At 70.2% G+C, this 56257-nt stretch carries 55 protein-coding genes and 1 riboswitch (1 of these 56 running past the window's edge); of the genes, 28 read left to right on the top strand and 27 right to left on the bottom strand.

Going from position 1 to position 56257, the window contains the following annotated elements; genetic code table 11:
* The first annotated feature begins 13 nt into the window (after window positions 1-13).
* Complete coding sequence (locus AB0M70_RS15720) at window positions 14-2035, top strand: translation factor GTPase family protein (protein ID WP_365820438.1); 2022 nt, start codon at window positions 14-16, stop codon at window positions 2033-2035.
* A 22-nt stretch (window positions 2036-2057) separates the two neighbouring features.
* On the opposite strand, the gene AB0M70_RS15715 is transcribed toward AB0M70_RS15720, so the two are convergent.
* Window positions 2058-2978: a sigma-70 family RNA polymerase sigma factor gene (locus tag AB0M70_RS15715; RefSeq protein WP_365820436.1), complete on the bottom strand. Its 921-nt coding sequence runs from the start codon at window positions 2976-2978 to the stop codon at window positions 2058-2060.
* A 72-nt stretch (window positions 2979-3050) separates the two neighbouring features.
* Between AB0M70_RS15715 and AB0M70_RS15710 the strand changes: the two genes are divergently transcribed.
* Complete coding sequence (locus AB0M70_RS15710) at window positions 3051-3518, top strand: pyridoxamine 5'-phosphate oxidase family protein (protein ID WP_365820434.1); 468 nt, start codon at window positions 3051-3053, stop codon at window positions 3516-3518.
* 22 nt (window positions 3519-3540) lie between these two features.
* Here the strand turns inward: AB0M70_RS15710 and AB0M70_RS15705 are convergent, their stop codons facing one another.
* The 6 genes from AB0M70_RS15705 to AB0M70_RS15680 all read right to left on the bottom strand — a co-directional run bounded on the left by AB0M70_RS15705 (window position 3541) and on the right by AB0M70_RS15680 (window position 9768).
* Window positions 3541-4626, bottom strand: a complete 1086-nt coding sequence (locus AB0M70_RS15705; RefSeq protein ID WP_365820432.1) for an HAD-IA family hydrolase — start codon at window positions 4624-4626, stop codon at window positions 3541-3543.
* Window positions 4623-5147, bottom strand: a complete 525-nt coding sequence (locus tag AB0M70_RS15700) for a hypothetical protein (RefSeq protein WP_365820430.1) — start codon at window positions 5145-5147, stop codon at window positions 4623-4625. The genes AB0M70_RS15705 and AB0M70_RS15700 overlap by 4 nt, the downstream gene beginning before the upstream one ends.
* A 369-nt stretch (window positions 5148-5516) precedes the next feature.
* Window positions 5517-6281 (bottom strand): GAF and ANTAR domain-containing protein, encoded by a 765-nt coding sequence (locus AB0M70_RS15695; protein WP_365820428.1) that lies wholly within the window; start codon window positions 6279-6281, stop codon window positions 5517-5519.
* A 56-nt stretch (window positions 6282-6337) separates the two neighbouring features.
* Window positions 6338-6967 carry a GNAT family N-acetyltransferase gene (locus AB0M70_RS15690; protein ID WP_365820426.1) on the bottom strand — a complete coding sequence of 210 codons (630 nt, stop codon included), beginning with the start codon at window positions 6965-6967 and terminating at the stop codon, window positions 6338-6340.
* A 230-nt stretch (window positions 6968-7197) separates the two neighbouring features.
* Window positions 7198-8265, bottom strand: a complete 1068-nt coding sequence (locus AB0M70_RS15685; RefSeq protein WP_365820424.1) for a family 2 encapsulin nanocompartment cargo protein polyprenyl transferase — start codon at window positions 8263-8265, stop codon at window positions 7198-7200.
* Between the two features lie 96 nt (window positions 8266-8361).
* Window positions 8362-9768, bottom strand: coding sequence for a family 2B encapsulin nanocompartment shell protein (locus AB0M70_RS15680; protein ID WP_365820422.1), 1407 nt, complete (start codon window positions 9766-9768; stop codon window positions 8362-8364).
* A gap of 265 nt (window positions 9769-10033) precedes the next feature.
* On the opposite strand from AB0M70_RS15680, the gene AB0M70_RS15675 reads away from it, so the two are divergent.
* The 3 genes from AB0M70_RS15675 to AB0M70_RS15665 all read left to right on the top strand — a co-directional run bounded on the left by AB0M70_RS15675 (window position 10034) and on the right by AB0M70_RS15665 (window position 12048).
* Complete coding sequence (locus AB0M70_RS15675; RefSeq protein WP_363209205.1) at window positions 10034-10282, top strand: hypothetical protein; 249 nt, start codon at window positions 10034-10036, stop codon at window positions 10280-10282.
* Between the two features lie 137 nt (window positions 10283-10419).
* On the top strand, window positions 10420-11010 hold the full coding sequence (locus AB0M70_RS15670; RefSeq protein WP_365820420.1) for an N-acetylmuramoyl-L-alanine amidase: 591 nt from the start codon (window positions 10420-10422) through the stop codon (window positions 11008-11010).
* A 90-nt stretch (window positions 11011-11100) separates the two neighbouring features.
* On the top strand, window positions 11101-12048 hold the full coding sequence (locus tag AB0M70_RS15665; RefSeq protein ID WP_365820418.1) for a pyridoxal-phosphate dependent enzyme: 948 nt from the start codon (window positions 11101-11103) through the stop codon (window positions 12046-12048).
* Here AB0M70_RS15665 and AB0M70_RS15660 read toward each other — a convergent pair.
* Complete coding sequence (locus tag AB0M70_RS15660) at window positions 12027-13625, bottom strand: Na+/H+ antiporter (RefSeq protein ID WP_365820416.1); 1599 nt, start codon at window positions 13623-13625, stop codon at window positions 12027-12029. The two genes, AB0M70_RS15665 and AB0M70_RS15660, sit on opposite strands and share 22 nt — an antisense overlap.
* A 46-nt stretch (window positions 13626-13671) precedes the next feature.
* Here AB0M70_RS15660 and AB0M70_RS15655 point away from each other — a divergent pair, with 46 nt between their 5' ends.
* From AB0M70_RS15655 to AB0M70_RS15645, 3 genes are all read left to right on the top strand, one after another.
* Window positions 13672-13932: a UBP-type zinc finger domain-containing protein gene (locus AB0M70_RS15655; protein WP_365820414.1), complete on the top strand. Its 261-nt coding sequence runs from the start codon at window positions 13672-13674 to the stop codon at window positions 13930-13932.
* 247 nt (window positions 13933-14179) lie between these two features.
* Complete coding sequence (locus AB0M70_RS15650; protein WP_135332116.1) at window positions 14180-14593, top strand: anti-sigma regulatory factor; 414 nt, start codon at window positions 14180-14182, stop codon at window positions 14591-14593.
* Window positions 14590-15642 (top strand): RNA polymerase sigma factor SigF, encoded by a 1053-nt coding sequence (locus tag AB0M70_RS15645; RefSeq protein ID WP_365820412.1) that lies wholly within the window; start codon window positions 14590-14592, stop codon window positions 15640-15642. Before AB0M70_RS15650 ends, AB0M70_RS15645 begins: the two co-directional genes overlap by 4 nt.
* 72 nt (window positions 15643-15714) lie before the next feature.
* On the opposite strand, the gene AB0M70_RS15640 is transcribed toward AB0M70_RS15645, so the two are convergent.
* On the bottom strand, window positions 15715-16167 hold the full coding sequence (locus tag AB0M70_RS15640; RefSeq protein ID WP_365820410.1) for a hypothetical protein: 453 nt from the start codon (window positions 16165-16167) through the stop codon (window positions 15715-15717).
* Window positions 16168-16259: 92 nt separating this feature from the next.
* Here AB0M70_RS15640 and AB0M70_RS15635 point away from each other — a divergent pair, with 92 nt between their 5' ends.
* Window positions 16260-17228 (top strand): diacylglycerol kinase family protein, encoded by a 969-nt coding sequence (locus tag AB0M70_RS15635; RefSeq protein ID WP_365820408.1) that lies wholly within the window; start codon window positions 16260-16262, stop codon window positions 17226-17228.
* A gap of 318 nt (window positions 17229-17546) precedes the next feature.
* Complete coding sequence (locus AB0M70_RS15630) at window positions 17547-17804, top strand: WhiB family transcriptional regulator (protein ID WP_016639615.1); 258 nt, start codon at window positions 17547-17549, stop codon at window positions 17802-17804.
* 180 nt (window positions 17805-17984) lie between these two features.
* On the opposite strand, the gene AB0M70_RS15625 is transcribed toward AB0M70_RS15630, so the two are convergent.
* Both AB0M70_RS15625 and AB0M70_RS15620 read right to left on the bottom strand, forming a co-directional pair.
* On the bottom strand, window positions 17985-19451 hold the full coding sequence (locus AB0M70_RS15625) for a PAS domain-containing sensor histidine kinase (protein WP_365820689.1): 1467 nt from the start codon (window positions 19449-19451) through the stop codon (window positions 17985-17987).
* 313 nt (window positions 19452-19764) lie between these two features.
* Window positions 19765-20382: a TetR/AcrR family transcriptional regulator gene (locus AB0M70_RS15620; protein WP_365820405.1), complete on the bottom strand. Its 618-nt coding sequence runs from the start codon at window positions 20380-20382 to the stop codon at window positions 19765-19767.
* Window positions 20383-20475: 93 nt separating this feature from the next.
* On the opposite strand from AB0M70_RS15620, the gene AB0M70_RS15615 reads away from it, so the two are divergent.
* Window positions 20476-21246 carry an SDR family oxidoreductase gene (locus AB0M70_RS15615; protein ID WP_365820403.1) on the top strand — a complete coding sequence of 257 codons (771 nt, stop codon included), beginning with the start codon at window positions 20476-20478 and terminating at the stop codon, window positions 21244-21246.
* A 273-nt stretch (window positions 21247-21519) separates the two neighbouring features.
* Complete coding sequence (gene nagB, locus AB0M70_RS15610; protein ID WP_365820401.1) at window positions 21520-22305, top strand: glucosamine-6-phosphate deaminase; 786 nt, start codon at window positions 21520-21522, stop codon at window positions 22303-22305.
* Between the two features lie 93 nt (window positions 22306-22398).
* On the opposite strand, the gene AB0M70_RS15605 is transcribed toward nagB, so the two are convergent.
* The 4 genes from AB0M70_RS15605 to AB0M70_RS15590 all read right to left on the bottom strand — a co-directional run bounded on the left by AB0M70_RS15605 (window position 22399) and on the right by AB0M70_RS15590 (window position 27114).
* Window positions 22399-23895: a glycoside hydrolase family 3 protein gene (locus tag AB0M70_RS15605; protein WP_365820399.1), complete on the bottom strand. Its 1497-nt coding sequence runs from the start codon at window positions 23893-23895 to the stop codon at window positions 22399-22401.
* An 8-nt stretch (window positions 23896-23903) separates the two neighbouring features.
* The gene (locus AB0M70_RS15600) at window positions 23904-24710 is read right to left on the bottom strand and encodes a carbohydrate ABC transporter permease (RefSeq protein WP_365820688.1); all 807 of its coding nucleotides are present in this window, start codon (window positions 24708-24710) and stop codon (window positions 23904-23906) included.
* A 41-nt stretch (window positions 24711-24751) separates the two neighbouring features.
* The gene (locus AB0M70_RS15595; RefSeq protein ID WP_365820397.1) at window positions 24752-25732 is read right to left on the bottom strand and encodes a sugar ABC transporter permease; all 981 of its coding nucleotides are present in this window, start codon (window positions 25730-25732) and stop codon (window positions 24752-24754) included.
* Window positions 25733-25839: 107 nt separating this feature from the next.
* Window positions 25840-27114 carry an extracellular solute-binding protein gene (locus AB0M70_RS15590; protein WP_365820395.1) on the bottom strand — a complete coding sequence of 425 codons (1275 nt, stop codon included), beginning with the start codon at window positions 27112-27114 and terminating at the stop codon, window positions 25840-25842.
* Between the two features lie 274 nt (window positions 27115-27388).
* On the opposite strand from AB0M70_RS15590, the gene AB0M70_RS15585 reads away from it, so the two are divergent.
* The 8 genes from AB0M70_RS15585 (at window position 27389) to AB0M70_RS15550 (ending at window position 37711) form a co-directional block, all read left to right on the top strand.
* Window positions 27389-28186, top strand: a complete 798-nt coding sequence (locus AB0M70_RS15585; RefSeq protein WP_365820687.1) for a GntR family transcriptional regulator — start codon at window positions 27389-27391, stop codon at window positions 28184-28186.
* Window positions 28187-28284: 98 nt separating this feature from the next.
* Window positions 28285-30438, top strand: coding sequence for a carbon starvation CstA family protein (locus tag AB0M70_RS15580; protein ID WP_365820393.1), 2154 nt, complete (start codon window positions 28285-28287; stop codon window positions 30436-30438).
* A complete protein-coding gene (locus tag AB0M70_RS15575; protein ID WP_365820391.1) occupies window positions 30435-30632 on the top strand; it encodes a YbdD/YjiX family protein in 198 nt (65 codons plus the stop codon). Before AB0M70_RS15580 ends, AB0M70_RS15575 begins: the two co-directional genes overlap by 4 nt.
* Window positions 30633-30742: 110 nt before the next feature.
* The gene (locus AB0M70_RS15570; RefSeq protein WP_365820389.1) at window positions 30743-31012 is read left to right on the top strand and encodes a DUF3311 domain-containing protein; all 270 of its coding nucleotides are present in this window, start codon (window positions 30743-30745) and stop codon (window positions 31010-31012) included.
* The gene (gene mctP / locus AB0M70_RS15565) at window positions 31009-32658 is read left to right on the top strand and encodes a monocarboxylate uptake permease MctP (RefSeq protein WP_365820387.1); all 1650 of its coding nucleotides are present in this window, start codon (window positions 31009-31011) and stop codon (window positions 32656-32658) included. The genes AB0M70_RS15570 and mctP overlap by 4 nt, the downstream gene beginning before the upstream one ends.
* A 132-nt stretch (window positions 32659-32790) precedes the next feature.
* Window positions 32791-32868: riboswitch (cobalamin riboswitch) on the top strand.
* A gap of 158 nt (window positions 32869-33026) precedes the next feature.
* Entirely contained in the window at window positions 33027-35426 is a 2400-nt protein-coding gene (locus AB0M70_RS15560) for a ribonucleoside-diphosphate reductase subunit alpha (protein ID WP_365820385.1), read from the top strand.
* Window positions 35426-36448: a ribonucleotide-diphosphate reductase subunit beta gene (locus AB0M70_RS15555; protein WP_365820383.1), complete on the top strand. Its 1023-nt coding sequence runs from the start codon at window positions 35426-35428 to the stop codon at window positions 36446-36448. Before AB0M70_RS15560 ends, AB0M70_RS15555 begins: the two co-directional genes overlap by 1 nt.
* A 243-nt stretch (window positions 36449-36691) precedes the next feature.
* Window positions 36692-37711 carry a helix-turn-helix domain-containing protein gene (locus tag AB0M70_RS15550; RefSeq protein WP_365820381.1) on the top strand — a complete coding sequence of 340 codons (1020 nt, stop codon included), beginning with the start codon at window positions 36692-36694 and terminating at the stop codon, window positions 37709-37711.
* On the opposite strand, the gene AB0M70_RS15545 is transcribed toward AB0M70_RS15550, so the two are convergent.
* The 10 genes from AB0M70_RS15545 to AB0M70_RS15500 form a co-directional block, all read right to left on the bottom strand.
* Window positions 37665-39014: a cytochrome P450 gene (locus AB0M70_RS15545; RefSeq protein ID WP_365820379.1), complete on the bottom strand. Its 1350-nt coding sequence runs from the start codon at window positions 39012-39014 to the stop codon at window positions 37665-37667. The genes AB0M70_RS15550 and AB0M70_RS15545 overlap by 47 nt on opposite strands.
* On the bottom strand, window positions 39011-40132 hold the full coding sequence (gene cyc1, locus AB0M70_RS15540; RefSeq protein ID WP_365820377.1) for an epi-isozizaene synthase: 1122 nt from the start codon (window positions 40130-40132) through the stop codon (window positions 39011-39013). Before cyc1 ends, AB0M70_RS15545 begins: the two co-directional genes overlap by 4 nt.
* Window positions 40133-40437: 305 nt before the next feature.
* Complete coding sequence (gene def, locus AB0M70_RS15535) at window positions 40438-41088, bottom strand: peptide deformylase (protein ID WP_365820375.1); 651 nt, start codon at window positions 41086-41088, stop codon at window positions 40438-40440.
* 64 nt (window positions 41089-41152) lie between these two features.
* Window positions 41153-42133 carry a hypothetical protein gene (locus AB0M70_RS15530; protein WP_351163657.1) on the bottom strand — a complete coding sequence of 327 codons (981 nt, stop codon included), beginning with the start codon at window positions 42131-42133 and terminating at the stop codon, window positions 41153-41155.
* Between the two features lie 102 nt (window positions 42134-42235).
* Window positions 42236-43465 carry an HD domain-containing protein gene (locus tag AB0M70_RS15525; protein ID WP_365820373.1) on the bottom strand — a complete coding sequence of 410 codons (1230 nt, stop codon included), beginning with the start codon at window positions 43463-43465 and terminating at the stop codon, window positions 42236-42238.
* Window positions 43462-44811, bottom strand: a complete 1350-nt coding sequence (locus tag AB0M70_RS15520) for an HD-GYP domain-containing protein (RefSeq protein ID WP_365820371.1) — start codon at window positions 44809-44811, stop codon at window positions 43462-43464. The genes AB0M70_RS15525 and AB0M70_RS15520 overlap by 4 nt, the downstream gene beginning before the upstream one ends.
* A 207-nt stretch (window positions 44812-45018) precedes the next feature.
* Window positions 45019-45363: a mycothiol system anti-sigma-R factor gene (rsrA, locus tag AB0M70_RS15515; RefSeq protein WP_365820369.1), complete on the bottom strand. Its 345-nt coding sequence runs from the start codon at window positions 45361-45363 to the stop codon at window positions 45019-45021.
* On the bottom strand, window positions 45360-46040 hold the full coding sequence (locus AB0M70_RS15510; RefSeq protein ID WP_336605886.1) for a sigma-70 family RNA polymerase sigma factor: 681 nt from the start codon (window positions 46038-46040) through the stop codon (window positions 45360-45362). The genes rsrA and AB0M70_RS15510 overlap by 4 nt, the downstream gene beginning before the upstream one ends.
* A gap of 221 nt (window positions 46041-46261) precedes the next feature.
* On the bottom strand, window positions 46262-46918 hold the full coding sequence (locus AB0M70_RS15505) for an alpha/beta family hydrolase (protein ID WP_365820366.1): 657 nt from the start codon (window positions 46916-46918) through the stop codon (window positions 46262-46264).
* Window position 46919: 1 nt separating this feature from the next.
* The gene (locus tag AB0M70_RS15500; protein WP_365820364.1) at window positions 46920-47735 is read right to left on the bottom strand and encodes an SOS response-associated peptidase; all 816 of its coding nucleotides are present in this window, start codon (window positions 47733-47735) and stop codon (window positions 46920-46922) included.
* Window positions 47736-47796: 61 nt separating this feature from the next.
* On the opposite strand from AB0M70_RS15500, the gene AB0M70_RS15495 reads away from it, so the two are divergent.
* From AB0M70_RS15495 to AB0M70_RS15480, 4 genes are all read left to right on the top strand, one after another.
* Window positions 47797-48519, top strand: a complete 723-nt coding sequence (locus AB0M70_RS15495) for a M50 family metallopeptidase (protein ID WP_365820686.1) — start codon at window positions 47797-47799, stop codon at window positions 48517-48519.
* Between the two features lie 41 nt (window positions 48520-48560).
* On the top strand, window positions 48561-49877 hold the full coding sequence (aroA, locus tag AB0M70_RS15490; protein WP_365820362.1) for a 3-phosphoshikimate 1-carboxyvinyltransferase: 1317 nt from the start codon (window positions 48561-48563) through the stop codon (window positions 49875-49877).
* A gap of 16 nt (window positions 49878-49893) precedes the next feature.
* Window positions 49894-50907, top strand: coding sequence for a ribosome small subunit-dependent GTPase A (rsgA, locus tag AB0M70_RS15485; protein ID WP_365820360.1), 1014 nt, complete (start codon window positions 49894-49896; stop codon window positions 50905-50907).
* Window positions 50908-51015: 108 nt separating this feature from the next.
* Window positions 51016-51339, top strand: coding sequence for a multidrug efflux SMR transporter (locus tag AB0M70_RS15480; protein ID WP_344525002.1), 324 nt, complete (start codon window positions 51016-51018; stop codon window positions 51337-51339).
* Between the two features lie 17 nt (window positions 51340-51356).
* Here AB0M70_RS15480 and AB0M70_RS15475 read toward each other — a convergent pair whose 3' ends face one another.
* Window positions 51357-51959, bottom strand: coding sequence for a TetR/AcrR family transcriptional regulator (locus tag AB0M70_RS15475; RefSeq protein WP_365820358.1), 603 nt, complete (start codon window positions 51957-51959; stop codon window positions 51357-51359).
* 162 nt (window positions 51960-52121) lie between these two features.
* Here AB0M70_RS15475 and hisN point away from each other — a divergent pair, with 162 nt between their 5' ends.
* A complete protein-coding gene (gene hisN / locus AB0M70_RS15470) occupies window positions 52122-52922 on the top strand; it encodes a histidinol-phosphatase (protein ID WP_363209172.1) in 801 nt (266 codons plus the stop codon).
* Between the two features lie 168 nt (window positions 52923-53090).
* The gene (locus tag AB0M70_RS15465) at window positions 53091-53489 is read left to right on the top strand and encodes a CBS domain-containing protein (protein WP_365820356.1); all 399 of its coding nucleotides are present in this window, start codon (window positions 53091-53093) and stop codon (window positions 53487-53489) included.
* A 73-nt stretch (window positions 53490-53562) separates the two neighbouring features.
* Here AB0M70_RS15465 and AB0M70_RS15460 read toward each other — a convergent pair whose 3' ends face one another.
* Entirely contained in the window at window positions 53563-55032 is a 1470-nt protein-coding gene (locus tag AB0M70_RS15460) for a catalase (protein WP_365820354.1), read from the bottom strand.
* Window positions 55033-55160: 128 nt separating this feature from the next.
* Here AB0M70_RS15460 and AB0M70_RS15455 point away from each other — a divergent pair, with 128 nt between their 5' ends.
* Together AB0M70_RS15455 and AB0M70_RS15450 are read left to right on the top strand one after the other, a co-directional pair.
* Entirely contained in the window at window positions 55161-55577 is a 417-nt protein-coding gene (locus tag AB0M70_RS15455) for a Fur family transcriptional regulator (RefSeq protein WP_365820352.1), read from the top strand.
* Window positions 55578-55700: 123 nt separating this feature from the next.
* Window positions 55701-56257, top strand: the 5' portion of a protein-coding gene (locus AB0M70_RS15450) for an ABC transporter ATP-binding protein (RefSeq protein ID WP_365820350.1). 211 nt of this gene lie beyond the right edge of the window; only the first 557 of its 768 coding nucleotides appear in the window; it begins with the start codon at window positions 55701-55703; the stop codon falls past the right edge of the window.

Below are 56257 nucleotides of genomic sequence, written 5' to 3'. Positions count from 1 at the left end.
GACATGACACTCAGTGCATACGTCGAGCACGTGCAACACCCTGAACCTGGGCATCCTGGCGCATGTTGACGCCGGCAAGACCAGCCTGACCGAGCGGCTGCTGCACGCCGCCGGTGTCATCGACGAGATCGGTCGCGTCGATGCGGGGAACACCCAGACCGACTCACTCGCCCTGGAGCGGCAGCGCGGCATCACCATCAAATCCGCCGTCGTCTCCTTCGCCGTCGACGACGTCACCGTCAACCTCATCGACACCCCCGGTCACCCGGACTTCATCGCCGAGGTGGAGCGGGTCCTGAGCGTGCTCGACGGTGCCGTCCTCGTCGTCTCCGCCGTCGAAGGCGTCCAGGCGCAGACGCGCGTGCTCATGCGGACACTGCGGCGGCTGCGCATCCCCACGCTCGTCTTCGTGAACAAGATCGACCGGCGCGGCGCGCGCCACGAGGAACTGCTCCGGGACCTCTCCGAGCGGCTCGTGCCGGACATCGTGCCCATGGGGACACCGCACGGCCTCGGCGGGCGCGACGGGGCCTTCGTGCCCTTCGCGGACGGCGACCCCTCCTTCACCGCCCGCCTCGTCGACGTACTCGCCGCGCACGACGACGCCCTGCTCGCCGCGTACGTCGAGGACGAGGCCGGGCTCTCCGGACGGCGGCTGCGCGCCGAACTCGGCACGCAGACCAAGAAGGCGCTCGTGCACCCGGTGTTCTTCGGTTCGGCCGCCACCGGCGCGGGCGTCGGCGAACTCATCGCGGGAATCCGGGAGTTGCTGCCCTCCGAGGACGGGACCCCGCTCGCCGACGCCCCCGCGTCCGGCACCGTCTTCAAGGTCGAGCGCGGGGACGCCGGGGAGAAGATCGCGTACGTACGGATGTTCGCGGGGACGATCCGCACGCGGGACCGGCTGCCGTTCGGCGGCGGGCGCGAGGGCAAGGTCACCGCGGTGAGCGTCTTCGACCGCGGGACGGCCACCCCGCGCGAGGGCGTGGCCGCGGGGTGGATCGGGAAGCTGTGGGGGCTCGGCGACATCCGGATAGGCGACGTCGTCGGCGTACCCCACGCGGGGAGGGGCGGTGACGGGCAGCACTTCTTCGCGCCGCCCACCCTGGAGACCGTCGTCGTGCCCGCACGGCCCGGCGACAGGGGCGCGCTGCACCTCGCGCTCGCCCAGCTCGCCGAGCAGGACCCGCTGATCGACCTGCGGCAGGACGACCTGCGCCAGGAGGTCCATGTGTCGCTCTACGGAGAGGTCCAGAAAGAGGTCATCCAGGCGACCCTCCTCGACGAGTACGGCGTCGACGTCACGTTCCGCGAGACCACCACCATCTGCGTGGAGCGCGTGACCGGCAGCGGTTCGGCCTTCGAGATCATCGACAAGGACGACAATCCCTTCCTCGCCACCGTCGGCCTGCGCGTCGGCCCGGGCCCGCCCGGTTCCGGCGTGGAGTTCCGCCTGGAGGTCGAGCTCGGTTCGATGCCGTACGCGTTCTTCCGCGCCGTCGAGGAGTCCGTGCGGGAGGCCCTGCACCAGGGGGTCCACGGGTGGGAGGTCGGCGACTGTGTCGTCACCATGACGCACTCCGGGTACTGGCCACGCCAGAGCCACGCGCACGCCACCTTCGACAAGAGCATGTCGAGCACGGCCGGGGACTTCCGGCAGCTGTCCCCGCTGGTCCTCCTCAGCGCGCTGCGGCGGGCGGGCACGGCGGTCCACGAGCCGCTGCACCGCTTCCGGCTCAGCGTCCCCGAGGACGTGTTCGGGCTGCTCCTGCCCGCGCTCTCACGGCTCCGCGCGGTTCCGCACACCCAGACGGCGCACGGAGCCTCGTACGTCGTCGAGGGGGACATCCCGGCGGCCCGCGTGCACGAGCTGGAGCGGCTCCTGCCCTCGCTGACACGTGGCGAGGGTGAGCTGGAGTCGGCCTTCGAGCGGTACCAGCCGGTCCGGGGCGAGGCCCCGGACCGGCCGCGGACCGACCGCAATCCGCTCTGCCGCAAGGAGTACCTGCGGGAGGTGGCCGGTGTCCGGCGCTGACGCGACAGGTCCTGGCCCCGGGTCAGCGTCGGAACGCGGGCAGGCCAAGGGCACGCACGCGGGCGGGGTCGACGAGGATGTTGAGCTCGACGATCCTGCCGCCCGCGATCGTGAACTCCATGACCGAGACGACCTCGCCGTCCGGCACGCCGACCATGCCGAAACGGCCGTTGACGAGCGCGATCTCGGTGGTCGGCGCCGCCTTCGAGAACATCGCCGCCTGCCCCGCCACCGCCGAGGCGCCGCGCACCAGCTTCGAGAGCCCGGAGGCCAGTTCGCCGGTGTCGGCCCGCAACACCACGTCCGGGTCGAGCAGTTCGAGCAGCGCGTCGAAGTCGCCGCCCCGCGCGGCCGCGAGGAAGGCGCCGACGACCTCGCGCTGACGCACGGGATCGTTGTCGGGGGTGGGCGCCGAGCCCTGCACCCGGCGGCGGGCCCGGCTCGCCAGCTGGCGGGTCGCGGCCGGGGTGCGCTCCACGATCGGGGCCACCTCGTCGAAGGGCACGGCGAACATGTCGTGCAGCACGAAGGCGAGGCGCTCGGCGGGCGCCAGCGTCTCCAGGACGACGAGCAGGGCGAGGCCGACCGAGTCGGCGAGCAGCACCTCCTGCTCGGGGTCGACCACGTCTCCCCAGCTCACCACCGGGTCCGGCACATGGGTGTCGGGTGACACCGACAGGGAGTCCTCGCGCCGCGACTGCCGCGTACGCAGCATGTCGAGGCAGATCCGGCCGACGACCGTGGTCAGCCAGCCGCCCAGGTTCGACACCTCGCTGATGTCGGAGCGGCTGAGCCGGATCCAGGTCTCCTGGACCGCGTCGTCGGTCTCGCCGAGCGAACCGAGCATGCGATAGGCGACCGCCTTCAGATGCGGCCGGTGCTCCTCGAAACGGACCGCCAGTGCTTCGCCCTGATCTACTGCTGCTGTTTCGTTCTGGTCCATCCGTCACATTCCCTCGTCGCGGTACGTCATAGCAATGACGCACCGTGCCAGCGCACTTGGAGGAGAACAGTAATGAACACCCGTGCGACAGGGCCCCGAACGCCCGAGCAGCGCAGGCGGGACACCCTGCACCGCCTCACCCACGACGTCGACGCGTGGGTGGCGACGGCCGACGCGGACAGCGGGACCCCGTACATGGTCCCGCTGTCCTTCTTCTGGGACGGCGAGAGCCTGCTGGTGGCCACTCCCGACGCCAGCGTCACCGGCCGCAACCTCCGGGCGACCGGCATGGCGCGGGTCGGCGTCGGGCCGACCCGCGACGTCGTCCTGATCGAGGGGGCCGTACGCGCCCTGGGCGAGGACGAGTTGACCCCCGAGGACCGTGACACCTTCGCCGAGCGGACGGGCTTCGACCCGAGCAAACTCGACACCCTCTACACCTACTTCCGCATCACCCCGCAGCGGATCCAAGCCTGGCGCGAGGCCGACGAGCTCGCGGGCCGGGAGCTGATGCGGGGCGGGCGGTGGACGGTGGCGTAGGCGGCGGGGCGCGCTCCGGGGGTCAGTCCCTGCCGAGCACCGGGGCCAGCGCCTCCCAGAGGTCGTCGGGGCCGGTGTAGTGCAGCCCCGCCATGCCGAGCGCGACGGCCGCGTCCACGTTCTCCTTGCGGTCGTCCACGAACAGGCAGCGCTCGGCGGGGATGCCCGCCCGCTCCACGGCGAGCTCGTAGATCCGGCGGTCGGGCTTGACGATGCCGACGTCGGCGCTGCTGACCACGGTGTGCGCCAGGTCGGCGATGCCGAGTTCGGCCAGGTCACGGTCGAGCCAGGGCGTCGCGTTCGTCACGAGCGCCACGTGCAGGTGCGCGCGGGCCCGCCTGAGCAGGTCCACCACGGTGGCGTCGGCGGAGAAGCCGGCCTCGGCGAGCGCGGTGCCCAGGGCGTGCCCGCGCTCGTGGGGCACCCGGTCGGCGAGGCCGTGCGCGATGGCCTGAACCCACTCCTCCTTGCCGATGCGCCCGAGCATCAGCGGCTGATCGGTCTCGGGCGCGAAGGCGACCTCGGCGGTGCTGCCGTGGGGCAGACCGGCGGCGCGCTCCATCTCCTCCACCCGTGCCATGTCGTAGAAACGGATCACGCCGTCGAGATCGCAGAGCACGGCGTCGAACGGCAGCGGCGGCACCTGCCAGGCGAAACGCAGCTTCTCCTTGGCGTCGGCGCCGATCCGGCCGTAGAAGCGGATCGCGCCCTCGTTCCACGCGGGCGTCTGCCACTGGACCTCGGTGAGGCCGAGGCGGCGGGCCTCCGCGGCCACCGCGTCCGTCAGGCGCTCGCCGAGGCCGAGGCCCCGGTTGCCGTCCCGCAGGAAGAGGCAGTCCATGTGGAGGTACTCGGCGCCGTCCCAGGTGGAGATCTCCGGCGCACACGTGGCGTACCCGACGACGTCGCCGCCGGGCAGCTCGGCCACCAGACAGCGCAGCCGCGGGTCGGGCACCTCGAAGAGGAGGGTCCGCAGGCGGTGTTCGAGGCCGGGGGCGGGCGGGGCGCCCTTCTCGTACGCGGCGTGCTCGGCGATGAGTTCCACGACGCGGGGGAGGTCGGCGGGGCGTGCGTGGCGTATGCGGGGCGCCGGGTCCTCGTACGTCATCGCAGGTCCCCCTCGATGACGTCCCGGCCCCACGCGGTGAGCCGCTCCGTGAGGCTTCCGCTCCCGTCGAGCACGCACCGCACAAACGCGTCCCGCTCGTGCGTGAGCACGGCTGCCTCCCACACGCAGGGCGCGAGTCCGGCCCTTCCCGGCCTCAGCTCGCCCGGCTCCCCCGCGGGGCCCACGAAGACCGCGAGGTCGGACATGTACCCCTCGATCCAGGTCTGCACGAGGACGTAGTCCCCGTCACCGCCGGCGTGCAGGATCAGCACGGCGAGCCCGGCCGACCCACGGGCATGGCCGAGCCCCAGATGCGCCCCGGCGAGCGCGAGCCCGGACTCCTCGTCCCGTCCGGTCACCTGCCGCCCGGGGGCCTCGACGGCGTACACCTTCACGAGATGCCCGCCGGCCTCGCGGACGCCAAGGGGCCGTGCGGTGCGCGCGTGATGGCCGTCGGCGAGTGCGAGCAGCCGCTCACCGTCTACGGCCGACGGAAGTACAACAACCTCGGTCATGTCCATGCGCCCATGATGCAGATGTCCCGTGCGTCATGGGACGCGGGCGTCCTCAGTCGTCGTCGGAGCGCGCGGGCGCGGGCTCCACCTCGGCCTCGGTCCGGTTCGCCGCGGGTCGGTCGACGCACGCGTCACATCGCGGGTTGTGGCAAGGGCCGGGCCCCCACACGGGGACGTACGCCCCGAGCACCTTGCGTCGCTTGATGGCCGTACCGACAGGCCGTCCGCAGCTCGCGCACACCGGCTCGCTCCGCGGGCGGGGGCCGGACCGGCTCCCATCGCTGCCCATACGTCCAGGGTAGAGCGGGCCACCCCGGCCGGATAGCCCGGCCGCGGGTACTTCTCCACGTCCGTACGGCGATGTCGCGCGAGCGCTCAGCCCCGGCGGATCCCCTCCGTGTCGAACTCCCCCGCCACCACCTGGCGCGCGCAGTCCGCGAGCCGCAGCCGGTTCGCGCGGGCGTGGCGCCGAAGTGCCGCGAACGCCTCGTCGACCGTGCACTTCCAGCGCTCGGCGAGCACCCCCTTCGCCTGCTCGATGGCGATGCGGCTGACGAGCGCCTCCTGCAACTGGCCGCGCTCCGTCTCGCTCTGCTCCAGGGAACGCCGCTGGAGAATCGCGATCGTGGCGACATCCGCGAGTGCCTGGGCGAGCGCGATCTCGTCGGGCCCCATCACCTGCGGCCGCGCCTGGAAGAGGTTCAGCGTGCCGACCGCCTGATCGCCCTGGCGCAGCGGCAGCACCTGCGTCATGGTGTAGCCCGCTTCCTTGGCCTGCGCCGCGAACTGCGGCCAGGCGGTGTTCGCCTCCAGGCCGGTGAGCGCGATGTTCGTGTACGCCGTGCCGGAGCGGTAGCAGTCCAGCGACGGCCCCTCCTCCTGCTGCAGGGCGAACAGATCGAGCACCCAGGCGTGCTCGCCGGACGCGGCGACGAGCTTCAACTCGTCCTGCGAATCCGCCAACAAAACACCCACGGCCGAGACGCCGAGGAGTTCCACGCAGCGCACGGCGAGGCTCTGCAGGAACTCGACGACCTCGAAGTCCTCGGTGACGGAGTCGGCCATCTCCACGAAAGCCTCCGCCAGACGTCGCTCGCGGGACGTGTCGCCGGACACCTCACGGGTCATTTTGCGGGACATGGGGCTCGTCCCCCCTTCGTTGTGCATACGGCCAACACAGCGGCGCTACAACGACTTTAGGCGAATCGGCCGGTGTCGCCACCGTCCGCGCCGAAAGGCCGGGGCTCCCGCCACATCGGCCAGAGCTGCGGTCCGTCCGGCAGATGGACGGCATTTCCCATGAAGTGGAATCCGAGCCGGGTGTACAGCTCGCGACTGCGGCTGTTGCTCGCCTCCAGATAGGCGTGCAGCCCTTCTTGGTCACAGCGATCGAGGACGGCCGAGATCAGCGCCGAGCCGAGCCCCTCGCCCTGCCGCCGCGGGCTCACGCCGATCATGTGCAGGTACTGGTGGGGCCGGTCGGTCGGGTGCGCCTCGCCGGTCAGCCGGCCGATCTCCTCGATCCGCGCGTTGTCGGGGTCGACGGCGGCGCGCAGTTGCGCGGGGCCCTCTTCGCCGCCCTCGTCCTCGCCCGCGGGGACGGACCACCACAGGGCGACGGCCGAGCCGTCCTCGGTGATGTCGACATGACCCATGTCGAGCGCGAGGTCGAGAAAGGCGTTCATCAGAGCGCCGTGCCTGCGGCGGCGGTGCTCCGCGTCGGGGAAGACCCAGCTGCTCACCGGGTCGTCGTGGAACGCCTCGTCGAGCAGTCGGACCACGTCCGCCCTGTCGCTCTCCCCGGCTCTGCGGATGACTACGCCCACGGCCCGCCCCTTCCCCCCTCGTCCACGCTCAACTGCGTGTACCGCCCCACTGGTTGCTTGCGTTGCAGCCTAGGCGATCGGGGCCCGACACGCGGGTGAGCCCCGCACCCTGACCGGATCTCGGCGGGGTGCGGGGCTCACGGGACGCGTCGTTGGTCCGCGCGGGACTACGTACGTACGACTACGCACGACTACGTACGACTGCTTGCCCGGCGCACGCCTGCGTGCGGTCAGTGCGTACGCCGGGTGACGAATTCCGCGAGTGCCAGCAGGCTGCCCGCTGCCTCCGGAACCGGCACCGCGCCGGCCAGCTGGTTGATCGCGCGGGACATCCGGTCGCCCGCGTGCAGCAGCGCCCAGTCCCTGCCGCCCGCCGCCTCGACGGCGCGCGCCATGCGGCCCAGGTCGCCGTCGGCCGGCGGGCGGGCGTACAGCTCGGCCAGTTCGGTCGCGGCCGGGGTGCCCGAGGCCAGGGCGGCGACCACTGGCAGGGACTTCTTGCGGGCCGCGAGGTCGGCACGGGCCGGCTTGCCCGTGCACCCGGGATCGCCCCAGATGCCGATCACGTCGTCGATGAGCTGGAAGGCGAGCCCCGCCTCACGGCCGAACCCGTCGAGCGCGTCCACCTCGCTCCTCCCCGCCCCCGCGTACAGCGCGCCGAGGGCGCAGGCGCAGCCGAGCAGGGCCCCCGTCTTCGACTCGGCCATGGCGAGGCACTCGTCGAGCGTCACCTCGTCGGGGGCGCGCCGCTCCAGCGCGCCGTCCGCCTGCTGGCCCGCGCAGAGCTCCACCACGCAGGCGGCGAGCCGGGCGGCCGCCGGCGGGGCCCCTGGGTGGGGGTCCTCGGCGAGCAGCCGCTGCGCCAGTGCCTGGAGCGCGTCACCGGCCAGGATCGCGTCGGGTTCGCCGAACACGGTCCATGCGGTGGGCCGGTGCCTGCGGGTGGTGTCGCGGTCGATGACGTCGTCGTGCAGCAGGGTGAAGTTGTGGGTCAGCTCCACCGCCGCCGCAGCCCGGACCGCGCCGGCCTGGTCCCCTCCAAGGGCCCGCACCGCGGCGAGCACGAGCGCGGGCCTGATCGCCTTGCCCGCGTGCCCGGCCGCCGGTGTGCCGTCCGCGTGTTCCCAGCCGAAGTGATAGAGCGCGATACGGCGCAGCGCCCCCGGCAGCGAGTCGATCGCCCGGCGCAGCTCCGGGTCGACGCACGCGCGCGCCGACGCCAGGATCTCCGCCGCTTCGGACGCATCGCGCTCCGCGTGCTCCTCGTGCTCCGTCATGTCCGTCGTCGTGTCCGTCATGGACTCACCCCGGAGAGGATGCGGACGGTGGCGGTTCCTGGGCCTGCGGGCGCATACGGAAGAGGTCTACCCGGCCGCGCGCCCGCAGACACGGCCTCATCGCCAGCGGCCGATCTCGACGTTCTCGAGCACGCCCAGCGCGTCCGGCACCAGGACCGCGGCGGAGTAGTAGGTCGACACCAGGTACGAGATGATCGCCTGCTCGCTGATCCCCATGAAGCGCACGGAAAGGCTCGGCTCGATCTCGTCCGGGATGCCGGCCTGGTGCAGGCCGACGACACCTTGTTCCTCCTCGCCCGTACGCATGCAGATGATCGAGGAGGTGCGGGCCTCGGTCACCGGGATCTTGTTGCACGGGAAGATCGGCACCCCGCGCCAGGTGGGGATGCGGTGGCCGCCCATGTCGATGGTCTCCGGCACCAGACCGCGCTTGTTGAGCTCACGGCCGAACGCGGAGATCGCGCGCGGGTGGGCCAGGAAGAGCTTCGACCCGCGCCGGCGGCTGAGCAGCTCGTCCATGTCGTCCGGGCTCGGCACGCCGTCGTGCGGCTGCAGCCGCTGCTCGTACTCGCAGTTGTTGAGCAGGCCGAACTCGCGGTTGTTGATCAGCTCGTGCTCCTGGCGCTCCTTGAGCGCCTCGACCGTGAGCCGCAGCTGCTGCTCGGTCTGGTTCATCGGCTGGTTGTAGAGATCGGCCACGCGCGTGTGGATGCGCAGAACGGTCTGGGCGACGCTCAGTTCGTACTCACGCGGCGCCGATTCGTAGTCGACGTACGTGCCCGGCAGCACGGCCTCGCCGACGTGTCCCGCGGAGAGGTCGATGGGCGCCTCGCCGAACTTGTTGGTGCGCTGGGCCGGGATGGACCGCAGCCGCCGCAGGTGCTCGCGCAGGGAATCCGTGCGCTCGGCGACCTGCTCCAGGTCCTGGCGGGGCAGGGTGAGCACGGTGCACGCGGTCACCGCGCGCGTCGTGTACTCCCAGATGGCCTCCGGGTCGAGCAGTGCCTGCTCGCCGAAGTAGGCGCCGTCGGCGAGGGACCCGAGGACCGTGTCGTCCCCGTAGGGCCCGGTGCCGATCTTCTCGACCCTGCCGTGCGCGAGCAGGAACACCTCGTCGGCCTGGCTGCCGAAGGAGGTGATGATCTCGCCGGCGGCGAACTCACGCTGCTGGCAGCGCTGGGCCAGCTCCCCCAGGACCTCGACGTCCTCGTAGTCCCGCAGGGTCGGCAGTTCGCCGAGCTCCGCCGGGATGACCTGGACCCGGTCCCCGGTCTTCACGAACGTCACCCGGCCGTCACCGACCGAGTAACTCAACCTCCGGTTCACTCGATACGTGCCGCCCTGCACCTGCACCCATGGCAGCGTCCGCAGGAGCCAGCGCGAGCTGATCTCCTGCATCTGCGGCGCGGACTTGGTGGTGGTGGCCAGATTCCGCGCGGCCGACGTGCCCAAGCTCTGCTGTGGCTCGGCCTGTTCCGCCCGGACCTCTTCGCCTACCGACATTGGCTATGCCCTCCCGATCAAGCGCTGATCTGCGCCGACAACCCTTCCAGCACGGTGAGTACCGGCGCCATTACACAAACGAGCGGGAATGGATCAGGCGAGACGGGGCACTCACCCGCGTACCAGGACAAGGGTTCGCAGGGGCGGGAAACTCCGAGGGAACTCCAAGATCCGCGCATCCGTTGAACAGGACACAACGGCCGATACGCTTCATACCGAAATGCACGGATCAGCACCAATCCGCACCTATGCGTAGGAGACGGCAATGGCAGGCTTCCTGGATCGCGCCAAGGAACAGGCGCAGCGCGGGCTCACGCAGGGCAAGCAGAAGATCGACGAGGTCCAGGCGCAGCGCACGGGCGGCGACCTCCTGAAGAAGCTGGGCGCCGCGTATTACGCGCAGCAGCACGGCACGGGGACTCCCCAGGCCACGCAGCAGGCCCTGCAGGCGGTCGAGGCGCACATCGCGACGAACGGCGACGCGTTCCTGCACGGCGGGGACCACCGCGGCTGACCGAATCGGCTCGCACGGTGCCCGAACAGCGACAGATCAGGCCCGAACGGCTGGTTCAGGCACCGTGGTTCCGGTAATAGCGGACATACAAGACGGTCCGCGGCAGGCGGCCGTCGTGCTCCGCAAAGGAGTCGGCCATGGCCCCACCCATGTCCGCGGGCAGCTTCATCGGCGCGCTCAAGGACGAAGGGGTGACGGTCGTCGAAGTCGGCGACTGGACTCACCACAACCGCAACCACAAGGGTCCGTGGGGACCCGTGCACGGCGTGATGATCCATCACACGGTCACGTCGGGCAGTCAACGCACCGTGGAGATCTGCCGGGACGGCTATGCCTCACTGCCCGGTCCGCTCTGCCACGGCGTCATCACCAAGGACGGCCGCGTCCACCTCGTCGGGTACGGCCGCGCCAACCACGCGGGCCTGGGCGACGACGACGTGCTGCGCGCGGTCATCGCCGAGAAGGCGCTCCCGCCGGACAACGAGGCGAACACCGACGGGAACCGCCACTTCTACGGCTTCGAGTGCGAGAACCTCGGCGACGGCGAGGACCCGTGGCCCGACGAGCAGCTGGACGCCATCGAGCGGGTCTCGGCGGCCATCTGCCGTCATCACGGCTGGACTCATCGCTCGGTGATCGGCCATCTCGAATGGCAGCCCGGCAAGATCGACCCCAAGGGCTTCACCATGAACGCGATGCGGGAGCGCATCGAGGAACGCCTCAAGTAGGCGAGGAACGCCCCGGACAGGAGAACGTTCCAGGCGGGCGGGCATACCCGTGGCCGTGCCCGGCGGCACGGCGGCGGGCAGAATGGCGGGGTGAGCACCACCCCGCCGACCACCCCGCGCCCCCGGCTCCCGTCCCCGCTCCAAGAGCTCCGGGACGAGCGTTTCGCGCGGCGCGGCGTCACTCTCACGCTCAAGCGGGACGACCTCATCCACCCGGACCTCCCGGGCAACAAGTACCGCAAGCTCTTCCTGAACCTGGACGCCGCCGTCGAGGCCGGGCACGAAGCCCTGCTGACCTTCGGCGGCGCCTACTCCAACCACCTCAGGGCGACCGCGGCGGCGGGCCGCCTCCTCGGCATGGGCACCATCGGCGTGGTCCGCGGCGACGAACTCGCCGACCGCCCCCTGAACCCGTCACTCACGCGGTGCGCGGCCGACGGAATGCGCCTGCACTTCATCGACCGGGCGACGTACCGCAGGAAGACGGACCCGGAGGTCCTGGCCGCCCTCCTGCGCGAGACGGGCGCCGAGAACCCCTACGTCATCCCCGAAGGGGGCAGCAACTCCCTGGCCGTGCGGGGCTGCACGGCCCTGGGCGAGGAGCTGCGCGGGCGCACCCACACGGCGGCCGTGGCCTGCGGCACCGGCGGCACCCTGGCCGGCCTGGCCGCCGGCCTCGCCCCGGACCAGCACGCGCTCGGCATACCGGTGCTCAAGGGCGGTTTCCTCGGCCCCGAGATACGGGCGCTGCAACAGCGGGCCTTCGGCGCCCCCACCGGCAACTGGCACCTGGACGAGCGCTTTCATTTCGGCGGCTACGCCCGCACGTCCCCCGAACTCACCGCGTTCGCCGACGACTTCGAGGACCGGCACGGCCTCCCCGTGGAGCGCGTTTACGTCGCCAAGCTCCTCCACGCGCTGACGGCGCTCTCCGAAGAGGGCGCGTTCGCCCCCGGCACCGACGTGACAGCGGTGATCACCGCGACGGAACCCGCGGCCCCAACGGCCCCCACGGCTCAGTCCTCGACCTCCCGGTAGGCCGCGGCCTCCTCCAGGTCCAGCTTGCGCAGCAGCGTCCGCATCATCTCGTCGTCGATGCGCCGTTCGTCCCGCATCGTCACGAACACCTCGCGCTCCGCGGCGATCGCCTCCCGGGTGAGCCTGCGGTAGGTGTCGTCGGCGGACTCCCCCGTCACCGGGTTGGACTGGCCAAGGCGCTCCCACACGGAGTTGCGGCGCCGCTCCAGAACCGTGCGCAGACGGTCCTGGAGGGGCTCTGGGAGCCGATTGCGCTCGTCCCGCATGAGTTCGTCCACCCGGCGCTCCGCGGCCTGCGAGGCGGCGTTCTGCGCCTGCGCCTCCGCGAGCGTCTCCGCCTGCGTGTCGCGCCCCGGCAGCCGCAGCACCCGGATCAGCCACGGCAGCGAGAGCCCCTGGACGACCAACGTGCCGATCACCGTGGTGAAGGTGAGGAACAGGACGAGGTTGCGTGCGGGGAACGGCTCCCCGTCGTCCATGACGAGCGGGATCGAGAAGGCGATCGCCAGCGACACCACCCCGCGCATGCCGGCCCAGCTGACGATCAGCGGCCGCCGCCAGTCCATGTCGCTCTCGCGTTCCTTGATGCGCTTCGACAGCATCCGCGGCAGGTAGGTCGCCGGATACGACCACACGAAGCGCACGAGGACGACCAGGAAGAAGACCCCCAGGGCGTACCAGGCCGCCTCCAGGCCGCTGTACTCGCCGAGCCCCTTGAGCACGAGCGGCAGTTGCAGGCCGATGAGCGCGAACACCGCGGACTCCAGGATGAAGGCGACCACCTTCCACACGGCGGCCTCCTGGAGTCGCGTCTCGAAGTCGACCTCCCAGGAGCGGTGACCGAGGAAGAGGGCGACGACGACCACGGCGAGCACTCCGGAGGCGCCCACCTGCTCGGCTGCCGCGTACGCGACGAAGGGGATCAGCAAGGAGAGGGTGTTCTGCAGCATCGCCTCCTTCATGTGCCGTCGCAGCCAGTGGATCGGCACCATGAGGACAAGGCCGACACCGACACCGCCGACCGCCGCCACCAGGAACTCCTGGATTCCGCCGGCCCAGCTCGCGCCCTCGCCGACCGCCGCCGCCAGGGCGACCTTGTAGGCGGTGATCGCGGTCGCGTCGTTCACCAGTGACTCGCCCTGCAGGATCGTGGTGATCCGTGACGGCAGTCCCACCTTCCGCGCGATGGCCGTGGCCGCCACCGCGTCCGGCGGCGCGATCACCGCACCGAGGACCAGCGCGGCGGTCAGCGGCAGATCAGGGATCAGCAGGTACGCGAGGTACCCGACGGCGAGGGTCGCGAACAGCGTGTAACCGACCGAGAGCAACGCCACGGGCCTGATGTTGGCGCGCAGGTCGAGGTACGAACTCTCCAGGGCCGCGGTGTGCAGCAGCGGCGGCAGGATCAGCGGCAGCACGATGTGCGGGTCCAGGTGGTAGTCCGGCACCCCGGGCACGTACGCGGCGACGAGGCCCGCCGCGACGAGCAGCAGCGGCGCGGGCACCGGTGTCCGGCGCGCGGCTCCGGCCACCGCGGCACTCGCCGCGATCAGTGCCACCAGGGGCAGTACGTCCATCGGTCAGGCCCTCCGCGATACGCGTTCCCGTCGTAATCTGGCAATCATGAACGAGTGCCCGCATGTCGCAGCGCTGCCGCACCCTGAGCCCGCGCCGCTGAGCGAGACCTGTCTCGAGTGCCTCGCGGCCGGCAGTCACCCCGTGCAACTACGGCTCTGTCTGGACTGCGGCCATGTGGGCTGCTGCGACTCCTCACCCTTCCGGCACGCGACGGAACACCACAAGGACACCGGACATCCGGTGATGAGGACGTTCGAGCCGGGCGAGAGCTGGCGTTGGTGCTTCGTCGACGGTTCGATCGTCTGACGCCTGGGTACGTCAACCCGACGCCCGTACTCTCCAATTGGGACCGCGAGACCCCTAGCCACTCTCCGTACCCTTAGGCTTACTATGAGTGACAGCAACGGAGCGGGGTCCCCGGGACACGGAACTGGGGAGCGCGGTAGCGTCACCGCATAACTACGTGGGGCGTTACCCGTGTGACGCAGTCCGGCCCGCCGCTCGACGGCGGACCTGGAGCCCCGAAAGTGCTTGTACCACCTTGGAGGTGAGGGTGTCCCAGATCGCAGGCGAGCCCGGGAATCAGGACTTCGTCGAGGTCCGCCTTCCGGCTGCGGGTGCCTACCTGTCGGTGCTGCGTACGGCCACGGCCGGTCTCGCGGCGCGTTTGGACTTCACTCTCGACGAGATCGAGGACCTGCGCATCGCGGTCGACGAGGCGTGCGCGATCCTGCTCCAGCAGGCCGTGCCCGGTTCGGTGCTCAGCTGCGTCTTCCGGCTCGTCGACGACTCCCTGGAGGTGACCGTCTCGGCGCCGACCACCGACGGCCGGGCCCCTGAACGGGACACCTTCGCCTGGACAGTGCTGTCCGCCCTCGCGGGTCAGGTCGACTCCTCCGTGGCCGAGGACAACACCGTCTCGATCAGTCTCTACAAGAAGCGCGGCGCGGGACCCGGGCCGGCGTGAGGGGCGGGGAGGGGCCGGTGCGGGACGAAGAGCGCGGCACACGGGGTCTGTCCGGTGGCCGGGGAGGGACGCCCACGCGGCGTGGGGCTCCGGTGGAGCCGGCGCTCACGGGCATCCCCGAGCAGCAGGCCAGGCCGCACCCGGAGGACCCGGAGCAGCCGGGTCCGTCGACTGTGGCTGACGCGTCGGAGCAGGCAGAGCCGACCGCCCAGGAGGAGCGCGCGACGCCCTCCGTCCGGGGCGGCGCGCAACGGGCGGGATACATGAGCGAGCAGCAGCACACCCGGCACCATCCGCAGGACCGCAGCGGTGCACGCGCGATGTTCATCGAGCTGCGCGAGCTGACGGACGGCAGCCCTGAGTACGCGGATCTGCGCAACAAGCTGGTCCGCATGCACCTGCCGCTCGTCGAGCACCTGGCCCGCCGGTTCCGCAACCGCGGCGAGCCCCTCGACGACCTGACGCAGGTCGCCACCATCGGCCTGATCAAGTCCGTGGACCGCTTCGACCCGGAGCGCGGCGTGGAGTTCTCCACGTACGCGACCCCCACGGTCGTCGGCGAGATCAAGCGGCACTTCCGCGACAAGGGCTGGGCGGTCCGGGTCCCGCGGCGCCTTCAGGAGCTGCGGCTCGCGCTGACCACGGCGACCGCCGAGCTGTCCCAGCTGCACGGCCGCTCGCCCACGGTGCACGAGCTCGCCGAGAAGCTGGGCATCTCCGAAGAGGAGGTCCTGGAGGGCCTGGAGTCGGCCAACGCGTACTCCACGCTGTCCCTGGACGTCCCGGACACGGACGACGAGTCCCCGGCGGTCGCGGACACCCTGGGCGCTGAGGACGAGGCCCTGGAGGGCGTCGAGTACAGGGAGTCCCTCAAACCGCTCCTGGAAGACCTTCCACCACGCGAGAAGCGCATTCTGCTGCTGCGGTTCTTCGGCAACATGACGCAGTCGCAGATCGCCCAGGAAGTCGGCATCTCCCAGATGCACGTCTCCCGGCTTCTCGCCCGCACACTCGCGCAGCTGCGCGAGAAGCTCCTCGTCGAGGAGTGACGCGGAGGAGCAGGCCGCCCCTCCTGGTCTGCTCCTTCGGCGAGTCAGCCGGCCGGTCCCCGTGCGGGACGGCTACTTCACGTCGTCCTGTACGTTCCCCGGGCCCTTGATGCCGAGGGCCTCGGTCGTGGCGGGATTGACCAGCAGGACGAGCGCGGTGACCGCGACGGCGGCGAGCGCGATGCCCGCCGGGATGGCCATGCTGTCGGCCTGCAGCAGCTGCCAGGCCACCGGCAGCGCCATGATCTGCGTGATGATCGCGGGCCCCCGGCTCCAGCTCCGGCGGAGCAGCAGACCGCGTGCGGCGAGCAGGGGCAGGAGCGCGAGGACGATCAGAGTGACGCCGCCCGTCGTGGCCTGTTCCGGGTTGTCGGGGTCACCCGCGAGGCCCATCACGAGCATGTAGACGCCGGCGGCGATGAGGGCGACGCCCTCCAGCGCGGCAAGGGCCGCGGCGGCCGTCAGACGTCCGGGACGCGGGCCGGGCTCCGGTGCTTCGGGGGTGGGGTTCCGCTCAGTGCTCACCCTTGCAGGGTAGCTGTGCGTGTCCGCGCTCCGGCCTCCGGTCCGACCCCTCGGTCTGTGTCGGGCCGAGAGGGCTGGGTACTCTGCTTCGCATGCGTGCACTCCTTGTGGTCAACCCGGCGGCAACCACCACCAGCGCGCGCACGCGTGACGTACTGATCCATGCGCTGGCGAGCGAGATGAAGCTCGAGGCGGTCACGACGGAGTACCGCGGCCATGCCCGGGACCTCGGCAGACAGGCCGCGGAGAGCAAGGACATCGAGCTGGTCGTCGCCCTCGGCGGGGACGGCACGGTCAACGAGGTCGCCAACGGCCTGCTGCACAACGGCCCCGATCCGGAGCGGCTGCCGCGCCTGGCCGTCGTCCCCGGCGGTTCCACCAACGTCTTCGCGCGCGCCCTCGGTCTGCCCAACGACGCCGTGGAGGCGACCGGCGCACTCCTGGACGCGCTGCGTGAGGGAAGCGAACGGACAGTGAGCCTCGGGCGGCTGGCCGGGACCCCCGGGACCGAGGACGAAACGATCCCCGCACACTGGTTCACCTTCGCCGCCGGCTTCGGCTTCGACGCCGGGGTCGTGGGACGGGTCGAACAACAGAGGGAACGCGGCAAGCGGTCCACCCATGCGCTGTATTTGCGCCAGGTGGTCCGTCAGTTCCTCGACGAGCCGCACCGCAGACACGGGATGATCACGCTGGAACGGCCCGGCATGGACCCGGTCACCGATCTTGTCCTCTCCATAGTCTGCAACACCTCTCCGTACACCTACCTGGGCAATCGCCCGATGTACGCGTCCCCGCAGGCCTCCTTCGACACGGGCCTGGACGTGCTCGGTCTGAGCAAACTCTCCACCACGGCGGTGGCCCGGTACGGGACCCAGCTTTTGACCTCGACGCCGGAACGCGGACCTCACGGCAAGCACGCGGTTACGCTCCATGACCTCACCAACTTCACCTTGCATTCGAAGGTGCCGCTCCCCCTTCAGATGGACGGTGACCACCTGGGGCTGCGCACGAGCGTGACGTTCACAGGCGTTCGCCGTGCACTGCGTGTGATTGTGTGAGTAGAAGGGCCCAAAGTCCTTTCACTCGAACGTTTAGGCCAGGGTCCACCCCATGGAAGTACGGCTGTGACCCAGTCGACACTGAGGAATCAAAAAAAACTTTCCGGAAGGGGTTGTATCCGCCGCCGAGGTTTGCGAATCTCTACATGGCGATCGGGACGGCCCGCAACATCGGCCCCACAGACCGCCAGAACCCCCTCCTCAACGCATAGGACATCGTCGCGTATGTGACGAAAGTCCCTTCCGTCGTCGAGGGATTCGTGAAAGCGTTCACATTCACAAGCAACCTGCATGTAATACCAAGGAGAGGTAGCAGCCATGGACTGGCGTCACAACGCCGTTTGCCGCGAGGAAGACCCCGAGCTCTTCTTCCCCATCGGCAACACCGGTCCTGCGCTGCTGCAGATCGAGGAAGCCAAGGCCGTCTGCCGCCGCTGCCCCGTCATGGAGCAGTGCCTGCAGTGGGCGCTCGAGTCCGGCCAGGACTCCGGCGTCTGGGGTGGCCTCAGCGAGGACGAGCGCCGCGCAATGAAGCGCCGCGCCGCTCGCAACCGTGCTCGCCAGGCAAGCGCCTGACGCTCACGCCCCCTAACGAGCCTTAGCCCGGCGGCGCGTACAGCGAGTACGCATCTCCCGCCCCCGAGCCGCAGCCGCGCAGTACCCCCCGATGCGCAACGCAACGTGAGCAGTGAGCCCCGGACCACTTCGGTCCGGGGCTCACTGCTTTGCGTCTGCGCTCTTCCGCGCGCCGTCGCGCTACTTGTCGGCGCGCACCGGGATGTCGAGGACGACCTGGGTACCGCGCTCCGGGGCGCGCACCATGTCGAAGGTGCCGCCCATCTCACCCTCGACCAGGGTGCGGACGATCTGCAGGCCGAGATTGCCCGAGCGGTGCGGGTCGAATCCCTCGGGCAGACCGACGCCGTCGTCCTGGACGGTGATGAGGAGCTGGCCGTCCTTGCTGGTGCCGCCGCGCACGGCGGAGACCTCGACCGTTCCGGTGTCGCCCTCCTGGAAGCCGTGCTCCAGGGCGTTCTGCAAAACCTCCGTCAGGACCATCGACAGCGGCGTCGCGACCTCGGCGTCCAGGATGCCGAAGCGTCCGGTGCGCCGGCCGGTGACCTTGCCGGGTGAGATCTCGGCCACCATCGCGAGGACACGGTCGGCGATCTCGTCGAACTCCACGCGCTCGTCCAGGTTCTGGGACAGCGTCTCGTGCACGATGGCGATGGAGCCCACGCGCCGTACGGCTTCTTCGAGCGCCTCGCGCCCGGTGGCGGAGTCGATCCGCCGCGCCTGGAGGCGCAGAAGTGCCGCGACCGTCTGGAGGTTGTTCTTCACCCGGTGGTGGATCTCCCGGATGGTCGCGTCCTTCGTGATCAACTCCCGCTCGCGTCGGCGCAGTTCGGTGACGTCGCGGAGCAGTACGAGCGAACCGATGCGCGGGCCCTTGGGCTTGAGCGGGATCGCGCGGAGCTGGATCACGCCGTCGCCGCCCTCGATCTCGAACTCGCGGGGCGCCCAGCCGCTCGCGACCTTGGCGAGCGCCTCGTCGACCGGGCCGCGGGACGGGGCGAGTTCGGCGGTCGCCGTGCCGAGGTGGTGACCGACCAGGTCGGCGGCGAGACCCAGGCGGTGATAGGCGGACAGTGCGTTCGGCGACGCGTACTGGACGATGCCGTCGGCGTCCAGTCGGAGCAGACCGTCGCCCACGCGCGGGGACGCGTCCATGTCGACCTGCTGGCCGGGGAACGGGAAGGACCCCGCCGCGATCATCTGGGCCAGGTCGGACGCCGACTGGAGGTAGGTGAGTTCGAGGCGCGAAGGGGTGCGCACCGTGAGGAGGTTCGTGTTGCGGGCGATGACGCCGAGGACGCGTCCTTCCCTGCGTACGGGGATGGACTCGACCCGCACCGGTACCTCTTCGCGCCACTCGGGGTCGCCCTCGCGCACGATGCGGCCCTCGTCCAGGGCGGCGTCGAGCAGCGGGCGGCGGCCGCGCGGGACGAGGTGGCCGACCATGTCGTCCTGGTAGGAGGTGGGGCCGGTGTTCGGCCGCATCTGCGCCACGGAGACATAGCGGGTGCCGTCGCGCGTGGGGACCCACAGCACGAGGTCGGCGAAGGAGAGGTCGGAGAGCAGCTGCCACTCCGAGACCAGCAGATGCAGCCACTCGAGATCGGAGTCACCGAGAGCGGTGTGCTGGCGTACGAGGTCGTTCATGGAGGGCACGTGTGCGAGCGTACCTGGCACGTACGGCGGGCCCGCTCCGGGAGATTCGCGACGAGCCGCGGCGTCTTCTTGACCAGGCGCGGCGTCTTCCCCGACGAGCCGCGGCGCCAGGGCGGGACCCTCAACCCACCCACGGCACCGCAGCCCTTCAGGAACACCGACCACCGGAATGTGCGGTACCGGACGGCCGGTCGGAGGAGCCGACACGGTCAGGGCAGAGAGTGCCGGTTCCTCGGTCCACCCTCCTGTGCGGGAAGGGCGGATGCTTTACCAACGCATTGTGGACTAGACCATTCGCCTGTGTCTACGCGTCGGCAGATGTTTGTTGTACTCCGGGCCACACCCTCATGGCCAGCTCGGCGACCGCTTCCAGCTCCTGTCGGCTGGCGCCGTCGCGGGACTGCTGGGACATGCCCTGCAGCACCGCGCCCGTATAGCGGGCCAGGGCGGGGGCGTCGGTCTCCGGCGGGAGCTCGCCGGTGGCGACGGCGGCCTTTACGCGGGACTCGATGGAGCTGATGTTCGCGTTGCGCCGCTCGCGCAGGCCGGCCTCGATCTCGGGCGTCGTGCAGTTCGTCGCGGCGCAGATGATCAGGCAGCCGTGCGGGTGTCCGGTCTCCGTGTACTTGTCGGCGGCCTCGTGCAGCATCCGCGCAACTCCGCCGCGGACCGTCGGCTCCTCCGCGAAGGCGCGCTCGCCGAAGGAGCCGTGCGTCTGCCCGTACAGCAGGACGACCTCCTCGAACAGTGACTGCTTGTCGCCGAAGGCCGCGTACATGCTGGGGGCGCCGATGCCCATGGCCCGGGTGAGGTCCGCGACCGACGTCGCCTCGTACCCCTGATCCCAGAAGGTGCGCAGGGCCTGCTCCAGGGCCGTCTCGCGGTCGAAGGAGCGGGGGCGGCCGCGCTGTTTCGTCGCCATGGAGTGAATTATATAGCGGCCGCTAGAAAAACCGCCGCGGGTCCGCTACGGTTCTTTCTGTAACGACCACTAGAGAAATTGGGGGCGGCTCTCATGGGTGCGCTTGCAGGGAAGCTCGCGGGCAGGACGGCGCTGGTCACGGGCGGCAGCCGTGGCATCGGACGGGGCATCGCCGAGCGGCTGGGCCGGGACGGCGCTCGGGTGGCCGTGCACTACGGCAGCAATGAGGTGGCCGCGAAGGAGACGGTCGCGGCGATCGAGGAGGCGGGGGGCTCCGCCTTCGTCCTCGGCGTGGAACTGGGCGTCCCCGGCGACGCCGAGGCCTTGTGGACGGAGTTCGACCGGCATGCCGACGGCGTGGACATCCTGGTGAACAACGCGGGGATCGGCACGTCCCGCCCCTTCTCCGAGGCGAGCGACGCGGAGTACGACCGGCTGTTCGCGGTCAACGCGAAGGCCCCGTTCTTCATCACGCAGCTCGGCGAGCGGCGCCTGCGGGACGGCGGTCGGGTCATCAACATCTCGTCGGGCCTCTCGCGCGCCGCGGTCATGCCGGAGATCTTGACGTACGCCATGACCAAGGGCGCCCTGGACGTGTTCACGCGGAACCTCTCCAAGGTCCTCGGCCCCCGGGGCATCACGGTCAACTCGGTGGCGCCGGGCATCGTGGACACGGACGTCAACGCCGCCTGGCTGCGGGGCGACGAGAACAAGGAGGCGTGGGCGGGCGCGGCGGCGATGTCGGCGCTGGGCCGGGTCGGCACCCCGGCGGACATAGCCGACGCCGTCGCGTTCCTCGCGTCGGACGACGGGCGCTGGGTCACGGGGCAGTGGCTGGACGTGACGGGAGGGTCGCTGGCGTAGGGGGCGGTCGCTGGACGGTGGGGGCAGTGGCCGGTGCGGCAGTGGCTCGGCAGGCGGGGTCGGTTGCTCGACGGGCGAGGACGGTTCGCTCGACAGGCGGGGGGCGGGTGCAGAGCTGAGCATGGGACGCGGGGAGTTCGTGCTGCCGGGGTCCAGAACCTGGGCCACGGCGGGGCGGCTCTGCTAGATTGGTCTATACCACATAGACCAACAGTTCCCCGTGGGCTCTCTCTCCGGGCCCGCGAGTCCCCCCTCCAGATCGGCAGGCCCAGCGTGGAAGTTGTCATCGTCCCGGACGCCAAGGCAGGCGGCGAGCTCATCGCGGAGGCCATGGCCGCCCTGGTGCGCCGTAAGCCTGACGCCCTGCTCGGTGTCGCCACCGGATCCACCCCGCTGCCCATCTACGAAGCCCTGGCCGCCAAGGTCGGCTCCGGTGCCGTGGATGCCTCGCGGGTGCGGATCTGCCAGCTCGACGAGTACGTGGGGCTGCCCGCCGGGCATCCCGAGTCCTACCGCTCCGTGGTGCTGCGTGAGGTCGTCGAGCCGCTCGGGCTCAGCGAGAAGTCCTTCATGGGGCCCGACGGCAGCGCGCAGGACGTGCAGGCGGCCTGCGAGGCGTACGACCAGGCGCTCGCGGACGCCGGCGGGGTGGACCTCCAGCTGCTCGGGATCGGCACGGACGGGCACATCGGGTTCAACGAACCGTGCTCCTCGCTCGCCTCGCGCACCCGGATCAAGACGCTGACGGAGCAGACGCGGGTGGACAACGCGCGCTTCTTCGACGGGGACATCGAGCAGGTGCCCCACCACGTGATCACGCAGGGGATCGGGACGATCCTGGAGGCGCGGCATCTGGTGCTGCTCGCCACCGGTGAGGGCAAGGCGGACGCGGTGGCCGCGACGGTGGAGGGTCCCGTGGCCGCGGTGGTTCCGGCCTCGGCCCTGCAGTTGCATCCGCATGCGACGGTCGTCGTGGACGAGGCCGCGGCCTCCAAGTTGAAGCTCGGGGAGTACTTCCGGGCCACGTATGCGGCTAAGCCTGATTGGCAGGGTCTGTAAGTTGCAGCAAGGTGCCGGGTGCCCCCTTGCTGGGGGCACCCGGCACCTTGCTGTTTGCTGCTCGTGTGCGGAACGGGTGGGCACAGACGGTACCTACGTGGCGCCCGTGATCACCTCTGCTGCTGCGAGGCCGCAGACCCTTGCCGCGCCGTGGGTGGCGATGTGGAGGGAGCCGGTCGGGGTGGACTTGGGGACGCCCATCTCGACCACGATCGTGTCAGGGCGGGCGGAGAGCAGGGTGTCCAGGGCCTCCGCCATCCACGGGTGGCGGTGGGCGTCGCGGACCACGGCGACGATGCTCCGCTCCCCCGCCTCGTTCAGCGCGAGCGCACCCGCGTCGGGGCCGGTGAAGCTGCCGGTCTCCGTGCCCGGGAGCAGGCGTCGCAGCTCCGCGGCCACGCCCCACGGGGTCTCGTCGCCCACCGCGATGTTGGCCATCGGGGTGAAGGCGGCGACGAACGGGGCCTCGGTGAGCGGGGCCGCGTAAGACTCGCCCCGGGTGACCGTCAGGGCGCGGCGGGCCGCGACCAGGCCGATCTCGGTGCCGGGCGCGCCCCCCGAACGCTCGGCCACGCCCGACACCGAAGTCCAGTGGGCGAGGGCCCGCACGCGCGTGGCCGCGTCGGCGAGGCGCTCCTCGGAGAGCTCGCCCGAGCGGACGGCCCCGACCAGCGCGTCACGCAGGCGCAGGACCGTGTCGTCGTCCGCGAGGCCGCCGCCCACGCAGATCGCGTCGGCGCCCGCGGCGATGGCGAGGACGCTGCCGCGCTCGATGCCGTAGGTGGCGGAGATGGCCTGCATCTCCATGCCGTCCGTGACGATCAGGCCGTCGAAGCCGAGTTCCTCGCGCAGGACGCCCGTCAGGATGCGGCGCGAGAGCGTCGCCGGGTACTCCGCGTCCAGGGACGGGACCAGGATGTGCGCGCTCATCACCGCACGCGAGCCCGCGGCGATCGCGGCCCGGAACGGCGCCAGGTCACGCGCCCGGAGCACCTCGGGGTCCACCCCGATGCGCGGCACGTCGTGGTGCGAGTCGACCGCGGTGTCGCCGTGCCCGGGGAAGTGCTTGGTGCAGGCGGCAACGCCCGCGGACTGCAGCCCCTCGACGTACGCGGCGGTGTGCCGGGCCACCAGGAGCGGGTCGGAGCCGAAGGACCGTACGCCGATGACGGGGTTGTCCGGGTTGGAGTTGACGTCGGCGGACGGCGCCCAGTTGAGGTTGACGCCGCACGCGGCGAGCCGGCGGCCCAGCTCGGCGGCCACGTCACGGGTGAGGCCCGTGTCGTCGACCGCGCCGAGCGCGTGGTTGCCGGGGAAGGAGGAGCCGGAGCGGACCTCCAGGCGGGTGACGTCACCGCCCTCCTCGTCGATGGCGACCAGGACGTCGTCGCGCTCGGCCCGCAACTGGGCGGTCAGGGCGGCCAGTTGTTCGGGCGAGGCGATGTTGCGGCCGAACAGGCCGACCGAGGCGAGGCCCTCACCGATCCGGCGCAGCAGCCAGTCCGGCGCGCTGGTCCCGACGAAACCGGGCTGCAGGACGGTCAGGGCGTCGCGGGTCAGAGTGTCGGTAGGGCGGGTGAGTGTCGTCATGTGGCGTGTTATCCCTTCACGGCACCGTCGGTCAGACCGCTGACGGCCCTGCGCTGCAGGAAGACGAAGAGGACGAGGATCGGGACGGCGAAGAGCGAGGCGGCGGCCATGGTGGCGCCCCAGTCGTCGCCGAAGGCGGTCTGGAAGCCGGACAGCCACACCGGGAGCGTCTTGGCCTCCGCCTCCTTGTTGAGGACAAGGACGAGCGGGAATTCGTTCCAGGCGGTGATGAAGCCGAAGAGCGAGGTCGACATCAGGCCGGGTGCGAGCAGCGGCAGGATCACCCGGCGGAACGCCTGCATCCGTGAACAGCCGTCGACCATCGCCGACTCCTCCAGCTCGCGCGGCACCGCGGCGACGAAGCCGCGCAGCGTCAGGAGCGTGAAGGGCAGGATCATCACCATGTAGAAGAGGGTGAGCGGTACGAGGCTGTTCAGCATGTCGGCGTCGCGCACGATGATGTAGATCGCGATGACCATGACTTCCCACGGAGCCATCTGGGCCAGCATGAAGCCGATGATGAAGCCCTTGCGGCCCTTGAAGCGCATCCGGGCGAGCGCGAACGCCGACGCGAGGCCGATGATCAGCGAGAACACCACGGCGAGGACGGTGACGGTGAGGCTGTTGCCGACCATCGTCCAGAAGTGCTCGGCGTTCACGGCCGTCTTGAAGTGCTCGAACGTCGCGTCGGTCGGGAACCACACCGGGTCCTCGCTGATGATGTCGCCGGTCGGCTTGAAGGCCGTGGCGAACATCCAGTAGACCGGGAAGACGAAGCCGACGAAGAGTACGACGGCCACGGCGTTGGGCCAGATGCGGCCGAACCTCTTCGCAGCGGAACCAGAAGCAGTGCGCGTCACAGCTCGTCCTCCTCTTGCTTGAGCACGATCCGCAGGTAGAAGGCGGTCAGGGCCAGCAGGATGACGATGGTGAGCAGCGCGATCGCCGCACCCATGCCGAAGTGCTGGTTGCCCATGCCCTCGATGTAGGCGTAGACGGGCAGGATCTCGGTGAGCCGGTCCGGGCCGCCCTCGTTGAGGGCGAAGACCTGCGCGAACGCCTTGAAGACCCAGATGATCTCCAGGAACGTCGTCGCGTAGAGGAAGGGCTTCAGGTACGGCAGCGTGACGTTCGTGAAGCGCTTCCAGGCGCCGGCTCCGTCCAGCGACGCGGCTTCGTAGAGTTCCTTGGGGATGGTCGTCGTCGCGGCGTACAGGTTGATCGCCACGAAGGGGATCGACTGCCAGACGATCAGGGTGATGACCACGAAGAACGTGGAGTACTGGCTGCCCATCCAGTCGTAGTCGGCCATCGAGTGCCAGCCGGCCTTGTCGAGGACCCAGTTGACGACGCCGAAGCGGGTCGCGAACAGCCACTGGTAGACGGTCGTCGACGCGATGATCGGCATCGCCCAGGCGAGCACGAGTCCGATCAGCAGGAACGTCCGCATCCGCTTGCCGAGCCGGGCGAGCAGCAGACCCACCAGGGTGCCGATCAGCATGATCAGCACGACGTTGACCGCGGTGAACGCGATCGAGCGTCCTGTGACCCGCCAGAAGTCCTCGCCGCTGAGGACCTCCTTGTAGTTGTCGATCCCGTTCCACTCCGTGAGGTGGAGGATGAACTGCCTCATGTTGAGGTTCTGGAACGACAGGACCCCGTTGTTGACCAGCGGCCAGCCGAGGAACAGCAGGGTGGCCACGAGCGCGGGGAGCAGCAGCAGGTAGGGAGCGAGCGAGCGGGCCCCCGTGCGGGGCTTACCCGGATCCGCCGGCCGACTGTCCGATTTCAGATCCTCCGTCGGGCCGGAGGGCGGCCGTTCGGTCTGCACGGTCATGCTTCGCCATCTCTTTCGTGGGCATCGCGGAACGCAGCGCTGAACCGGGGCACCAGGCCCGGGGGTGAAGACACCCCGGGCCCGGGGGCCCCGGCGAAAGCGCGTCCTTACTGCTTCTGCGACAGGCGCTTGTTGAGCTCGCCCTCGACCTGCTTGGCGGCCTCGTCGTTGGACTTACCGTTCAGCACCGCGGTCATGTAGTTCTTGATCGGGTTCGGCGGGTTCTCCACCGCGGCCCACTCCGGGATGAGCGGGGTGGTGCCGCCGCCGGCGGTCGCGGGGGCCATGGCCTCCGCGGCCGGGTTGCCCTTGAGCTGGGCCTCCAGGGCCTGCTTGTTCGGGATGACGCCGCCTTCCTTGGCGAGCGCACCCTCGAACTTGTCGTTCAGCGCGATCTTCAGGAACTCCTTGGCGAGCTCCTGCTTCTTGCTGGTCGCGGCCACGGCGAGGTTCGAGCCGCCGAGGAAGACGCCCTCGGGCTTGTCGGCGGTGGCGCCGGGGATCGTGAAGTAACCGATGTCCTTCTCGATCTTCTTGTTGGCCTTGATCGCGGTCGCGGCCTCCCAGCTCATGCCGATGAAGGCGCCGGTCTTGCCCTTGGCGAAGACCTCGGCCTGCTGCGGGGTGGCCTCGTCCTTGTTCTTGGGGGCCTTGGAGAGGTCCGCGAAGTCCTTGTACGTCTTCATGGCCTTGGCGACCTTGGGGTCGGTCAGGTTGGAGACGTACTTGTCGCCGTCCTTCTTGACCAGCTCGGCGCCCTCACCGATCGTCAGGCCGACGAAGTGGTACCAGTTCTGGCCCGGCAGGTAGATCGGCTCGGCGTCCGTCTTGGACTCGATCGTCTTGAGGTTCTTGAGGAACTCCGCGCGGGTCTTGGGCGTCTCCTTGATGCCCGCGTCGGCCCAGACCTTCTTGTTGTAGATGACGACACGGTTCAGGACGAACCACGGGGCGGCGTACTGCTTGCCGTCCACGACCGAGGACTTGTTGATCGACTCGGTCCAGTCGGCGCCGACGCCTTCCTTGAGGTCGCTGAGGTCGGCGAGGCCACCGGTCTTCGCGTACGCGGCGGTCTGCGTGTTGCCGATCTCGAAGACGTCCGGCGGGTTCTCCTCGGAGAGGGCCGTGGTCAGCTTCTGCTGGATGCCGTTCCACTGCTGGATCTCGAGATTCAGCTTGGCGCCGGTCTTCTTCTCGAAGGCGGCCTTGACGTCCTTGGTCCAGCCGTCGGGCGTGGAGCCGTCCATCGCCCAGAGCGTCAGGGTCTCCCCCTTGAAGCCGTCCGCCCCGGCCTTCTTGTCGTCGCCGTCGTCGCCGCCACAGGCCGCGATCGAGAACAACATGCCCGCGACACCGATGGCCGCTATGAGCTTGCGCTTCACGTCACCCTCCTCAAGGGATGCCAGTCAACCCCCCACCCGCAGCGACCAAATGGACCGAGATCTGCCCGTGGGACTGGAACCTGGTCTTTAATGGTGTAGACCAGTACGGGGAGCTTGGCCTAGACCTTTAGGGGTGTCAAGGGTGTATAAGAAGGGCTGTCAGGTCCGTTATCGGACCGACACCTGAGCGGGCACAGGTAGCCCGGCCCGGTACGTGCCACGATGTGAGCCGCGACAGACGGAGGAGCCGGTGACGGCAGCAGGAAGGCGGGCCATGGGCACCGAGGCGGGGAGTACGGAAACCGAGGCGGGCGCGTCCCCGGCCCCGGAGACCGGCGCGGCCGCGGCAGTCGGCCGCACCGCACGCGTGCCCAAGTACTACCGCCTGAAGCGGCACTTGCTCGACATGACGGAGACCCTGCCGCCCGGCACCCCGGTCCCCCCGGAGCGCACCCTGGCCGCCGAGTTCGACACCTCGCGCACGACGGTGCGCCAGGCCCTGCAGGAACTGGTCGTCGAGGGCCGCCTGGAGCGGATCCAGGGCAAGGGCACCTTCGTGGCCAAGCCGAAGGTCTCCCAGGCGCTGCAACTCACCTCGTACACCGAGGACATGCGGGCCCAGGGCCTCGAACCCACCTCGCAGCTCCTGGACATCGGGTACATCACCGCCGACGACACCCTCGCCGGTCTGCTCGACATCAGCACGGGCGGCCGGGTGCTCAGGATCGAGCGCCTGCGTCTCGCCAACGGCGAGGCGATGGCCATCGAGACGACGCATCTCTCCGCCAAGCGCTTCCCGGCCCTGCGCCGCTCCCTGGTGAAGTACACCTCGCTCTACACCGCACTCGCCGAGGTGTACGACGTCCACCTCGCGGAGGCCGAGGAGACCATCGAGACCTCCCTGGCGACCCCGCGCGAGGCCGGCCTGCTCGGCACGGACGTGGGCCTGCCGATGCTGCTCCTCTCCCGGCACTCCCTGGACGGCGGCGGCCAGCCGGTGGAGTGGGTCCGCTCGGTCTACCGCGGCGACCGCTACAAGTTCGTGGCCCGCCTCAAACGCCCCACGGACTGACCCACTCCCCTGCAAAGGACTCTTCCGGGGTCTGGCGCAGATCACCGTGCTGCTCTACGTTCCTCCCGTCATCGCATGATGAACGGGAGGACGAGTCTGTGCGCACAGCGAATCCCCGCACCATCGTCATCTGGTCCCTCGTGGCCCTGGTGGGCGCCGCGGGCTGGACCGTGCTCGCCCTCTCGCGGGACGAGGAGGTGTCGGCCGCCTGGATGGTGGCGGCGGCCCTCGGCTCGTACGCCATCGCGTATCGCTTCTACTCCAAGTTCATCGTCGACCGCGTCCTGAGGGTCGACAAGAAGCGGGCCACCCCGGCCGAGCGCCTGGACAACGGCATCGACTTCCACCCGACCGACCGCCGCGTCCTGCTGGGCCACCACTTCGCGGCGATCGCGGGAGCGGGCCCGCTGGTGGGGCCCGTACTGGCCGCGCAGATGGGCTACTTGCCCGGCACCATCTGGATCATCGTCGGGGTGATCTTCGCGGGCGCCGTGCAGGACATGGTCGTCCTCTTCTTCTCCACCCGGCGCGACGGCAAGTCGCTCGGCCAGATGGCGCGCGAGGAGATCGGCCCCTTCGGCGGGGCCGCCGCGCTGCTCGCCGCGTTCGCCATCATGATCGTCCTGCTCGGGGTGCTCGCGCTCGTCGTCGTCAACGCGCTCGCGGACTCGCCGTGGGGCACCTTCTCCATCGCGATGACCATTCCGATCGCGCTGTTCATGGGCTTCTACCTGCGCATCCTGCGGCCGGGGCGGGTCAGCGAGGTCTCCCTCATCGGGATCGGCCTGCTGCTCCTCGCGCTCGTCGCCGGGCGCTGGGTCGCCGAGTCGTCGCTCGCGGACACGTTCACGCTGGCGCCGTCGACGCTGGTCATCTGGCTGGTGGCGTACGGATTCATCGCCTCGATCCTGCCCGTGTGGATGCTGCTCGCGCCGCGCGACTACCTCTCCACGTTCATGAAGATCGGCACGATCCTGCTGCTCGCGCTCGGCGTCGTCATCACGCTGCCGACGATGAAGATGGACCCGGTGACCGACTTCGCCTCCCGCGGCGACGGGCCCGTCTTCGCCGGGTCGCTCTTCCCGTTCGTCTTCATCACCATCGCCTGCGGCGCCCTGTCCGGCTTCCACGCGCTGATCTCCTCGGGCACCACGCCCAAGATGGTCCAGAAGGAGACGCAGATCCGGATGATCGGCTACGGCTCCATGCTGATGGAGTCGTCGGTCGCGGTCATGGCGCTCGTCGCGGCGAGCATCATCGACCCGGGCCTCTACTTCGCGATGAACGCGCCCGCGGGCGTCATCGGGGACAACGTCCAGGCCGCGAGCCAGGCGGTCGCGAGCTTCGGGTACTCCATCTCCCCCGCGGATCTCGCGCAGGCCGCCAAGAACGTCGAGGAGTCCTCGCTGCTCTCGCGCACCGGCGGCGCGCCCACGCTCGCGGTCGGTGTCTCCGAGATCTTCTCGAAGGTCACCGGCGGCTCCATGAAGGCGTTCTGGTACCACTTCGCGATCATGTTTGAGGCGCTGTTCATCCTCACGGCGCTCGACGCGGGCACGCGCGTGGGCCGGTTCATGCTGCAGGACATGCTCGGGAACGTCTACAAGCCCTTCAAGAACGTCAGCTGGAAACCCGGGCTCGTCATCACGAGCGCGGTCGTCACCGGCCTGTGGGGCTACTTCCTGTGGGTGGGCGTGCACGAGCCGCTCGGCGGGATCAACCAGCTCTTCCCGATCTTCGGCATCTCCAACCAGCTCCTCGCCGCGGTCGCGCTCGCCGTCTGCACCGTGCTCCTGGTGAAGTCCGGGCGCCTCAAGTGGGCCTGGATCACCGGCGTCCCGCTCGTCTGGGACGCCACCGTGACCCTCACCGCGAGCTGGCAGAAGGTGTTCTCCAGCGATCCGCGCGTCGGCTTCTTCCAGCAGCGCTCGAACTACCAGGACACGATCGACGAAGGGAAGATCCTGCCGCCCGCCAAGACCATGGACGACATGCACACCGTCGTCACCAACTCCACGGTCGACGGCGTCCTGACGGCCGCGCTCGCCCTGCTCATCGTCATCGTGATCGCGGACGCGGCCCGCATCTGCGTGAAGCACGTCCGCGACCCGCAGGCGTCGAGGCTGAGCGAGGCCGCGTACGTGGAGTCGAAGCTGATCGCGCCGGCCGGGCTCATCGCGACACCGGAGGAGAAGGCCGAGCTGGCGGCGGCGAAGGCGAGGTCTTCCGACGACGCTCAGGTCCCGTCATGACGTGGGTGCTGCGTGGCCTGCGCTGGGTGCGGTGGTATGCGCGCGAGCTGACCGATGAGTCCGCCTACGACCGTTATGTGGAGCACGCGCGGAAGACACATCCCGGGGCATCCGCCCCCTCCCGCAGGGAGTTCGAGCGAATGCGGACGGATCGACAGGAGTCAGACCCGCGGCAGGGGTTCCGCTGCTGCTGAACAGGCATGGCACGCCGTCCGGTATCCGGACGGGGGTTCCATAGATCAATCCTCTCGCTTAGATTTCCCGCACGTTAAAGGTGGGATAAGCGAGGGAGCGGAGCCGCGAAGTGTCAGATGCGCCTGAAGTGAGCAGACCGGTGGTCACGCCGGTCCGCGTGGTCGTTGCCCTCTGTCTCGTCGCGCCGTTCGTGGCGATGCTCTGGGTGAGCTCCTACGCGAAGGTCGAACCGACCTTCATAGGCATCCCGTTCTTCTACTGGTACCAGATGCTGTGGGTGCTCATCTCCACCGCTCTCACCATGATCGCCTACAAGCTGTGGCAGCGTGACCAGCGCGCCCGCAAGGCCGAGCAGGCCCAGGGGGGTGCGACCCGATGAACGTGCTCGCAGCGGACACGGGCGGCGTCAACGGCATCGCCCTCGCCGTCTTCATCTTCTTCTTCGCGGCCGTCACGGCGATGGGCTTCCTGGCCGCGCGCTGGCGCAAGGCCGAGACCGAGAGCCTGGACGAATGGGGCCTGGGCGGCCGGTCGTTCGGCACCTGGGTCACGTGGTTCCTGCTCGGCGGCGACCTCTACACGGCGTACACCTTCGTGGCCGTCCCGGCGGCGATCTACGCGGCGGGCGCGGCCGGCTTCTTCGCGGTGCCGTACACGATCCTCGTCTACCCGCTGATCTTCACCTTCCTGCCGCGTCTGTGGTCCGTCTCGCACAAGCACGGATACGTGACCACCTCCGACTTCGTGCGCGGACGCTTCGGCTCCAAGGGGCTCTCGCTGGCCGTCGCGGTCACCGGCATCCTCGCCACGATGCCGTACATCGCGCTGCAGCTGGTCGGCATCCAGGCCGTGCTCGACGTCATGGGCGTCGGCGGCGGTCCTGACACGAACTGGTTCATCAAGGACCTGCCGCTCCTGATCGCGTTCGCGGTGCTCGCCGCGTACACCTACTCGTCCGGTCTGCGCGCGCCCGCGCTGATCGCGTTCGTGAAGGACGGCCTGATCTACCTGGTCATCGCCGTCGCGATCATCTACATCCCGATCAAGCTCGGCGGCTTCGACGAGATCTTCCAGGCGGCCAACGACAAGTTCTCGTCGGCGAACGAGGCGGCGGGCAAGCCCGTCGCCGGTCTCGCGCCGGGGCACGCCGGGCAGTGGACCTACGCCACGCTCGCGCTCGGCTCCGCGCTCGCGCTGTTCATGTACCCGCACTCGATCACGGCGACGCTCTCCTCCAAGAGCCGCGACGTGATCCGCCGCAACACCACGATCCTGCCGCTGTACTCGCTGATGCTGGGGCTGCTCGCGCTGCTCGGCTTCATGGCGATCGCGGCCGGCGTGAAGGTGGAGAACGGCCAGCTGGCGATCCCGCAGCTGTTCGAGAACATGTTCCCCGACTGGTTCACCGGCGTCGCGTTCGCGGCGATCGGCATCGGCGCGCTCGTCCCGGCCGCCATCATGTCCATCGCGGCCGCGAACCTCTTCACCAGGAACATCTACAAGGACTTCCTCAAGCCGGACGCGACACCCGCGCAGGAGACCAAGGTCTCCAAGCTGGTCTCGCTCCTGGTGAAGGTCGGCGCGCTCGCCTTCGTCCTCACCATGGACAAGACGGTCGCGATCAACTTCCAGCTCCTGGGCGGCATCTGGATCCTGCAGACCATGCCCGCGCTCGTCGGCGGCCTGTTCACGCGGTGGTTCCACCGCTGGGCGCTGCTCGCGGGCTGGGCGGTCGGCATGGTCTACGGAACGGCTGCCGCGTACGGCGTCGCCTCGCCGACGCAGAAGCACTTCGGTGGCTCGTCCGACGAGATCCCCGGCATCGGCGAGATCGGCTACATCGGCCTCACGGCGTTCGTCCTGAACGTGGTGGTCACCGTGGTCATGACCTTCGTCCTGCGCGCCTTGAAGGCCCCTGACGGCATCGACGAGACGTCTCCCGGCGACTACACGGCGGACGCGGGCGACCCCGGCGTCGTGGAGGAGCTGCCGCCGGCCACGGTGGGAGCGCCGGGCGGGCACTGAGTTCTTCTTGTAGGCAGTACGTGAGGCGGGCCGTCGGAGTGATCCGGCGGCCCGCTGTCGTTCCGACACAAGATATGGGGCTGACTCCCAGAGCCAGCACAAGATGTATGCTCGTGCTCGCTGTCGCCGCAGGGGAATCCGGTGCAAGTCCGGAACTGTCCCGCAACGGTGTATGAGTACGCATTTGTCGTGCTCGCGAGTCCGAAGACCTGTCGACAGCGCACCCGTTCCGACCGGTCCGGGTGCCGACGACGTCCGGGCCTCGTGGAATGGGCTGGTGGACGCGGAGCCCAGCCCTGCCCGGGGCCGGCCCCCGTGTGTCACTGACCCCTCCCCAAGGCCCAGAGCCGAGCGAGGGAGTGCTCCACGTGACCATCGCGCCAGCCGAACCTGCGTCAGCGCAGACCACCGACGGTCAGCAGACCGCCGACGGCCCAGGAACCGCGCTGCTGCGTACCCTGACCGACCTCACCGCCGACCTCCCCGACGCCGACCCCGGCCGGGTCGCCGCCGCCGCGCTGCGGGGCCGCTCGGCCAGGGCGGATCTGGCGGAGCTGCGGGAGCTGGCGACCGAGGCCGCGGCCGGCCTCATCTCCGAGGACCCGACGTACTCGCAGCTCGCGGCCAGGCTGCTCAGCCTCAGCATCCGTGACGAGGCCGCGTCGCAGGGCGTGCGCTCCTTCACCGAGTCGGTCGCCGTCGGGCACCGCGAGGGCCTGATCGCGGACCGCACCGCCGCGTTCGTCACCGACCACGCGGAGCACCTCGACGGTCTCGTGGAGGCCGCCCTCGAGGACGGCGCGGACTTCCGCTTCGGCTACTTCGGCCTGCGCACCCTGCACAGCCGCTATCTCCTCCGCCACCCCATCACCCGGCACGTCATCGAGACCCCGCAGCACTTCATGCTGCGCGTCGCGAGCGGCCTCGCCGAGGACGGCTCCGCGCGCTCGGTGGACGAAGTCGCCGCCCTGTACCGCCTGATGAGCCGCCTGGACTACCTGCCGTCCTCGCCGACGCTCTTCAACTCCGGCACCCGGCACCCGCAGATGTCCTCCTGCTACCTCCTCGACTCCCCGCTGGACGAGCTGGACTCCATCTACGACCGCTACCACCAGGTCGCGCGCCTCTCCAAGCACGCGGGCGGCATCGGCCTCTCGTACTCCCGCATCCGCGCCCGCGGTTCGCTGATCCGCGGCACGAACGGGCACTCCAACGGCATCGTGCCGTTCCTCAAGACCCTGGACGCCTCCGTCGCCGCCGTGAACCAGGGCGGCCGTCGCAAGGGCGCCGCCGCGGTGTACCTGGAGACGTGGCACTCCGACATCGAGGAGTTCCTCGAGCTGCGCGACAACACGGGTGAGGACGCGCGCCGCACGCACAACCTCAACCTCGCGCACTGGATCCCGGACGAGTTCATGCGCCGGGTCGCCGCCGACCAGGACTGGTCGCTGTTCTCCCCGGCCGATGTGCCCGAGCTCGTCGACCTGTGGGGCGACGCGTTCGACGCGGCCTACCGCAAGGCCGAGGCCGCAGGGCTCGCCCGCAAGACCATCCCGGCCCGCGAGCTGTACGGCCGCATGATGCGCACCCTTGCGCAGACCGGCAACGGCTGGATGACCTTCAAGGACGCCGCCAACCGCACCGCCAACCAGACGGCGGAGCCCGGCCACACCGTCCACTCCTCCAACCTCTGCACGGAGATCCTGGAGGTCACGGACGACGGCGAGACGGCCGTCTGCAACCTGGGCTCGGTGAACCTCGGCGCGTTCGTGGACACGGCCGCCGGTGACATCGACTGGCAGCGGCTCGACGAGACCGTCCGTACCGCCGTCACGTTCCTCGACCGCGTCGTCGACATCAACTTCTACCCGACCGAGCAGGCCGGGAAGTCGAACGCCCGCTGGCGCCCGGTGGGCCTGGGCGCGATGGGCCTGCAGGACGTCTTCTTCCAGCTGAAGCTGCCCTTCGACTCCCCCGAGGCGCGCGCCCTCTCGACGCGCATCGCCGAGCGGATCATGCTCGCCGCGTACGAGGCCTCCGCCGACCTCGCCGAACGCAACGGCCCGCTGCCCGCCTGGGAGAAGACCCGCACCGCGCGCGGCGTCCTGCACCCCGACCACTACGGCGTCGAGCTGACCTGGCCGGAGCGCTGGGCCGCGCTGCGGGAACGTATCGCCGTTACCGGGATGCGCAACTCGCTGCTCCTGGCCATCGCGCCGACCGCCACCATCGCGTCCATCGCGGGCGTGTACGAGTGCATCGAGCCGCAGGTCTCCAACCTCTTCAAGCGCGAGACGCTGAGCGGCGAGTTCCTCCAGGTCAACGCCTACCTGGTGCAGGAGCTGAAACGGCTCGGCGTGTGGGACGCGCAGACCCGCGAGGCGCTGCGCGAGGCCAACGGCTCCGTGCAGGGCTTCAGCTGGATCCCCGCCGAGGTGCGCGAGCTGTACCGCACCGCGTGGGAGATCCCGCAGCGCGGCCTGATCGACATGGCCGCCGCGCGCACGCCGTTCCTGGACCAGGCGCAGTCCCTGAACCTGTTCCTGGAGACGCCGACCATCGGCAAGCTCTCCTCGATGTACGCCTACGCCTGGCAGCAGGGCCTGAAGACCACGTACTACCTGCGCTCGCGCCCGGCGACCCGCATCGCCCGCGCGGCGGCCGGCCAGACCGCCGCCGAGCCCGCCCCCGTCCCCGCCCAGGCCACGGCCGAAGAAGCCGTCGCCTGCTCCCTGGAAAACCCCGAGTCCTGCGAGGCCTGCCAGTAATGAGCTCCACCACCAACGCCGAGAAGAACCTCCTGGACCCGGGCTTCGAGCTGACCCTGCGTCCCATGCGCTACCCCGACTTCTACGAGCGCTACCGGGACGCGATCAAGAACACCTGGACCGTCGAGGAGGTCGACCTCCACTCGGACGTCGCCGACCTCGCCAAGCTCTCGCCCGGCGAGCAGCACATGATCGGCCGTCTGGTCGCGTTCTTCGCGACCGGCGACTCGATCGTCTCCAACAACCTGGTGCTCACGCTCTACAAGCACATCAACTCCCCCGAGGCGCGGCTCTACCTGAGCCGCCAGCTCTTCGAGGAGGCCGTGCACGTCCAGTTCTATCTGACGCTGCTCGACACCTATCTGCCCGACCCGGAGGACCGCGCCGCGGCCTTCGACGCGGTCGAGGAGATCCCCTCCATCCGCGAGAAGGCCGAGTTCTGCTTCAAGTGGATGGACTCCGTCGAGAAGATGGACCGCCTGGAGTCCAAGGCCGACCGGCGTCGCTTCCTGCTGAACCTGATCTGCTTCGCCGCGTGCATCGAGGGGCTCTTCTTCTACGGTGCCTTCGCCTACGTCTACTGGTTCCGCTCGCGCGGTCTGCTGCACGGCCTCGCGACCGGCACCAACTGGGTGTTCCGTGACGAGACGATGCACATGAGCTTCGCCTTCGACGTCGTCGACACCGTCCGCAAGGAGGAGCCCGAGCTCTTCGACGACGCGCTGCAGACGCAGGTCACCGACATGCTCAAGGAGGCCGTCGAGGCCGAGCTGCAGTTCGCGCGCGACCTGTGCGGTGAGGGCCTGCCCGGCATGAACACCGACTCCATGCGCGAGTACCTGCAGTGCGTCGCCGACCAGCGGCTCCAGCGGCTCGGCTTCGCGCCGGTCTACGGCTCCTCAAACCCGTTCTCGTTCATGGAACTCCAGGGTGTCCAGGAGCTGACCAACTTCTTCGAGCGGCGTCCTTCGGCCTACCAGGTCGCGGTCGAGGGTTCGGTCTCCTTCGACGACGAGTTCTAGTCCGGCCGGAGTGTCCGGGCTGCGCGGGGCGGTTTCCGCCTCGCGCAGCTCGCGGTCGATCCGGCGGTCGTGGAGGTACCCGACGAGCGAGGGTGCGGCGAGGAGGAGGAAGACGGTCAGGACGGTCGCGTATGCGCTGAATGCGTTCATGTCCCTTACTGTCCTGCGCGCCGGACGGATGCGGCAGTGGCAGGACTGCCACACACCATCGACTTACTGCCACTGACGCGGCACACTGGCCTCATGCTGAAGGCCGGGACTCTGAAGAACGTGGCCGCCGTGCTGCTCGACGGCGTCAATCCCTTCGAACTCGGCGTGGTCTGCGAGGTGTTCGGGCTCGACCGGAGCGACGCGGGCCTGCCCGCGTACGACTTCGCGGTGGTCGCCGCGGAGAGCGGGCCCCTGAGCAATCACGCCGGGTTCTCGATCACCACTCCGTACGGCCTCGACCGGCTCGAGGAGGCCGACCTCATCACCGTTCCCGCGGGCCAGGAGTTCGTGGACCGCGACTACCCCGAGGACCTGCTCGACGCCCTGCGCCGCGCGGTGGACCGCGGGGCCCGCGTCCTGTCCGTCTGCTCCGGCGTCTTCGTGCTCGGCGCCGCGGGGCTCCTGGACGGGCGCCGCTGCGCCGTGCACTGGCGGCACGCCACGGAACTCGCGGTGCGCTATCCGCGCGCCCGGGTCGAGCCCGACGTCCTGTACGTGGACGAGGGCCCGGTCGTCACCTCGGCCGGCACCGCCGCCGGGATCGACGCCTGCCTGCACATCGTGCGCCAGGCACATGGCACCGAGGTCGCCAACGCCATCGCCCGGCGCATGGTCGTACCGCCCCATCGCGACGGCGGGCAGGCCCAGTTCGTGGAGCGCCCCCTGCCGCGCACGCAGTGCGACACCGTGGGCGGGGTCCTTGCCTGGATGGAGCGCCATCTGGACGCGGACGACATCACCGTCGAGCGGCTCGCCGAGCGTGCGCACATGTCGCCGCGCACCTTCGCGCGCCGCTTCCAGCAGGAGACCGGCACCACGCCCTACCGCTGGCTCCTGCGCCAGCGCGTGCTCCTGGCGCAGGAGTTGCTCGAAGGCTCGGACGAGACGGTGGACGCCATCGCCGGGCGTGCCGGTTTCGGCAACGCGGCGGCGATGCGCCACCAGTTCCTGCGGGCGCTCGGCACCACGCCGAACGCCTACCGCCGTACCTTCCGCGGCCCCGCCGTCAGCGTCGCTCGGCCCGCAGGACCAGATGCTTCGGCTGTAGCGTGATGCCGATCTTCGTGTCGGCGTCGGTCTCCTCGACCGGCGTCAGACGCCACTTGGGCGCCACCGTGGCCAGGATGATGGCGAGTTCGGCCAGGCTGAAATGGTCGCCAGGGCACTTGCGGTTGCCGGTGCCGAACGGCATCATCGCGAACTCCGGTACATCCTGCGCTCGTTCCGGATTCCAGCGGTCCGGGTCGAACCGCAGATGCTGCTCGAAGGAACGCGGATCGCGCTGCATCGCGTACACGCTGTAGACGATGTCGGCACCGGCCGGAATGCGGTAGCCACCCAGGCTGGTTTCTCCCACCGACCTGCGGGTGAATATCCAGGCGGCCGGTTGTATACGCATGGCCTCCGTGACGACATTCCGGGTGTGCGGAAGGTCCCCGAGGTCGGCGAATGTGATCTCCCGGTCCGGCGCGACGGCATTTACTTCTTCAACCAATCGCCTTTCCTGCTCGGGGTGTTCGGCCAGCAGATGGAAGGTCCACGCCAGGGTCGCCGCGATATTCTCGGCGCCCGCCACGACAAGGGAGATCACATGGTCGTGAACCTCCTGATCGCTGAGCGGTTGGCCTGATTCATCGCGCGCCCGCAGCATTTCGGCCAAGAGGTCGTCCTGGTCTCCGCCCGCCGCCCTGCCTTCGGCGATGATCTCGTCGACCAGTGCGTGCAGATCGGCGAGCGCGCTCTGGAAGCGGCGGTTGCCCTGGGTCGGCACGCGGTACAGCGGCCCGACCGAGAGCACCATCCTGCGGTAGAGCCCCTCGAAGACGGTGTGCAGCGATTCGGCGATGCGGTCCGCCTTCTCACTGATCGCGTCGACCTCCAGGAGCGAGCGCGAGACGACACGCACGGCGGTGCGGAACATCTCCGCGTTGATGTCGATCGTCTCGCCCGATCGCCAGCGCGCGGCGGTCGTCCGGGCCTCCTCCTCCATCACCTTGGCGTAGTCGGCGATCCGCTCGCGCCTGAACGCGGGCTGCATCATGCGCCGTTGACGCCGGTGCAGCTTGCCGTTGCTGGTCGCCACCCCCTTGCCGAGGAGCACCTCCAGGGTGTCCCAGAGGGGCCCTCCGACGACGTAGTCGGGGCTCCGCAGCAGCTGCCCGACGAGTTCCGGATCGCAGACCGCGTACGCCGTCTTGGGTCCCAGCCTGATGCGTACGAGATCACCGTGATCCCGTAGCGCGGCGAGGAAGCCGAGCGGGTCGCGCACCAGGTTCCAGGCGTGGCCGATGAGCGGGGCGCCGCCGCTGACGAGCGGCGGCGTCACGGTCGCGGACATCGCGGATTCGACGCTCATTCCTCACCCACCAATTCAGTTTCGGCCAAGTCGGCCATTATGGCGTCGCTCACGTACGGGGGAATGGACCTGTCGTCCCAGCTGTCCACCCGATAGCGGCCGGATTCGTGATGGAACCAATACACGGAGGAGAACCAGTTCCGCATGTTGCCGATGCACGATTCCACCGCGTCCGAGAGCGCCCGGCCCTGTACGCTCCCGTCGGCCAATTGCCCGGCGAGCCGGAGCACTTCTTTTTCTGCCACCAGGAAATCCGAGATGCATCGGGTGACCCGGCGGTGGACTTCCGTCACTGCCTCTTCGAGGGAAAGTCCCTCGTGCTGGATCAGACTGATCCCGAGATTGTGCAATTCATCTCCCGCGAGTTCTTTGGGGAGTGAGCACAGGTCGTTGTACCAGGCGGAGAAATCCTGCGTGGCGAGCGCCGCCCGCCGATATGCGGGATGCTTCCGCACGGACGGCGGCAGCTCCTGCCGTGCCGTCGGTTCGAGCAGGTCGATCCACGTCCAGTGCGCGAACGTCAGCCTGCGCAGCTCGATGTAGGCCTCGACCGTCGGGACGGTTCCGGTTCTGCGGTTCCTGAACTCCAGGTCGTACGCCTCGATCACGCTGTGGAAATGCCGGGCGAACCGGGCGTTCCAGCCCGCGCCGAGGTGCGAGTACAGCCGCAGGACGCAGTCCGCGAACCCCGCCACCAGGGGGTCGCGGTGGTGCAGTTGCTGCCGGGGGGACCGGAGTGTCTCGTGGAGCCCGCGGCACAGCCGGCGCCACTGCGCCGCCCTGCCGTGCACCGAGTCGCGGTCGTGCCGGTCGTCCCACGCGAAGAACCAACTGCTGAGGTCGGCTATCGCGCTGAGCAACTCATCCGGTGCGCCAATGTAGTAGCCGGCCACCAGATCCGTGTAGCAGAGACTGTCCGCGTACCGCTCGACCTTGTCCGCGGGCATGAGACGCATTTCGCGCAGCCACGTCCGGGACTTCTCCTGGAGCTGTGGCCAATACGGGTGCAGTTGGCGAGGAAACCCTGACTCGATCACCGGAAGCGCCAGCGCCGGTGGCACGGATACCACCCGTGCGTGTGTCTGTGTCGGTGAAATGCCATGTGAATATGCAGGCACGGACAAACCCCTCTCAGCCACGTGAGGACGTGCGCCCCTCCCGCCGTACCGGGCGCGCGCCGTCGTGTATCCCCGCGCTTTCCATTCAGCACCACAACTGACCGTTCAGGGAACAGATTTGCGCCATTCACTACCCCCCAGTGCCGAGAAAATCCCCGTACGTGACTGATTATGGATCACCAAGAGCCTGATTCGATCGCACAGCTGACCGGTCCGGGTCGGTCCATGCGAACGGCCCCTGGCCGGGAGGGAGTTCCCGGCCAAGGGCCGCAGGTGGCGCGCGGGGCGCGCGAGTCCGGAGTCGACTAGGCGTTCGGCACCACGGGGTAGCGCGGGGTGCCCTCTTCCATCTGCCGCAGCGCGTCCTTGCGGTCACGCTTGGACAGGCGGTCGATGTACAGGTAGCCGTACAGGTGGTCCGTCTCGTGCTGGAGGCAGCGCGAGAAGTAGCCGGTGCCCCGCACCTTGATGGGGTTGCCCTTCTCGTCCTGCCCGGTCACCTCGGCGAAGTCCGGGCGGGCCAGCTCGGCGTAGGCCGTGGGCACGGAGAGGCAGCCCTCGTTCGAGTCGTCAAGGCGGCGGCGCTCCGCGGGGAGCTCGCGCACGACGGGGTTGCAGACCACGCCGACGTGCCGCTTGCCCTCGTCGTCCATGCAGTCGTAGACGAAGACCTTCAGGTCGACGCCGATCTGGTTGGCGGCCAGGCCCACGCCCTCGGCGGTCCGCTGGCTGGCGAACATGTCGGCGACGAGCTGCTCGAGCTCGGCGTCGAAGGCGGTGACGTCCTTGCACTCCTTGTGCAGCACGGGGTTGCCGACGACCGTGATGGGCCGGGACGTGCCGCGCTCGCGCCAGGCCGTCTCCCGCTCCTCGCAGTCCTCCGTGTCGATGACGAAGCCCTCGTCGTCGACGGGGAGGACCCCGCCCGAGGCCTGCTGCTCAGTGTCCTGCGCCATTGTCCGACGTACGCCTTCCTGGGAACCCACGAGAGATAGTGCCGGTACAGCCTACGGCCAGGAGTCAGCAGACCTCTTCCAGATCCCGCCAGTCGCGGGAGTCCGGGCTGTCCGCGACCCAGCCGTCGAGCAGCCCGCGCACCAGGGCGGCGGGCGCCGCGATGCCGCACTCCCGCTCGGGCACCCACAGGGCGCCGGGGCTGCGGTGGCCGAGCGGCCCGGGGTGACCCGGCTCGCTGTGGTCGTGCGGGTCCAGGTGCTCGCCGTCGCCCTCGTCGCTCGGCATGCGGCTCTCGGAGCACATCCGGCAGAGCAGCCGCACGGACGAGGACCAGTCCTCGGCGGCGAAGCCCGCGTCAGCGGCGAGCTTCTCCAGGGCGTCCCGGTCGTCCTCGGTGGCGGCCTCCAGGAGGACCACCCAGGTGGGGACGGGTGAGGGAGCCCACAGCTCGATCTCGTCGAAGACGGGATAGGAGTCCCCCGCCCCCGTCGTCCGCTCGCCGTGCGGGACGCCGTCGTGCAGCACGACCTCGCCCCAGCGGCGCCCGGAGGAGGGCAGCGGGATGGAGAGCACCTCGATCCGGGCGGGGTCCAGCCTGCGCCCCCACACGACCTCGGCCTCACCCTCGGGCGAGAGCCGCACGGCGGCGCTGCCCAGGTCCATGCCGGTGGGCTCCCCGGAGGCGGCCACACCGCCCGGCACCTTCAGGCCGTACGCCTGCCAGGCCCGCCGGGCGAGCGGCCAGTCCTGCAGGGCGGTGGCGGCGATCCCCACGTTCCACCAGTCGGGGGCGCCCGCCGACCGGTCGAGCAGCGCGACGGCCCGCAGGCCCGCGGCCCGCGCCTGCTCCCAGTCGTGCCGGAACTTGTGGAGCAGCGCGAGGTTGAACCAGGACTCCGAGAGCCACGGCTCGAGATCCGCCGCGCGGGTCAGCAGTGCGCCCGCGTCCTCGTACCGCCCGTCGCCGATCAGCGTGAAGGCGCGGTCGGTGGCCTGCCGCCATGAGGCGGAGGGCCGGTGCCGTCCCTTGCCGAAGATCCTCACGATTCCCGCCTGCCGATGCATAAGTTCCTGTGTTCCGCCGTGCCCGAGGGCCCTCTTCGCATCCAACCACGTACGGTCGGACGGCCGCTCATTACCCATGGGTTACCCAACCGGCGGCAAGCTATGACCGCCCCGTGAAAGCACCCGGGCCATGGCTTCCACCACTTCGGGCTGGTAGTCGCGGCCGGTGCCCAGGCGCAGCCGCTCCAGCGCGTTCAGAGGGCCTCCGGGACCTTCTCCCCTGGCCATCTCGTCGTACGCGTTGGCGGCCCGCACGATACGGGCGGTGAGCGGCTGGTCGCGGTACGGGTCGGCCTGCCGCTCCACGACCACGGCGACGTCGCCGTTCACCCCCGTCTGACGCACGACGGCGCCCCCGAGCAGGGCGATCCGCCGCTGTTCCGCGTCCGGCAGGGCGGCGGTGGCGCCCGCCGGCACGGGGTCGACGAGGGAGAGCTGCCCGATGTCGTGCATCAGGGCCGCGTGCTCGAGGACGGCCAGGTCCGGCTCGGAGAGCCCCAGCTCACGCCCGACGGCCCGGCTGAGGGCGGCCACGCGGCGGGCGTGGCCCTGCGGGGTGTACCCGGCGATCTCCGTGGACCGGGCGAGCGAGGTGATGGTCTGCCGGTAGGTGGTCCGCACCGCCGCGTACCGCCCGAAGGACAGCTGGGTCAGGAGCAGCGGCAGGCTGAACACCGGCAGCGCCCAGAGCCCCGCCACGGCCACCGCGAGCGCCATGACGGCCCCCGTGGCGCAGACGGCGGACCCGATGCCGAGCATGGCCCGCAGCTCGTCGCGCAGGAGCGGTCCGAAGGGCCACCTGGTGCGGGCGTGCGCCATGGCGGCGGCGAGCACGGCGTCGCAGAGGGCGGTCAGGACGAGCAGCGCGGCGATGACGGCGGCGAATCCTGGCCCCTGCCCGACCCACTCCTCCAACTTGCCCGCGTTGTAGAGCGGTTGGAAGCAGGCGGCGGCGAACCCCACGGTGAGCACGCGCCGGGACACGTGGTCCAGGGCGGGCCCCTTGCCGAGCGCCACATGCGGCACGGCCCCGACGAGCGCGGCGGCCACGACCACGGCGATCACCTGGAACACCCCGTGGTGCGTGGGCCGCCCGCCGACCTCTCCGAGCAGCGCGTACGCCAGCGCCCCAGCGGCCCCGAGCGGCGCGGGCTCCCGGTCGCTGCCGCCCGCGCCCCACCGGGCCAGCTCCCCCACGGCGACGAGCCCCCCGAAGGCGAGCGCGATGCCCCCTTCGGCGACGCCGTGCCACAGGGTCCAGCCGAGGGCGACGAGGGTCAGGGCTCCGGCACAGCCGTGGACGGCCCTCACCGTGGCGCCGTTCCCGGGGCCGCGGGGACACCGGGCGCCTCCTCGCGGGGCCCCGGCACCTCGCCGGTGTCCGAGGTGACCGCCGGGTGCCATCCATGCCGGTCGAGCGCCCGCCGCAGGGCGGCGACCATCACGGGGTCGAACTGCGCCCCCGCGCACCGCGACAGTTCGGCCACGGCGGCCGCGACGGGCCGCCCCCGCCGATAGGACCTGGTGGACGTCATGGCGTCGAAGGCGTCCGCGACGGCCACCACCCGGGCGAACTCCGGGATCTGCCGTCCGACGAGCCCGTAGGGGTACCCGCTGCCGTCGATCCGCTCGTGGTGGTGGAGGATCGCCGCGCGCGCTTCCCCGAGGAAGCCGATCCCGCGCACCATCTCGTGGCCGTACTCGGGATGCAGCTCGATGACCCGCCGTTCCTCGGGGGTCAGCGGCCCGTCCTTGCGCAGGAGACGGGTCGGTACGCCAAGCTTGCCGACGTCGTGCAGGATCCCGGCGAAGCGCAGGCTCTCCACCCGCTCGTCCGCCATCCCCAGCTCCCGCGCGATCATCACGGAGGCCCGCCCCACGCGCTCGCTGTGCCCGCGGGTGTAGCGGTCCTTGATGTCGACGGCCTGCACGAGCGCCCGGATGGTGGCCTGGTGGGCGGCGCGCTCGCGGTGGTACTGCGCGAAGACCCAGCAGGAGACCCCCATCGGCAGCAGCACCAGGAGCGCGGCGAGCGGCCCGTACGGACTGCGCCAGAGCACCGCCATCATCAGACCGGCCAGGCCGTGCACGGCGACCGGCGCGAACGACCGCAGGAAGAGCCCGCGCCACGCGCTGCGCACGGGCACCCGTTCCGCCGTGGCGAGGATGCCGCCGTCCAGGGCCGTCAGTACGACGGAGAAGGCGAGGACGGCCGCTCCCGCGGGCACGAGGGCGTACGGGAAGTCGGGCGCGGCCACGGCATCGCGCCCGCCCAGCGCGCCGTGCGTCCACGCGGCGGCCCAGGCGGCCAGGGCGAGCTGTGACGCGCGCCAGAGCCTGCGCACCCACCGGGGGCGCCGCTCGACGCGGGCGAGCAGCGCACCCGGCACCGCGACGAGCGCGGCGGCCGCGGGCGGCAGCAGGAAGACGGCGGCGAGCAGCACGGGGAAGAAGGTGCCGAGGCCGCCCGCCGGCGCACCGGCACGGCGGCCGATGGCCCGGCAGCGGGTGATCTGCTCGCACCCGGCGTAGAGCGCGGCGAGCAGCGCGAGCGCGGCCCACGGCGTGTGCGCGCCCGGCGCGGGCACGGCACAGGCCGCGCCGGCCAGGGCGACGCACAGGATGTAGGCGCGCGCCCATGGAGCGATGGACCGCATGGCGCTGCCTCCTCCCCCGCGACCGTCCGTCCTCGGTCCCCCGCGACCGTCCCCAGGGACCACGTTCCAAGGTCCGGAGACTAGAACGACTGCCGCCCGCTCCGAGCCCCGCACGCGGAAATTGGCACGTACGAGTGACGGTGAACAGAAAAAAGCAGGCCGTGACGGAATCCCGTCACGGCCTGCTCGCGCTCAACTACCTGCGGCTCAGGCTTCCTTGGCCCGCAGGCTCTTGGCGGAGACGCCGCCTTCGGCGGTCACCGTCTCCACCGTCACGTCGTGCTCGGGCACCGCCTCGCCCGAGCGGATCAGATCGATGCGTCCCATGACCTTGGCGCGCAGGTCGACCGGCACGTCGTCCTGGCCGCAGCAGCGCTTCACCAGCTTCTTGACGGCCTGCTCGAGGCCGTACTTCTCCAGGCACGGGGAGCACTCCTCGAAGTGCGTCTCGAACTTGGTGCAGTCGCTGTCCGGCATCTCGTGGTCCAGGAACTCGTACAGATGGTCCAGGACTTCACTGCAATCCGTCTCGTGCGGCTCTCCGCAGCTCATGAGCCTGAGCCTTTCGCTTCGTTCGACGACTCTGACGCGGCGCCGGCGGGGACGAGGCCGCGGTCACGGGCGTAGTCCTCGAGCATGCCGCGCAGTTGGCGACGGCCGCGGTGCAACCGGGACATCACCGTACCGATGGGTGTCCCCATAATGTCCGCGATCTCCTTGTACGCAAAGCCCTCTACGTCGGCCAGATAGACGGCGATGCGGAATTCCTCGGGGATCGCCTGCAGTGCGGACTTCACGTCCGAATCCGGCAGGTGATCGAGCGCCTGCGACTCGGCGGAGCGCAGACCGGTGGACATGTGCGACTCGGCACGCGCGAGCTGCCAGTCCTCGATCTCCTCGGCGGCGCTGCGCTGGGGCTCGCGCTGCTTCTTGCGGTACGAGTTGATGAACGTGTTGGTGAGGATGCGGTACAGCCACGCCTTGAGGTTGGTGCCCTCACGGAACTGGTGGAACGACGCGTACGCCTTGGCGTAGGTCTCCTGCACCAGGTCCTCCGCGTCCGCCGGGTTGCGCGTCATGCGCAGCGCCGCCGAGTACATCTGGTCGAGGAAGCCCAGGGCGTCCCGCTCGAAGCGGGCCGTGCGCTCCGCCGACGTCTCAGCGCTTCCGTCGGGTCGCTCCGCCTGGCCGTTCTCGGCCCCTGCGTCGGTCCCAGTGACCGGACCCACCTCCTCCAAAGACGTGGCGAGACCAAAAGCAGTCCCACTCGAATCGGAGGATAGACGACGATCCGGTCCCGCCGCCGCCCGAATAGGAGCGGTCTTGGGCGCGCTCAGCACCGTCCATTCCAGGTCAGAGGCGCTGGAGCGGGCCGGGCAGATGGTCGAACCCATGCGGCTGACTTCCTCTCGTACCAACAGCGTTTAGCTTCTGTTCGGCACAACAGAGGTCACGCACCCAACATTCCCGCCCACCGGATGACGCCATCCGTGACGATCGTCATGGCCTCGGCCTCGCTGATGTCCGCGCGTTTCGGGATCGCGAAGCCATGATCGCCGTACGGGACCTCCACGATCTCGTGCGTCCCCTCGGGGAATTCCGCGGGCTTCCCGAAGGGGTCGTTGCCGCCCTGCACGACGAGGGTCGGCACCCCGGCGCCGAGCAGTTCCTGCGCGCGCGACTTCTCCGGCTTGCCCGGCGGGTGCAGCGGAAAGCTCAGGGCGAGCACGGCGACGGCGCCGAGCTCGGTGGCCGTACGGCACGCCACCCGCGCCCCCGCGCTGCGTCCGCCCGCGATCACCGGGAGGCCCGGCTTCGCGAGGGCGGGCCACAGGCCACGCCATCCGACGTCCAGGGTCTTCGGCGCGGGCGCCAGCTTCTTGCCCGCGACGCGCCAGGGCTGCTCCACGAGGGCGACGGTGACGCCGTGCGCGGGCAGGGCGGCGGCGATGGCCCGCAGGTCACGGGCCTCGATGCCGCCGCCTGCTCCGTGGCTCAGGGCGAGGACCAGGCGGGCCTTGCTCTTCGGCGCGGGATGCCAGGTGATGCGTGCGTCACCCGCGTCGGTCGGTGCGATCTCACTCTTGGTCACAGCGCTCTTGGTCACATCAGAAGAGTGTGCCTTCCTCGGGCCCCTCCAGCTCCTTCAGGAGCTCCGGGCCGTTGTTGCGTACGTTGCTGACCGCCGTCGACACCGGGAAGGCCCGCATCAGGCCGTGCGGCGGCGGCTCCAGGAGCGGCCGCAGGTCCTCCACGTCCGTGCGCGAGGGGTCCAGCCAGGCGTCCCAGCGGTCCGGCGTGAGCATCAGGGGCATCCGCGGGTGGATGTCGTGCAGCGAGCGCGGGCCTTCCTCCGGCGCCACCGCCAGGGGCGCGGTCTCCGCCTCGGTGGTGATCACCGTGCACGTCACCCACCAGGCGAGGGGGTGCTCGTCGGGGAGCGTCTTGTCGCGCCAGAACTCATAGAGCCCCGCCATCGCGAAGACCGAGCCGTCGGCGGGCGTCACGAAGTAGGGCTGCTTGCGGGGGCGCTTCTTCTTGCCCTCGACCTCGAGATCCCGCTCGCCGGTCCCGGTGACCCACTCGTAGTAGCCGTCGGCCGGGATCACGCAGCGGCGGGAGGCGAAGGCCCGGCGGTACGAGGGCTTCTCGTGCACGGTCTCCGCGCGGGCGTTGATCATCCGGGCGCCGCCCTCGGGCGTCTTGGACCAGGACGGGACGAGGCCCCACTTGAGCGTACGGAGCTGGCGAACCGGCCGGGGGTCTTCCGCGTCTTTCACCGGACGGTCCAGTACCGCGTAGACCTCCTTGGTCGGAGCCACGTTGAAATCAGGGGCGAGCGCCTCTTCCGGCTCCCACTTCTCGATCTCAAAGATTCCTGCGAGATCCTCGGGCCTACGACTCGATGCATACCGTCCGCACATACGTGCCAGACTGCCAGACCCCGTACGACCAGAGGAGCCGGTCCCGACAATGGCCCACGCAATGCAGAGCACCGCGAACGCCGGCCTGACCGAGCTCTGGGACCGGGTCTTCGGCACACAGGCCGCCCCCGACGAGTGGCTGGTGATCGCCACCGGCCTCGTCGCCCTCGCCGTCGTCCTCCCGCACGGGATCTGGCGGGTCGCCCGCAACGCCATCACCATCGCGCACGAGGGCGGCCACGGCCTGGTCGCCCTGCTGACCGGGCGCCGCCTCGACGGTATCCGGCTGCACTCCGACACCAGCGGCCTCACCGTCTCCCGCGGCAAGCCCACCGGCATCGGCATGATCCTCACCGCGGCGTCGGGCTACACCGCGCCGCCCCTGCTCGGCCTCGCGGGCGCCGCGCTGCTCGCCGCCGGCCACATCACGGCGTTCCTGTGGATCGCGACGGCCCTGCTCATCGTGATGCTCGTCATGATCCGGAACGCGTACGGCGCCCTCACGGTGATCCTCACCGGCGGCACCTTCCTGCTCGTCTCCTGGCTGACCAGCTCGCAGGTGCAGGCGGCGTTCGCGTACGCGGTGGTGTGGTTCCTGCTCCTGGGCGGCGTACGTCCCGCCTTCGAGCTGCAGTCCAAGCGCAGGCGCGGCGGCGCCGGCGACTCGGACGCGGACCAGCTGTCCCGGCTCACGCACGTCCCCGCGGGCATGTGGCTCTTCCTCTTCCACGCCGTCTCACTGTGCTCGCTGATAGGCGGCGGGCGCTGGCTGCTCGGCCTCTGAGCAGCCACGACCCCTCACCTCTCTGCCACTAAAGTGGGGGCATGACCGTGAACCCAGCGCACAGCACCCTCTGGCCAGCCCCGCACGCGAGCGGAGCCGTCGCCGCGACGGTCCATGTGCCCGGGTCCAAATCGGTCACCAACCGCGGCCTTGTCCTGGCCGCCCTCGCCGCCGAGCCCGGCTGGCTGCGCCGGCCGCTGCGCTCCCGCGACACCCTCCTGATGGCGGGCGCCCTGCGCGCGCTCGGCGTCGGGATCGAGGAAGGCGTGGGCCCGGACGGCTCCGGTGAGGCCTGGCGGATCATCCCCTCCGGCCTGCACGGCCCCGCCACGGTCGACGTCGGCAACGCGGGCACGGTCATGCGCTTCCTGCCGCCGGTCGCCGCCCTCGCCGACGGCGCGATCCGCTTCGACGGCGACCCCCGTTCGTACGAGCGGCCGCTGCACGGCGTGATCGACGCCCTGCGCGCGCTCGGCGCCCGTATCGACGACGACAGCCGCGGCGCGCTGCCGCTGACCGTGCACGGCGCGGGCGCCCTGGACGGCGGTCCGGTCGAGATCGACGCCTCCTCGTCCTCCCAGTTCGTGAGCGCCCTGCTCCTCTCGGGCCCGCGCTTCAACCAGGGCGTCGAGGTACGCCACACCGGCTCCGCGCTGCCCTCCATGCCGCACATCCGGATGACCGTCGACATGCTCCGCGCGGTCGGCGCCCAGGTGGACACCCCGGAGTCGGGCGGCGAGCCGAACGTGTGGCGGGTCACCCCCGGCGCCCTGCTCGGCCGCGATCTGACCGTCGAGCCCGACCTCTCCAACGCCCAGCCGTTCCTGGCGGCGGCCCTGGTCACCGGCGGCCGGGTGACCGTCCCCGACTGGCCCGCGCACACCACGCAGCCCGGCGACAAGCTGCGGGAGATCTTCACGGAGATGGGCGGTTCCTGCGAACTGACCGAGCAGGGGCTCGTGTTCACCGGCTCCGGCTCGATCCACGGCCTCGACGTGGACCTGAGCGAGGTCGGCGAACTCACCCCCGGCATCGCGGCCGTCGCGGCTCTCGCCGACTCCCCCTCGACCCTGCGCGGCGTCGCCCACCTGCGGCTGCACGAGACGGACCGCCTGGCGGCCCTCACCAAGGAGATCAACGAACTCGGCGGTGACGTCACCGAGACCGCCGACGGCCTGCACATCCGTCCGCGCCGCCTGCACGGCGGGATCTTCCACACGTACGACGACCACCGCATGGCCACCGCGGGCGCGATCATCGGCCTGGCGGTGGAGGGCGTACAGATCGAGAACGTCGCGACGACGGCGAAGACGCTGCCCGACTTCCCCGGCCTCTGGACCGGAATGCTCGGGAACTGACGGGCGGAACCAGAACATGCGCCGCTACGGAAAGAACCCCGACGAGGACGACATCCGCGTCCGCCCCAACCGCAAGGGCAACCGCCCGCGCACGCACATCAGGCCCAAGCACGAGGACGCGTCCGAGGGCATGGTCCTCACCGTCGACCGGGGCCGCCTCACCGTCCTGGTCGACGACCGGATCGTCATGGCGATGAAGGCCCGCGAACTGGGCCGCAAGGCCGCCGTGGTGGGCGACCGGGTGTCGCTCGTCGGTGATCTCTCCGGCAAGAAGGACACCCTCGCGCGCATCGTGCGCATCGCGCCGCGTACGTCGGTCCTGCGGCGCACGGCCGACGACGACGACCCCTACGAGAGGGTGGTCGTCGCCAACGCCGACCAGCTGGCCATCGTCACCGCCCTCGCCGACCCGGAGCCGCGCACACGCCTGATCGACCGCTGCATCGTGGCGGCGTACGACGGCGGTCTCACGCCGCTCCTCGTCCTGACCAAGTCCGATCTGGCGTCCGCCGACAAGATCCTGGAGACCTACTCCACGCTCGACATGCCCTACGTCGTCACCAGCCGCGAGGAGTTCACCGACAGCGCGGAGCTCGCCCGGGTGCACGACGTGCTCGACGGCAAGGTCACCGCGTTCGTCGGCCACTCCGGAGTGGGCAAGACGACGCTGGTCAACGCCCTGGTCCCGGAGGAGCGCAGGCGCAGCACCGGGCACGTCAACGCCGTCACGGGCCGCGGCCGCCACACCACCACGTCGGCGCTCGCCCTGCCGTTGGCCGACTCGTCCGGCGGTTGGGTGATCGACACGCCCGGCGTGCGGTCCTTCGGCCTGCATCACGTCGACCCGTCCCGCGTCATCCTCGCCTTCCCCGACCTGGTGCCGGGGACGGAGGAGTGCCCGCGCGCGTGCAGCCACGACGAGCCGGACTGCGCGCTGGACGCGTGGGTGGAAGGGGGCCACGCGGATCCCGCGCGGCTCTACTCGCTGCGCAGGCTCCTCGCCACCCGTGAGCGACGCGACGACGACTGACCTCGCCGTTGTTTGCGCCCGGGGCCCAGCGGCAAAGGCATAATCGCACCAAGCCTGATCCAAGGCAGGCGAAGCGGTCACCGAACGCAGGGTTGCGGAGGCACAGACATGGCGTGGCTGCTGGTCATCGTCGCGGGGTTCCTGGAGACCGGTTTCGCGGTCTGCCTCAAGCTCTCGCACGGCTTCACCCGGCTCTGGCCGACGATCACCTTCGCGGCGTTCGCCCTCGGCAGCTTCGGTCTGCTCACGCTCGCGCTGCGCAAGCTCGACGTGGGTCCGGCGTACGCGGTCTGGACGGGGATCGGCGCCGCGGGCACCGCGATCTACGGAATGATCTTCCTCGGTGACGTGGTCTCCACGCTCAAGATCGTCTCCATCTCGCTGGTGATCGCGGGCGTCATCGGCCTGCAGCTCTCGGGCTCCGCGCACTAAAACGTCGCTGCGGGGGTTCAGGCGCTGATCCAGCGCCCGAGGGTCCCGCGCACGAGTTCCACGGGATCCTCCCCCGCAGGCGAGGGCGCGACGACGTACGACAGCGCCATCCGCACGGCGCTCTCGCAGGCCATGGCCAGCTCCTCCGTGTCCTTCCGCGCCGGGCCGTCCAGCGCGTTCACCGCCTTGTCCCGCACGAGGGCGAGCAGTTCGGCGGGCGAGGGGACTCCCGCGTCCGCACGCCGCTGCGCCGGTACGGGGGACGAGGAGATGCCGGGCCTGGTCGGCGCGGGCAGCCGTTCGCTCCAGCAGCCGGTGAGCATGGCGCGGGCGAGTTCGTTCCCGCGGGCGGCGGTGATGGTCCACGCGCTCACGGCCGCGAGCCGGTCGACCGGGCCGCCCTCCACGGCCAACGCGCGCTCCACGCCGTGCAGATACGCGTCGGTCTCGCGCCGGAGCAGGGCGCGCGCGAGGCCGTCCTTGCTGCCGAACTCGTTGTAGAGGGTCTGCCGGGACACCCCGGCGGTGGCCGCGACGTCGACCATGCGGACGCCCGGCCAGGGGCGGCGGGCGAGCGCCGTGTGGGCCGCGTCCAGTAAGGATTCCCGTGCCGCAGGCATCGTCGCCTCCCGGGGCCGAAGCGGCTCTGCGGCCAGAGTTGACGTGCTCGGAAGCGGTGTCAATACTCCCGGCGCGACCTGGCACGGTATGCGTCATGTCCTGGAATGGCCCGGACATACGGCGCTGTGGCTCAGGCACAACGAGATCGATACTGTTCACTCATGCCCGACTACCACGATGATCTGCGTCTTGCCCATGTCCTCGCGGACGCCGCCGACGCCGCGACGATGGACCGGTTCAAGGCTCTCGACCTCAAGGTCGAGACCAAGCCGGACATGACGCCGGTGAGCGAGGCGGACAAAACGGCCGAGGAGCTGATCCGGTCGAACCTGAAGCGGGGACGGCCGCGCGACGCGATCCTCGGCGAGGAGTTCGGCGTCGAGGGCACGGGCCCGCGCCGCTGGGTGATCGACCCGATCGACGGCACCAAGAACTACGTGCGCGGGGTGCCGGTCTGGGCCACGCTGATCTCCCTGATGGAGGCGGGCGAGGGCGGCTTCCAGCCGGTGGTGGGCGTCGTGTCGGCGCCCGCGCTCGGCCGCCGCTGGTGGGCCGCGAAGGGCGCAGGGGCCTACACCGGGCGCAGCCTGACCTCCGCGACGCGGTTGCACGCCTCCAAGGTCTCGCGGCTCCAGGACGCCTCGTTCGCGTACTCCTCGCTCACGGGCTGGGAGGAGCAGGGCCGCCTCGACGGGTTCATGGACCTCACGCGCGCGGTCTGGCGCACCCGGGGGTACGGCGACTTCTGGCCGTACATGATGGTCGCCGAGGGCTCGGTCGACATCTGCGCGGAGCCCGAGCTCTCGCTCTGGGACATGGCGGCGACCGCGATCATCGTGACCGAGGCGGGCGGCACCTTCACCGGCCTCGACGGCACTCCGGGCCCGCACAGCGGCAACGCGGCGGCGTCGAACGGTCTGCTCCACGAAGAGCTGCTGGGCTACCTCAACCAGCGCTACTGAGGCATACGCCCCACACGTCCGAGGCGCGCGCCCTTGGTGCGTACGCCCTGAACCGGCAGCACGCGCCCCCTTGTTGACTCCCCGCATGGCTGCGACTCTGAGAGTCCCCCCACTTGTGAACTTGTGAATCGCTTCTCGTGCGGTCCACTCAGGAGGTGGCTCAAGCCCATGCTCGTCCGCGACGCCATGAGCACGATGGTCCTCACCATCGGTCCCGCCCACACACTGCGCCAGGCGGCCCGGCTGATGTCGGCGCGCCGCGTCGGCGCGGCCGTCGTCCTCGACGCCGACACCAGCCTAGGCATTCTGACCGAGCGCGACGTCCTCGTCTCGCTGGGCCTCGGCCAGAACCCCGACACCGAGACCGCAGGCACCCACACCACGACCGACGTCGTCTTCGCCGCACCGTCCTGGACCCTGGAGGAGGCGGCCGACGCCATGTCGCACGGCGGCTTCCGGCACCTGATCGTGATGGACGGCAACGAACCGACCGGCATCGTCTCGGTCCGCGACATCATCCGCTGCTGGGCCCCGAGCAGGCAGCCCGCCCCCACGATCACGGTCTGAGCGCTCCCCGGACACGACGGCGGGCCGGACCCCCGAGGGGATCCGGCCCGCCGTCTTCCTACGACAAGCGATCTCAGCCGCGCAGGGCCTGGACCGCGGCCTCCAGCCGCTTGCCGAAGTCTCCGTCGGCCTGACGGAAGTTGTTGACCGCGCGGTCGACGATGTCCTCGCGCGAGACCTTGGCGAGGAAGCCCGACAGGTTGTCGATCAGGCGGCCCTTCTCGTCCTCGGACATCAGGCGGTAGAGGTTGCCCGCCTGCACGAAGTCGTTGTCCTCGGCGTGCCGCGGCGTCTCGTGGTTGCCGGTGACGCCGGTGACGGGCACGGGCTGCCACAGCGCACGGTCCGTCTGGAACGGGCCGCCGAAGCTGTTCGGCTCGTAGTTCTTCGCGCCCTTGTGGCGGCCGTCGTACAGGAAGCCGTCACGCGAGTGGGTGCGCGCCTCGGTGGCGTGCGGGCGGTTCACCGGCAGGTGGTCGGCGTTGATGCCGACGCGGTAGCGGTGGGCGTCGCCGTACGCGAAGAGACGGCCCTGGAGCATCTTGTCCGGGGACGGACCGATGCCCGGCACGAAGTGGGCGGGGCTGAAGATGGACTGCTCGACCTCTGCGAAGACGTTCTCCGGGTTGCGGTTGAGCTCCAGCTTGCCGATCTCGATCGGCGGGTAGTCCGCGTGCGGCCACACCTTGGTGAGGTCGAACGGGTTGAAGCGGTACGTCGCCGCGTCCGCCGCGGGCATGATCTGCACCTGCACGGACCAGGACGGGAAGTCGCCGCGCTCGATGGACTCGCGCAGGTCGCGCTGGTGGGAGTCGGGGTCCTCACCGGCGAGCTTGTTGGCCTCGTCCTGCGTGAGGTTCTTGATGCCCTGGTCGGTCTTGAAGTGGTACTTGACCCAGAAGACCTCGCCGGCCTCGTTGTTCCACTGGTACGTGTGCGAGCCGAAGCCGTCCATGTGGCGGTACGAGGCGGGGATGCCGCGGTCGCCGAAGAGCCAGGTCACCTGGTGGGTGCTCTCCGGGCTGAGGCCCCAGAAGTCCCAGACGTTGTCCGCCTCCTGCGAGCCCGTGTACGGGTCGCGCTTCTGGGTGTGGATGAAGTCGGGGAACTTGATGGCGTCCCGGATGAAGAAGACCGGGGTGTTGTTGCCGACGAGGTCGTAGTTGCCCTCTTCGGTGTAGAACTTCAGCGCCCAGCCGCGCGGGTCGCGCACCGCGTCGGCCGCGCCGAGGTTGCCGGCCACGGTGGAGAAGCGCAGGAACGTCTCGGTCTGCTTGCCGACCTCGGAGAGGAACTTGGCGCGCGTCCACTGCGAGACGTCACGGGTGAGCGTGAAGGTGCCGTAGGCGCCCGCGCCACGGGCGTGCACGACGCGCTCCGGGATGCGCTCGCGGTTGAAGTGGGCGAGCTTCTCGAGCAGGAGCTGGTCCTGCACTAGCACCGGTCCGCCGAGACCCGCGGTCTCGCTCTGCTGGTTGTCGGCGACCGGCGCTCCGGCCTCCGTGGTGAGCGGTCCCTGCGTCACGTGCGCCTCCTGCGTCATTTCCCTGCGGGTCCTGTCCCTAGGTGTTTGCTGAACCCGATCCTACGATAGACATTGTCTAAGTCAAGCAGACATCCAAAGTCACACCTCGTCGGGACTTAGGCTCCCTGCCTGCTAGGCTGGTTCTCATGAGCGACCTCTTGGAACGACTGCGCGGACGCGGCTGGCGCATGACCGCGCAGCGGCGCGTCGTGGCCGAGGTCCTCGACGGGGACCACGTACACCTGACGGCGGACGAGGTGCACGCCCGCGCCGTCGGCAAGCTGCCGGAGATCTCCCGCGCGACCGTCTACAACACCCTGGGCGAGCTGGTGACCCTCGGCGAGGTCATCGAGGTCTCGACGGACCGCAGGGCCAAGCGGTACGACCCGAACGCCCACCGCCCCCACCAGCACCTGGTGTGCGCGCAGTGCGGCACGATCCGCGACGTCCACCCCACGGGCAACCCGCTGAGCAGCCTCCCCGACTCGGAGCGCTTCGGCTTCACGATCGAGGGCGCGGACGTCACGTACAGGGGCACGTGCCCGAACTGCGCGGGGGCGTAGGACTCAAGGTCTGCTCTGTTCGTGGGCAGCGAATCTCAGCCACGACAGGCCTCTTCCGGAATCTGACGGTGCGTCATATGGTCGGCGGCGCCCATATCCGCCTGCCCTCCGCAAGGAGACCCCGTGGGAGACCCGCACCCGAAACTAGAAGCCCACGCAGTAACGAGAACGTTCGGCCGCGGCCCCAGGGCGGTAGAAGCCCTGGGCCCAGTGGACCTCACCGTCGCCCCAGGCGAATTCACCTGCATCGTCGGCCCCTCAGGCTGCGGAAAGTCGACCCTGCTCCGCATAGCCGCGGGCTTACTGCGGCCGAGCCAAGGCCGGCTGACGATCCGCACCGCGGACCCGCGCCCCGCCGCGATGATCTTCCAGGACTACGGCATCTACGACTGGAAGACCGTCCAGGCCAACGTCCGCTTCGGCCTGGACATCCAGAAGACCCCTCGCCGCGAGGCGAACGCCCGCGCCACCGACTGGCTCACCCGCCTCGGCCTCGCCGACTTCGCCGACGCCTACCCCGCCGCCCTCTCCGGCGGCATGCGCCAGCGTGTGGCCATCGCCCGCGCCCTGGCCGTGGAGCCCGAGATCCTCCTGATGGACGAGCCGTTCGCGGCCCTGGACGCCCAGCTCCGCACGATCCTCCAGGACGAGCTCCTCGACCTCACGCAGACCACCCGCAC

The organism is Streptomyces sp. NPDC051214, assembly GCF_040682375.1.
Classification (GTDB): domain Bacteria; phylum Actinomycetota; class Actinomycetes; order Streptomycetales; family Streptomycetaceae; genus Streptomyces.
Note: the sequence above shows the minus strand (reverse complement) of the source record. Positions and strands in the feature narration are given on the sequence as shown.

Coding starts and splice junctions, on each gene's coding strand:
- AB0M70_RS15715 (WP_365820436.1), bottom strand. CDS start 2,978: ATGGACCAGAACGAAACAGCAGCAGTAGATCAGGGCGAAGCACTGGCG.
- AB0M70_RS15710 (WP_365820434.1), top strand. CDS start 3,051: ATGAACACCCGTGCGACAGGGCCCCGAACGCCCGAGCAGCGCAGGCGG.
- AB0M70_RS15705 (WP_365820432.1), bottom strand. CDS start 4,626: ATGACGTACGAGGACCCGGCGCCCCGCATACGCCACGCACGCCCCGCC.
- AB0M70_RS15700 (WP_365820430.1), bottom strand. CDS start 5,147: ATGGACATGACCGAGGTTGTTGTACTTCCGTCGGCCGTAGACGGTGAG.
- AB0M70_RS15695 (WP_365820428.1), bottom strand. CDS start 6,281: ATGTCCCGCAAAATGACCCGTGAGGTGTCCGGCGACACGTCCCGCGAG.
- AB0M70_RS15685 (WP_365820424.1), bottom strand. CDS start 8,265: ATGACGGACACGACGACGGACATGACGGAGCACGAGGAGCACGCGGAG.
- AB0M70_RS15680 (WP_365820422.1), bottom strand. CDS start 9,768: ATGTCGGTAGGCGAAGAGGTCCGGGCGGAACAGGCCGAGCCACAGCAG.
- AB0M70_RS15675 (WP_363209205.1), top strand. CDS start 10,034: ATGGCAGGCTTCCTGGATCGCGCCAAGGAACAGGCGCAGCGCGGGCTC.
- AB0M70_RS15670 (WP_365820420.1), top strand. CDS start 10,420: ATGGCCCCACCCATGTCCGCGGGCAGCTTCATCGGCGCGCTCAAGGAC.
- AB0M70_RS15660 (WP_365820416.1), bottom strand. CDS start 13,625: ATGGACGTACTGCCCCTGGTGGCACTGATCGCGGCGAGTGCCGCGGTG.
- AB0M70_RS15655 (WP_365820414.1), top strand. CDS start 13,672: ATGAACGAGTGCCCGCATGTCGCAGCGCTGCCGCACCCTGAGCCCGCG.
- AB0M70_RS15635 (WP_365820408.1), top strand. CDS start 16,260: ATGCGTGCACTCCTTGTGGTCAACCCGGCGGCAACCACCACCAGCGCG.
- AB0M70_RS15630 (WP_016639615.1), top strand. CDS start 17,547: ATGGACTGGCGTCACAACGCCGTTTGCCGCGAGGAAGACCCCGAGCTC.
- AB0M70_RS15625 (WP_365820689.1), bottom strand. CDS start 19,451: ATGAACGACCTCGTACGCCAGCACACCGCTCTCGGTGACTCCGATCTC.
- AB0M70_RS15620 (WP_365820405.1), bottom strand. CDS start 20,382: ATGGCGACGAAACAGCGCGGCCGCCCCCGCTCCTTCGACCGCGAGACG.
- AB0M70_RS15615 (WP_365820403.1), top strand. CDS start 20,476: ATGGGTGCGCTTGCAGGGAAGCTCGCGGGCAGGACGGCGCTGGTCACG.
- AB0M70_RS15605 (WP_365820399.1), bottom strand. CDS start 23,895: ATGACGACACTCACCCGCCCTACCGACACTCTGACCCGCGACGCCCTG.
- AB0M70_RS15595 (WP_365820397.1), bottom strand. CDS start 25,732: ATGACCGTGCAGACCGAACGGCCGCCCTCCGGCCCGACGGAGGATCTG.
- AB0M70_RS15585 (WP_365820687.1), top strand. CDS start 27,389: ATGGGCACCGAGGCGGGGAGTACGGAAACCGAGGCGGGCGCGTCCCCG.
- AB0M70_RS15575 (WP_365820391.1), top strand. CDS start 30,435: ATGACGTGGGTGCTGCGTGGCCTGCGCTGGGTGCGGTGGTATGCGCGC.
- mctP (WP_365820387.1), top strand. CDS start 31,009: ATGAACGTGCTCGCAGCGGACACGGGCGGCGTCAACGGCATCGCCCTC.
- AB0M70_RS15555 (WP_365820383.1), top strand. CDS start 35,426: ATGAGCTCCACCACCAACGCCGAGAAGAACCTCCTGGACCCGGGCTTC.
- AB0M70_RS15550 (WP_365820381.1), top strand. CDS start 36,692: ATGCTGAAGGCCGGGACTCTGAAGAACGTGGCCGCCGTGCTGCTCGAC.
- AB0M70_RS15545 (WP_365820379.1), bottom strand. CDS start 39,014: ATGAGCGTCGAATCCGCGATGTCCGCGACCGTGACGCCGCCGCTCGTC.
- def (WP_365820375.1), bottom strand. CDS start 41,088: ATGGCGCAGGACACTGAGCAGCAGGCCTCGGGCGGGGTCCTCCCCGTC.
- AB0M70_RS15520 (WP_365820371.1), bottom strand. CDS start 44,811: ATGCGGTCCATCGCTCCATGGGCGCGCGCCTACATCCTGTGCGTCGCC.
- rsrA (WP_365820369.1), bottom strand. CDS start 45,363: ATGAGCTGCGGAGAGCCGCACGAGACGGATTGCAGTGAAGTCCTGGAC.
- AB0M70_RS15500 (WP_365820364.1), bottom strand. CDS start 47,735: ATGTGCGGACGGTATGCATCGAGTCGTAGGCCCGAGGATCTCGCAGGA.
- AB0M70_RS15495 (WP_365820686.1), top strand. CDS start 47,797: ATGCAGAGCACCGCGAACGCCGGCCTGACCGAGCTCTGGGACCGGGTC.
- aroA (WP_365820362.1), top strand. CDS start 48,561: ATGACCGTGAACCCAGCGCACAGCACCCTCTGGCCAGCCCCGCACGCG.
- rsgA (WP_365820360.1), top strand. CDS start 49,894: ATGCGCCGCTACGGAAAGAACCCCGACGAGGACGACATCCGCGTCCGC.
- AB0M70_RS15480 (WP_344525002.1), top strand. CDS start 51,016: ATGGCGTGGCTGCTGGTCATCGTCGCGGGGTTCCTGGAGACCGGTTTC.
- AB0M70_RS15475 (WP_365820358.1), bottom strand. CDS start 51,959: ATGCCTGCGGCACGGGAATCCTTACTGGACGCGGCCCACACGGCGCTC.
- hisN (WP_363209172.1), top strand. CDS start 52,122: ATGCCCGACTACCACGATGATCTGCGTCTTGCCCATGTCCTCGCGGAC.
- AB0M70_RS15465 (WP_365820356.1), top strand. CDS start 53,091: ATGCTCGTCCGCGACGCCATGAGCACGATGGTCCTCACCATCGGTCCC.
- AB0M70_RS15460 (WP_365820354.1), bottom strand. CDS start 55,032: ATGACGCAGGAGGCGCACGTGACGCAGGGACCGCTCACCACGGAGGCC.
- AB0M70_RS15455 (WP_365820352.1), top strand. CDS start 55,161: ATGAGCGACCTCTTGGAACGACTGCGCGGACGCGGCTGGCGCATGACC.